A 54,999-nucleotide genomic window follows, 5' to 3' on the forward strand; every position below is an offset into this window, starting at 1 on the left:
GCGCCGACGCCCGGGGCTGACATCGCCGCCCACGCCGCGCCGGAGGATTGCGGTTGGCTTCCGCCGTTGGCGAGTTTTTCGGCTAACAGTTCTGAGGTCGTCAGCGTCGATGGCTCGCGGGCGACCGTCATGTCGGCGCCGATCCGTGTATCCCAAAATGGCACGAGCGGCTGCTTCACCGACACCGCGGCCGAGCCATTCGGCTGGTCCTTGGAGGACCACGATGTTTCGCCGCCCGCGCTCCCTTGCGGCGGGCGCGCCTTCGAGACCGGACGGGTGGTGAGCGTGGACGCATCGACATTGAGCTGGCTCCAGTCCAGCTCCAGATCGGTGATGTCGGCGTCCTCGGCATCGGCAGCGGCTGCGGTTTCCGCTGCGGCGGTGTCCGGATGTTCATCCGCCGGCGCCGTCTGCGCGTGCACCTGCGGCACCGACGCCATGCTGACGCCGGCCGCAATCAGCAGCACCATCCGGCCGTATCGTGTTCTGGAAGTCATAGCCCCGCCCGCATGCCTCATGGCGACAATGCATGGATATCGGTGCGAAATTGTGGCGGGAGCGGCATGCGATGGTTGCGCCGACTTACCGCTCGCGCCGGCGCGCAGGCTGCTGTTCGATGGCGATTTCGGCGTCGCGAAGCGCTATCACGCCGAACAGCAACGCGCCGCCGAGTCCGCCGATCGCGGCGCCCAGCGGCATGAAGGTAAAGAACACCAGCGTGCCGCTATAGCCTTCAAAGCTGGTGGTTTTGAAAATTTCGACCCAGGCAAGCCCGGCGCCGATGCCGAGCGCGGCGCCGCCCAGCGCGCCGAGTACCAGACCCAACAGCACAAGCAGCGCGATTTTCATGGGCGCGTTTTCTTCTGTGGTCGATATCCGAGAGACACCCACAGTGGGTCGCGGCTGGACGGGGCGAGGTTCAATCCGGCAACGGAAATAAATCTTAATATTGAAATGTCTTTTTGGATTGAAATGTATTTTCGGGCGCGCAAAGCGCGAGCCCGAGACCCATAGCCACGATCGGAATTCCGGGCCTGCGCATCCAGGTCGCATGCCGCCATCGCGGCCGTCTGCTCCGCGTTCGGGGCAATCGAAAAGCAAAGCATCTGATTCAGCGAAGCTGGATCAGACGCTCGGCGTCAGCTCTTTTTGCTGTTGAGGCTCTGGCCGACCGGCGACTTGCCGGAGGAATACGGCGATGGCGTCGCGCCGCCCTTCTTGATGTTCTTGTCGGCCTTCGGTTTCTTCTTTTCCTTGTTGCTGCGCATCTGACCCTTGGCCATGATGACCTCCTTAGCGCCCGGTTGAAAGTGCGGCGCGCCCCAATGATAGCAAAGGCGCGGGCCGTTGTATGCAGGCGGTGCAGCCTGCGCCAGGAGGAATGACCAGCGTGGAATCAATCCGCGCAAGCCTCACGCCGGGCTTCGCAGATATTCTCTTCACTTTTCAAACAGCCGTGACGCAAAGGGTTTCAGACTGGCGGCTTTTGGGCCGTCAATTGCGAGCCACCGGGTCGCGCGAATGCGCGCCCGATGACAGGCTCCGCGAGGCAATCCATAATTGCCGCCGCATAGAAAAGCTGGATTGCTTCGTCGCTTCGCTCCTCGCAATGACGTGAAGAGTCGTCATACCCCGCGCAAGCGGGGTATCCAGTACGCCGCGGCTCCTCGGTTCCATCACCAATGTCTCTGGAATACTGGATCGTCCGCCTTCGCGGACGATGACGAGTGGGAGGGTCGCGACACACCTTCGCGATCCCGCGGCGCGATGCGCCCGGGTCGTGCTGGAATTTTTCGCCCGAATGAGGGCGTGGGGAATGCCGGGTGCACGGTGCACCCGCAGCCCGTGTGCAATGGTAGTAAGCACACGGTAGTCACCGCAGGTCACCGGAACACCCGGCATTCCCGCACGCAATGGTTTTAACGGCTTATATCGCGCTCTCCCCGGCGACGAATTCGTCTTGTCACCGTCATCGGCGGATTAAGGTTTTGCCGAACCCGGTTGGGCCCGCAAAACCTCCGCCAACTTGACACCAGCAACGGGTGCCAGGACCACACGGCTTTGCCGTCCGCATCAGCGCCGTTCGTCGATCGCGCTCTCGATCGCTCACGGGTTTTGGCCCGCCCTGCGCTCGCCTCGCGCGCCGACGCTGCCGCGTCCACCGCATCCCGTTCCTACGTCCGTGACGATCGCGAAACGCCCCTCTGTGGGACGGGACGGCACGGCTTATAGAAGTGATTTGGGTCCGGCGGGAACAGGAATATTTTTGCAAATGGGGCTGGACAGCGAACTCACTGATTTGCCCGTCGGGCACTTAGTGACTAGCCGCATGGCGCCAGCGGTCCGCGCCAACCGGAATTCCAGCGCGCGATTTTTCATGTGTCCGTCATCCCCGGGGCGAGGCGCAGCCTCGAACCCGGAATCCATGACCATGATCGGGAGTGTGGAATTGCAGTCTGCCGCCAAGAGGCGCATTCCGGAATGCAAACTCACCTGTCGGCGGACAGGAATTGCAGCGCCTTCTCGCGCGATGGAAAGCGGCCAAGTTCGCGGTAGTCAGGATCGTGCTCGGCCGTCTAGGGCGACCAAAGCACCACGAACTGACCGTCTTCTTCCTTGATCAACGTGGTCAGTTCTTCACTGCTATAGGGCGTCATGTCCCCGCGCGCCGCAATGCGGGCGCATCCGAGCTGCGCCACGCCTTCGAGTTGCCGCGCAAAAGGTGAAGCTGGTTGTTGGAGGCCCGGCTTTTGGGTCCCGAGCCTCCTCGTTGCGCCGCTTATGGGGCGGGCGCGTCGTCACTGGTCGGTGCCGCCTCCGGCTCCGCGGGAGACACTGCGGCTTGCTCGGCGGGCGGCTGTTCGGCCACCGGCTCGGCGGGCTGCGGTGCCGCCTGCTGTTCGGTTACGGCGGGTGCTTCCTGCTCGGCCGCGGGTTGCTCGGTGCCGCCGTTGCCTTCATTTGCAGTCATCGTCACCTCCCTTTGTTGGCGGCGAGGGTTTCGCCGCTTCTTCTCCAGCACAGTGCTGTGAGAACCTTGGATGGGGATGTCGCGTTCGGGCTGGAACAGGCTGACGAGCAGACCTGCCGAGTGCTTATCGCTGACCATGTCATCCAATGCTGACATAGGGAAAACGCCTTGGCACGTGCTCGGAAATGGGCCCTCCGACCGAAGGGGTCGGCTCGCGGGCGGTTCAACATGGATACATTGGAGAACGATCGGTGTCTGTTCGATCTCGGACACACGCTGCGAAAATATCCGACAGCAGCAAGCGGCGTGAATATGCTCGCAGGACTTCTAACACCCGCTGCCGGTCGTCAACGATCAGGCAAGCAGCATCACCAGCAGCGCGACCGCGACGACGACCAGCGCGATGAAGATCAGCGTCCGAGCGTTCGACATGCGCCACATCGCGCACCGCCTTTGTGTACCAACCGGCATAAAATTAAACCCGGAATGCGCGATGGCAAATATCCTCGAACGCCGCCGTCGCGCGGTCCCCGCACAAATTCACGCGCCCCAAAGGACCCACCGACGCTTGGAACCTTGCCGTGTGAATGGAGTTTGCTTGGCGAAATCTATTCGGGAGCGGATTTGAGAATGAACGAAGCCCATCTGGCTAGCGCGATACTGGCAATTACATTTGCCGCGGTCATGTTGGTTGCCGGACAATTGTTTATCGAATATCGCGCCAGCAAATACCCGTTAGTGCAGGCGGTAAAAACCGCCTCGCTGCCGCTTTGAGGCGGCCCGACGACATCGTCAACTGACGCGTCGATGAAGTTTTCCAGCAGTAGAACTAGGTGCCGCGCTGACGTCGTTACCGATGGGCAACCTAGCTGAACGTTCCTTCAAGAAAGTTCCGCAGCAGTTCCAGGAACGCGGCGAGTGCTCACACGTTTTCTCCAAGCGCAACAACGATAGGAGAAGCGACATGAAGAAGCTTTCTTGCGTTCTGGCCGCGTTAGCGACCATCGCGGTTGCGGCGCCTACAGTCGCGGGCGCGCAGAGTTTCAGCTTCCGCGTCGGCAGCGACCGAGATTATTACTACCGCGACCGCGGTGACTACTATCGCGGCCCTCGCGTTGGATTCTACGAACATGATCGCGGGCTGCATCGCGGCTGGTATAATCGCGACGGCGACCGCACTGTAGTCATTAAGCGTCACCGTTACTGGGACGACTAACAGTAAAGACCGACTAACAGTAAGAATGGCCCTCATATGGGGGCCATTCTTTCAAGTAGTTTGCGGGCCGAGGAATTATCTCGCCGACACAAAGCAGACGTGCTGAAGCCCAGCCCAGATGTCCGTTTCGGGGAGTTTTGCTGACATCGCAAACCCTTCGCGCTCATCGCGCCATCACAACCGACGACGACAACAGCGACAGCACGCACGACGCGGACAGGCGACCGATAGTCATCGCGTCATCACCACGTCGAGCGCGCCAGCGTCACGACGACGGCAGGCGTTCCCGGCACGTGAGCGACCCCCAGCCGGGGGCTGGGGGCCGTGTAGGCTGGAGGCCGCCCATTCCGTACCGCCGGAAATACGGACATGTGACCGACGGCCAAGGCAAGCTAACGCAGTCCTGCAGACCGTTCCGGACAAGTTCGGATTACCCCGTCGGTGTGCTGCGAGGATGACATCACGTCATCGCGCCAACGTCACCACGCGGGCCGCGCAATGGAGCTAACGTTAGCTCCAAGCACAAAGCGCAGCGGCAGGGGAGCGCCCGCACACCTCGACACGTTGCCGCCATATTCCGTTAGCTGGCGCGTTACACGCCGTTACACGGTATCCGCGCGGCTCCGGTCAGGCGCACCGTCATGACCTCGCCGGGGCCAGTGAAATTACTTAGCTGCGCCGGGAGTTGTCGCCGCTGGAGCTGCGCCCGTAGTCGTACCTGTGCGCCGCTCCTCACGTCGGTCGGTGCGCCGTGCGACGGTCGTCACGCCGCTGATGCCGCCCTGTACGTCGGTCCTGACGCCGCTCCATACCAATTGTTTGGGCCTCAGCTTCGGATACTGCCAGTACCGGAGCCGCCGCGAGGCCGAACGCAGCCGCAAAACCCACCAGAGAAAGGGCCTTCCGACGAGAGATCGCTTCCGACTTCATAATTGCGCTCATGTCAATCCTGCTTGGCGAGCCTTTCGCCGACGCTTAAGCTTCGACAGCGCACAAATATTGCGGTCATTTTGCAGAGTAGTCATCTTGCAGAAAGGACGGAAAAGTCTCAAAATTCGCGTTCAGGGGTCTTCTTTGGACCCGGCTCAGTGCGACCCAGTTGAAATCTCAGATTCGGCAGATTCATTCTTCCGCCCGATTTTGGAGTGCAACATGGCGACATTCACGCGATCGCAAAGTCTACTGGTTTCCGCGGGAACTGCGGCACTCGGCGGCGCTGCACTGGCGACGCTGCTGGCCGGGAACGTCATTACGCTCGCGGGTGCGGGCACAACCGCCGCGGACATATCGGCGCCATTCGTCGGCCCGGATTTTCCGGTCTGCCAAACGCCGGCCGCAACCGGCTTGCCGAACATGATGTTTCGCCTGGCACAGACGGAAGTGCCACGCGCCGAGATGAACGCAGCCAGCTCCGCGCCGGCATTCGCGGAAACCGAGCCGCCGCTGTGGGACGGCCTTGGCTCCATCACCTACAAGATCACCACCGCGAATGAGCGCGTACAGGCTTATTTTGATCAGGGCCTGCGTCTCGCCTACGCGTTCAACCACGGCGAGGCGCAGCGCGCGTTCCGCATGGCGCAGAAACTCGATCCCGATTGCGCCATGTGTTTTTGGGGCGAGGCGCTGGTGCTCGGTCCCAACATCAATCTTCCGATGCCGGAGGACGCGGTCGCGCCCGCCTATGCTGCCGCGCAGAAGGCAAAGGCGCTGGCCGGCAAAGCAAGCCCGCGCGAGCAGGCGCTGATCGGCGCTCTAGCTGTACGCTACGGCAGCGATCCGAAGGCCGCCCGCGCGCCGTTCGACGCAGCCTACGCGACCGAAATGACGAAGGTTGCGGCGCAGTTTTCCGATGACGACGAAATCACCACGCTCTATGCCGAGGCGGTCATGGATCTCAGCCCCTGGGACTACTGGAAGCCGGGCGGCCGCGAAGCCAAGCCGCAGAGTGTGCCGATCGTGCCGACGCTGGAGCGCGTGCTGGCTCGCAATCCGAATCATGCCGGCGCCATTCACCTCTACATCCATGCCGTCGAGGCGTCGGACCGGCCCAAGCGCGCCGAGCCCTATGCCGACCGGTTGCGCGGCGCGATCCCCAATGCGGGCCATCTCGTGCATATGCCGAGCCATATCTATTATCGGGTCGGCCGCTATCTCGACGCGCTCGAAGACAACAAGACCGCGGTCAAGGTCGATGAAAAATATCTGACCGACACCAACGCGCCGATGGGCGTCTATCGGCTCGGGTATTATCCGCACAACGTGCACTTCGTGATGGCCTCGGCGCAGATGGCCGGCGACGGCCCGACCGTGATCGCCGCGGCGGAGAAGTTGGGCAAGCTCATTCCCGACGAGGCTGCGCGCGGCATTGCGATGGTGCAGCCGGTCAAGGCCGCGCCTTATTTCGCGCACGCGCAGTTCAGCACGCCGGAGACCATTTTGGCGCTGCCCGATCCCGGCGATGCGATACCCTATGTCAAGGCGATGTGGCTCTACACGCGCGGCGTGGCGCTGGCGGCGCGGCGGGATTTTGCGGGTGCTGTGGCGGCGGCGAGCGCGATCGGGACGATCGAGCGCACGGCGGACTTCAAGCTGCTGAAGGATTCAGGCGTGCCGGCGCAGGAGGTGCTTCGCATCGCGCGCACGGTCATCCTCGCGCGCGTGGCCCAGGCCAAGGGCGACCATCGCACCGCGATCGTGCGGTTCGAACGGGCGGCTGCATTGCAGGACGCGCTGCCCTACACCGAGCCGCCCTATTGGTACTATCCGATCCGGCAATCGCTTGCCGCCGCCTTGCTGCAGGCCGGCCGCTATTCCGAGGCGGAGCGACAGTTCCAGCGTGCGCTCAGCCGGGCGCCGGCCAATGGCTGGTCCTACTACGGACTGGTAGAACTTCATAAGTCACGCGGCAACGCGACCGCGGCCCGCAAGGCCGAGGCTGATCTTGCAAAAACCTGGATCGGCGACCGCGGGCTTTTGCAGATTTCAAATCTCTAAAGCTCGCGCACATTTCCATTCATATGCCCCCAGCGTTGATGAACTAGCGCGCCACGCTCAAGATGCCAGCATGTAACCGCCATAGAGTGATGAACACCTTGCCGTGCAAAGACTGAGTGGGAGTTAAGACCTGCAATTGGTGCGGTAATCAGTCCATCTTCTTGTCGGAAGGCGTCAATCTAATCGCATCTGTCACAGTTGCCCTCGGGATGGCCGTATAAAGGAAGCTTTCGTAATATCGTTGTAACGCGAAGCGCGTCAGCAGGCCGATAGCGGACGCAAGCGGCACGGCAATTAAAAGGCCGACGAACCCGAACAGGTAGCCGAATGCGAACAGCGCAAACATGATCCAGACCGGGTTCAAGTTGACGCGCCGGCCGACGAAATAGGGCGACAGCAAATAGTCTGACGTCGTCTGGCCGACGAAGAAGATCGCCGGGACGATCCAGATGACGGCCCAATGCGGCCAGAACTGTGCAATCGCAACGCACGTCGATATGACGAGCCCGCTCAGCGAGCCGAGATACGGCACGAAGCTTAGCAGTCCTGCCGCAATGCCGATCAGGAGCCCATGCTTGAGCCCGAGCAAGGACAGCGCTGCCGCGTAAAATACCGCGAGGATCAGGCACAGCGTGCCCTGACCGATCACGAAGCCGCCGATCGTGTCGTCGATCTCACGAGCAAGAGCCCGGACGGTATCGCGCTGCGCCGTCGGTATCCAGTTATCGATAACCGCCACCATCTTCTTCCAATCATAGATGAGATAGCAAGCAACGATCGGGGTCACCACCAGGAGGGAGAAGGCCGAGATCAGCGCCCGGCCTCCGGTCCAAACCGAACGCAGAAAATCGTTGAGCCAGGCAGTCGCCAATGTGGTCAGTTCCCCGATCGACTGCTCGGCGTAGGCTAGGCCTTCTCCGACAAGCTTGCTCAGCCATGGTCGATTTGGATCGGTCGCGAGCCCCCGCACCCTTTTTAAGTAGAGCGGAAAATTATCGATGAAATAGGCAAGCTCACCGACAACGACCGGGGCGGTCAGAATGATAAGCGCGGTCACGCCGACAACGAACGACCCGACGATGGCTAGCGTCGCAATGAGGCGGTTCATTCCGAGCCGTTCCAGCCGGGTGGCCAGAGGATCAAGTAGATACGCCAGTAGCATGCCGGCGACGAAAGGCAGCAGGACTTCACGCAATAGAACGACGGCGACGACGACCGCCGCCAATATCGCAATCCAGAATGCGACGGGCCGAGTGAGGTTCATGGTTCATGCTTACATCAAGCCGGCCGGGGCGATATCCTGCGCACGTGTATGACCCGCGGTCGGATATTTTCGACCGGTCTGGCAGGGAGATCATACTTTGGCACAGAAGTATTACTTTGTCAGTGACCTGCACATGGGTGGCGACGGTCAATTGCAGCATTGCGATTACGCCGCCGAGTTCATCGAATTCCTGAAGGAGTTGGAAAAGGAAGGCCCCGACACCGAGTTTCTGATCGTGGGCGACACGTTTGGATTCTGGGAGCTCACGCTTGTGCGCGGGGTCGAAAGGCTTGCGCACATCATACAGGCGCACCAGGCGATTTTCGATCAACTCAGGGCCACCGGCGCGCGCATCAAGGTGACCATGATGGTCGGGAATCACGATTATGATCTCGCTTGCGATCCGGCCTTTGTGGAGAAACTGCAGGCATACAACATCCATCTGGACCCGAGCCTGGTCCTGATCCGCCCGGTGGGCGACAAGAGGATATGGATCGAACACGGACAGCAGCGCGATCAGTTCAACAGCTTCCCCGAATATGGCAACGCTTACGCTCTCCCGGTGGGCTACTTCATCACGGAAACCTTCGTCAGCGGAGCCAGCCGGTATTCGGACTTCGGCCGGGGAGACTGGCTCAAGGACATCCGCTCCGTGGGCACAATGCAGCTTCCCGACTGGATGCTGTCGAACTACTTCTACCGCGAGATGAGTATGGCGCTACGCTGGGTGCTGCTGCCCTTCCTGCTGCTGGCCAGCGTCACGGTGATAGCGATTCTCGGGGAAGTCCTTCGGGTCGCGGGCATCTTTGATTACAATATCATATTTCACAACCCGCTGATGAGCAGGCTGGGGATCATCGACAACGTCCTTCAGGTCGTGATCACGATCAATTCCCTATTTTTGATTTTGTTCGGTATCCCTGCGTTGGTCGTCGAACATGACCTCATGCGAACGTTGCATCGCTTTCGTCTACGGACGAGCCACGGAGTGACCCCGAACCTCGATTCGGAAGCGCCCTACTTAAAAGGGGCTCAGGAGGTTTTCCAGGCGGATGACAAGGTAGCGGTGTTCATTTTCGGACACACGCATTCGGCGTTCCTGCGGTGACTGGGTCCCGCCGGTCAAGTCGTCATCAATACCGGTACGTGGCTGAAGCTATTGTCCCGTGTTCCGGTGCGCTTTGGCTTGTTGCCCGCGGTCTACTATCCTTCGTATCGCTTGAATTACTTCCGGATCGAGAAGGAAAATGACCAACTTGTGATCGACTATGTCGAAATTCCCAAGACGCCTGAACGCGAACTGACTTGGCTGCAGCGTCTCGTGATCCTGGGGAATGTGCCTAAGTCACCAGAAGCAATCCCCGCAAGGACGACTATCGATCTGTAATGCGTTGCTCAGCGATCGTGCGTATAAATACGATCATCGCAAGCCCTCATGGATCGCGCGGCGAGCGCAAAGCCGGACCGGCGGTCGCCATCCTCTCCTGGAACCTTGCCGCCGGATCCGCGTTCCAGCGTAAGGAATACCTGGTCCACGTCTACCGGCCTCGATCATCAAGCCTATGGAGAGAGCAGTGGGACTGTCCTGGCAACAAGGTCCGCTCTCAACGGGAGCAATCGGCCAGTTCCTCGTGCCCGAACCGCTGCCCAAAAGACTGTTGTACGTCGAGCGGTTGCGCCGACGCATGCGCGTGCGCTTCGGGGGAATCTGGATCGCCGATAGCGAGCATGCCCTCCTGCTCTTCGAACCGGGCCGCTATCCGGTAGCCTATTTCCCGGAGGCCGACGTTTCTCCACACGTCCTGGAACGCACCGAGCATACCACCCAACACCCCGATCTCGGGCTCACGTCCTGGTACAGCGTCCGGGCGGACGAGCAGCACATCGCGCCGCGAGGGGCGTGGCAGCACACCAGCCTGCCCGCGCATGCGAGCGAACTGCAGGCACGCGTCGCGTTCGCCTGGCGGGCCATGGACGCTTTCTATGAAGAAGACGAACGGATCGTGGGCCATGCCGCTGACAGCTACCATCGCATCGACATTCGCCAGGCCTCCCGTAACCTGGTGGTCCGTCATGGTGACCGCATCATCGCCGATACCAAGCGGCCGGTGGTCCTCTACGAGTCCGGCTTCGCGCCGCGCTGGTACGTTCCACGTGCTGAGATCGATGAGTCCGCCCTCACTCCCGTGAAACTCCAGACCTTCTGTCCATACAAAGGGCTCTGCAGCTATTACTCCATCGGTGACGCACGTCTGGCGGCATGGTCGTATCCTGACGCCTATCCTGAGGTCGGCCGTATCTCCAACCTGGTGTCGTTCGAACCGGACATCGTCTCGGTACATCTCGATGGCGCTCAGCTCCATCTTGAGCCGGGTCAGACGGTGGTTCCGCACGGCCCCGATCGCAACCTCGATCTCTCCGAGGTGGTCCAACCTGCAAACGGCCATGAGCGAGCAACCGGCGGCGGGCCCGCAGCGGCTGCGAGCGACTAGGTGGCCTCCGGTCCCCCATCAAAGCGGAGCGGGACATGGCTCGACTACTATCGGTAAACGTCGGACTTCCGCGCGACATCGAGTGGAAGGGTCGCACTGTACACACCGGGATTTGGAAAAATCCTGTGAGTGGCCGCTGTCGGGTCGGCCGGTTGAATCTGGACGGAGACGGTCAAGGCGACCTGGCAGGCCACGGGGGTGAGCAGCGAGCCGCCTTCGTCTACCAGATCGAATCGTATCGCTACTGGCAGGAGCAGCTGAACAGGACCGACTTCGTCCACGGACAGTTCGGCGAGAACTTCACGATCGAAGGATTGCCCGACGGTGACGTTTGCATCGGCGACCGTTATCAAATCGGCGGCGCACTGTTCGAGGTCACTCAACCGCGCGTTACCTGCTATCGCGTTGGCATTCGGATGAACGAGCCGAGGATGCCGGCATTGCTGACATCCAGCGGACGGCCGGGGTTTTACTTTCGCGTCCTCAGGGAAGGCGAGGTGGGCGCCGGCGACGAAATCGTGAAGGTGGGAGAGGCGAACGTGCGAATGACCGTCGCAGAGATCAACGCGCTTCTCTATTCGCCCAATCATGCGCGCGATCGATTGGAGCGCGCGGTGCGGATCGAAGCGCTTTCGCCCGGATGGCGCTCGTCGTTTGAGGCACTACTGCAGAGCCAAACAACTGCCGCGGGGAGTGGCAACGCGGGGCTCGCGCCGGCAGCAGCTGCGCATCCGGTTGCACCAGGATTTCGACCGCTCGCAGTGGCGGCGATCGATCAGGAGTCCGCGGACGTCCTCTCCCTGTCGATGCGGCATCCGGATGGTCAGCCGCTGCGACCGGCTCTGCCCGGTCAGTACGTCGTCTTGCGTCTTCGACGGACCGGCGGCGGCCCGCCACTGTTTCGCAGCTACTCGCTCTCGGGTCCCCTCTCGACGGAGCGCTATCGGATCAGCACGAAGATCGAGCCGAATGGGGCGGCTGGAATCTACCTGCGGGAGCATGTCCGGGTGGGCGATGTTCTCGACGTCAGCTCGCCGCGCGGAAGCTTCGTTCTGCAGTCCGGGGAGCGGCCCGTGGTGTTGCTCAGCGCGGGAATCGGGGCGACGCCTGTTCTGGCGATGCTGTACGCGCTGGCGGCGGCCCGCTCGACACGGCCGGTCTTGTGGCTGCACGCGGCTCGCGACCGGCAGCATCATCCATTTGCCGCCGAAGTCCGCCGCCTCATGCTCGCGCTCACCCACGGCCGCAGCTATGTTTGCTACAGCATCCCGGGCCCGCGCGACAAGATGGGCGAGGATTTCGACGCTACCGGTCACCTGTGGCGATCGGTCTTCGACGAGGTCGGCATCCCCAAAGAGGCGGATGTCTATCTCTGCGGGCCGACTCGCTTCATGGCAGAGATGAAAGAGGCGCTCGCAGCCTTGGACATGGCGCCGGAGCGGATTCACGTCGAAATCTTCAACGGCAGCGAGTCGATGACTCCTGGTGTCGTCGGCGCAGCGGCGCGAGCGCCACATCTGCCCAAGGACGACGCCAACACCGGTCCGCTGGTATCGTTCGCGCGAAGTGGTATCGCCGCACACTGGAAGGCGTCAGCCTACCAGAGCATTTTGGAGCTGGCCGAGGCGTGCGACGTCCCGGTCCGTTGGTCTTGCCGGACCGGTGTTTGTCACAACTGTGAGAGCGGTTTGGTTTCGGGCGCGGTCGCCTATGAACCGCAGCCACTCGAGAAGCCCGCCGACGGCAACCTTCTCGTTTGCTGCTCACAACCGATTCGTGACGTCGTCATCGATTTGTGAATCCTGACCGGGATTCGGCCGCTTCCATTAGCTATTGGACGACGTCAAGTTTGACCTTTGCAATACCTCCTCCAACCATTCCCAGCGTTTCGGCCGCAGAATACGAGACGTCGACATCTCGTCCGCGAATGAACGGACCGCGGTCATTGACCCGAACTGTTACGGACCGCCCCGTAGCGACGTTTGTCACGCGCAACCGGGTGCCGAATGGCAAGGTACGATGAGCGGCGGTCAATTCGTGCGTATCGAATTTTTCGCCGCTCGCGGTCTGTGTTCCCTGTGTGTAGAAGCTGGCAACTCCATCCGACGCAACCTGTGTCTCGGCTGCTTTTTTTTCCGATGCGAACGGAGTGTGTTTTTTCCTGGCCGCCACACGCCTGTTCGTCACGAAGGAGGTCCTTCGATGGTGTTCCAGCGACGCCTGTCGACTGGTGGCATGTACTTCAGAGTTCTTGGTGACAACAGAGGACTGAGCGCAGGCCGCAAGCGAAGCCGCTCCCAGAACGACGGCAAACAGTTGGACGGCGTTCCGAACACCCGCGGCCGAGACCAAAGGCGCGTTAAGATAAATGCGGTTTGCTTTAGTGTTGACGTACGAAGTTCTGGTACAGCTGATGAAAGACATGTTGCACCCTCCGACCCACCGAAATCCGGCAGGCAATGAGGGCGGAACCATGGCCGGATGAAACCAAGCACGGCATCACTACGCAATTTCGTTTTAGTGTGCTCATTGTGTCACAGCTCGCCAATCAGCACGCAATGCCTGTCGGCACTTTTGCGAAGTGCCGACTGCATTGAGCCATGTCCGAATTCGAGGGCGAAGCTGGCGCGACAACGGCGTTCGCTGTCGCTCCATTGATTGACTCAAATAGGAGTGGAGGCTCCCGCATGTGTCATATCTGCCGCACCGTAAACCTATTCCTCGAACGTGCGCTATCTGCCGCACTGTAGACGTATTCCGACGTTCAAGCTTACGGCGCGTCTGAGGGGGCGCTCAGCAGGTTACTGTCTTGTTTCTTCCAACCTAGCGGAGAAGTGCCGTGATGAAATTTGCGATTATAGTGGGTACAACGCTTGCCGTGGTGACTGCCGCTGGCGCGGCCGACCTCCCGCGCCGACAGCCCGTCTATCAGGAGGCTCCTCCAGTCGGCAAGATGCCGGTTGGCAAGAGCCCGGTCGGGAAGACGCCAGTCGCGACGACCGGAATCGGCAAGACGCCCGTCGCGCCGGGGCCCTACTGATACGCGGTATTGACTCAAGTCTTGTTGAATCTGACCGTTATCGTCGACGGTTGAAGGGCGAAGCGTGGCAAATAGGCCGAAGAGACTAGCACTATGCTTGCTTGCGGGATTCACACTCGCTGTTTTGCTCCAGTGCAAAATCCAATCGGCTTCTGCACACGAGATTGACACTCGCGCCGGTTCGGAACGCTTCATTTCCCAGAGACGGGAGGTTCACAAGCGCCCCGCCGACGCGAATGCGCTCGTGTCCAGTGAGGCGCCCCTTGAATCGAAACCGGCGCCACAGTCGACTCGAAAGCCGGGGTCGGGATCAGCAAAGGGCCCGTACTACGTTGATTTCAGAGCCAGAACGGCGGCGAGCTGGGGGCACGCTTTCGTCTGGTATGGAAAGACGAGCCAGCGAGAAGTTGAGGTCGCGGGCCTTACCCCTGCGGGGGACACCTTGCCCTACATACTTGGTCATTTGACGTGGGTGCCGTCCGAGACCGGGGCAAGCTATGGCGATCTTGATCCGGAGTACTTGACCGCTCATTACCGAGTTTACTTGAATGAGCCGGACGCCAAAAAGGTTTTCGCATACATCAAGAAATTGCAGGCGAGTTCACCGCTCTGGAACGCCCAAATATCCAATTGCAATGCGTTTATCGGCAGCATCGCAAGTTTCATGGGATTGAAAGTTCCTTTCCGCTGGCACCGTCCTGAGGACTACGTCAACAGTCTCAAGGCGATGAATGGCGGGCGCCGGATAGTCCGCCTGTCGTCAGAACAATAGCTCGCGTTCGTCGCTGGCCGCTAAGGATGAGCCTTAGCGTCACCAGTGCAAGATCAGCATCCATGAATTATCTGCGAGCGAGCTAGAATGTCGCCCGCAATCCCGCATAGAACGCGCGCGGCCGCGCCGGGCTGACGGATCGCGCGTCGGTGAACGGCGCACCGCCGTTGGTGAAATTGGGCACCTCGCCGATTTCGAAGAACGTGCCGTAACTCGCGTAGCGGTTGTCAAAGAGGTTGTCGATGCGGCCGTAGATCTGGAAGGTCTTGTTGATCTGGTAGGAAGCATGGACGTTGGCCACGGCATAGGACGCCAGTTTCGGCGCCTGGTTGGACTCGTCACCGACAAAATACTGACTGCTGACGAAGACCGCGTCCGCGCCGACCTTGAAGGCATCGGTGATCGCATAGTCAAAGCCGGCTTTGATACGATGGCGCGGGATGGCGGGGACCTGGTCGCCCGGCAGGATCTGAATATTGCCGTCGGCGTCCGCGAACGGGCTATGCGAGGAGATCTGCAGCGCGTCAAGGAAACGCGCGTCAACGAAGGCATAACTGGCGTAAAGCTGCAGCGTGGGTGATTTCAGAGTGACCTCCGCCTCGATGCCCTGCCGGCGTGTCGAACCGACGTTCTGGAAAAAGCCAAAACCCTGCAGCTCGGGGCTCGGGATCGCTAGGATGTCGTCGTTGTTGGTGGCGCGGAAGCCGCCGACCTTCCAGCCGAGCGTGCCGATGTTCAATTCCTTGGTACCGCGGAAGCCGGCCTCGACGGTGCGCGACACCACCTGCTGCAGCGGCGGATCGGCGACGAGGAACGCGGCGGCGATGCAGGGGCGCGCCGGATCGGCGCAGCCGAGCTCCAGCGGCGTCGGGGCGCGGTTCGCCTCGGAATAGCCGGCATAGGCGGTCAGCTCCGGCGTGATCTTGTAGGTGCCGCCGATCAGCGGGTTGAAACGGTTGTAGACGTTATAGCCGTTCAGGTCGCTGCCGAGCTGGTCCTCAAGCAAGATGCGCGCATTGTTGAAGCGGCCGCCCGCGGTGATCGAAAACGCCTTGGTCACGTCGAAGGTGTCGAGCGCGTAGATGCCGGTATACTGATTGACGGTGCGCAGCGAGACCGGGCCGATCGAGATGGGATCGCCGGACCGGCCGAGAAAGATGCCGCTGCCGCTAACGACATAGTTCGGACCGATGGTGCCGAGTTCGGCGCTCGCCGTGAACCACGTGACGCTGGAATCGAAGCTTCCGCCAATGGTGAAACGGTTGTCATGGCCGAACAGCTGATCGGTATTGGTCGCCTGCAGTTGCATGCCCGCGGTGGTCGACTTGGTGGTGGTGCGGTCGCTCTGGCCGAGCACGGCGCCAAGTGGAAAGGGGTTGGCGAGTTGACCGCCATTCAGGCCATTTGCCGGAACATCGACAGAGTTAAAGCACAGCAGCCCCGCATTGGCCTCGCAGGGCTCCGTCGCTGTCGGGTTGCCATCCTGCGTCTTATGCTTGAAGACGCGCAGATGAGCGGCGCCTTCGATGGTCCAGGTCGGGGTCGCCTCGACCTTTCCGGTCAGGTTGAAATAGCCGACCTGGTTGGCAGAGGTTTGCGGCGTCGTATAAGTCGCGCCCCAAAAATTCTGCAACAGCTCGACCGGCACGGTCGCCGCGACGCCGAACCTGTTGTCGGCGAGGCCCACATTGAGATGGAACTCGTTGACGTCGTTCCTGTAGCCGACGTCTCCGTAGAAACGGCGAATGTCGGAGGGCGAGAAATTGCGGAAGCCGTTGTCATGCAGGCCTTCGAGCGCGCCATAGACAGCGTAATTGTCGATCTGCTTGCCCCACTGCGCCGAACTCTGGATGCGGCCGAACGAACCGCCCATGGTGTTGATCTCGGCGCCCTGATAGGAAAAACCGTCCTTCATCTGCACGACGACCGCGCCGCCCAGCGCGTTGAGACCGAAGGCTGGATTGTTGGTCACAACGTCTATGGACCTGACCGCAGTGGTCGGAATCAGGTCCCAGTTGACAGTGTCGCCGAAGGCTTCGTTGATCCGTACCCCGTTCTGGTAGACCGCAAGGCCCTGCGGCGTGCCCGCCACGGGAGACCCCACGAAGCCGCGGAACTGGATGTCCGGCTGAAAAGGATTGCCGGCGACCTCGTTGATGCTGACGCCCGGCACGCGCTGTTCGAGTGCGTTCGTGATATTAAGCGAATCGGTTCGCGCGATTTCTCTGCTGTCGACGACATTGACGCTCGCCGGCACCTTGTCCGCTTCGATCGTAGCAGCGGAATCCGAGGTCGGCGTCGGCGCGGTTGGTACGTACACCGCCCTTGGCCGTGCACGCGCGGTGCGCGTCCCGCTGCTTGAGCCGACACGCCTGGCGCGGTCTTCGGGAGACACCTCAATGGGCGGCAGCGCTTCAACCCGGTCGGGCCCGGCCTGGGCGCAGACAGCCTCGTTCCCAGCAACAACGACCCCCGTCGCGATTGATGCGACGAGCAAAACTCGCAGGCCCATTTGTCCCACCCATGCTGTGGTGGTCGTTCTTGTCCGCGGCTTGACCCGAATGATAATCCATCAATCGCTTAGTGACAGAGCAAAAACTCCGACCCTGGGTATCCATCTTTCCCGAATAAATCGGGAATAATTCCCGCGCTCTATCTTTCGCTTTTTTAGCCGACGTCTCTATGGCGCACAGGCGTCGGTGCTTGACGATTCATATCGGTTGCCAGCAGTGCGACGGGTGCAGTGAGGTCAGCTTGTGGCAGATCGCGTCATAGCGCTGCGATGTTGAATTTGATCGCTATCGAGGCATAGCGGCCATCTATCAAGCCGCACCGATCAAGCTCGATTCTTGAGGACGCGCCTGGTTCATGCTCCCAACTTTGATCCATCAACGGATCATTTGAGAGCATGTGGGATTCGACGGCGGACTTGTTCGCTTCTAATTGCTTAGGCCGCGCGAATGGATCCTCACCGCTTCTTCCATCCACCCCGATGCCCCGGCGCGCCGCCGCTCGAGCGCGGAGCGGGACCGAATTCGGGTCCGGATTGGCGCGAGTCGGTAGGCTGGAAGATTTTGCTGCCGCTGCCCGTACCGGCGTCGCCGAGTGCAGGCTTGCGCGGATTCGCGCCGCCGGGACGGTAGGGCAGGGACTCCGGGCCGTGCATTTCGTCGAGGTGGGGTTTGTGGACTTTTGAGGTGCCGCGGGCGCCACCCGAGGAATGCCCCTCACCCCGTGAAGAACGGGGCGAGGGGGAAGAGGTGCCGCGCTTCTTCAGCGCGGCCGCCGGCAGGTTCGCTGACTCGCCGTATTTCTTGCTGCCGGCGTAGGCGCCGGCTTTGCCCTGGACGACGCGCTGTTTCGCGGTGGGGTCGTCGACCACAGCTAGTTCGGTGGCGCGGAGACGTTTGACTTCGTCGCGCAGTCTTGCGGCTTCTTCAAAATTCAGGTCGGCGGCGGCTTCGCGCATCCGTGTTTCCAGATCGTTCAGCACCGCCTCGAAATTGTGGCCGATGCTGATGACGTCGTCGGCGATGCCGCCGTCGCCGATTTCCACCAGCACATGGTCGCGCTCGTAGACGCTGTTCATGATATCGCCGATGGATTTCTTGATGCTTTCCGGCGTGATGCCGTTGGCGGTGTTGTATTCGACCTGCTTCTCGCGGCGGCGATCGGTCTCGGCGATGGCGCGTTGCATCGAGCCGGTGATCTGGTCGGCATAGAGGATCACCTTGCCGTCGACATTGCGCGCGGCGCGGCCGATGGTCTGGATGAGAGACGTTTCACTGCGCAAAAAGCCTTCCTTGTCGGCGTCGAGGATCGCGACCAGCGCGCATTCGGGAATGTCGAGCCCTTCGCGCAACAGGTTGATGCCGACCAGCGCGTCGAACGCGCCGAGCCGGAGATCCCTGATGATCTCGATGCGCTCGATGGTGTCGATGTCCGAGTGCATGTAGCGCACGCGAATGCCCTGCTCGTGCAGATATTCGGTGAGGTCTTCCGCCATGCGCTTTGTCAATACCGTGATCAGCGAGCGATAGCCGGCTTGCGCGGTGGCGCGGACCTCGCCGACGAGATCGTCGACTTGCGTGCGCGCCGGGCGGATGTCGACCGGCGGATCGATCAGCCCGGTGGGGCGGATCACCTGCTCGACGAACACGCCGCCGCTCTCGTTGATCTCCCATGCGGATGGCGTCGCCGACACCGCGACCGATTGCGGGCGCATCATGTCCCATTCCTCGAAGCGCAGCGGCCGGTTGTCCATGCAGGAGGGCAGGCGGAAACCGTACTCGGCGAGCGTCGCCTTGCGGCGGAAGTCGCCGCGGAACATGCCGCCGATCTGCGGCACGGTGACGTGGCTTTCGTCGGCGAACACCAGCGCGTTGTCGGGGACATATTCGAACAAGGTCGGCGGCGGCTCGCCGGGGCGGCGTCCGGTGAGATAGCGCGAATAATTTTCGATGCCGGCGCAAGAGCCGGTGGCTTCCATCATTTCGAGATCGAAGGTGGTGCGTTGCTCCAGCCGCTGCGCTTCCAGTAACCGGCCCTGATTGTTGAGTTGGTCCAGCCGCAGCTTCAATTCGCTCTTGATCGACTTGATCGCCTGCACCAGCGTCGGCCGCGGCGTCACATAGTGCGAGTTGGCGTAGATCTTGATGAATTCGAGGTCGTCCTGCTTGTGGCCGGTGAGCGGATCGAACTCCTCGATATTTTCCACGACATCGCCGAACAGGTTGACGCGCCAGGCGCGGTCTTCATAGTGCGCCGGAAAAATGTCGATGACGTCGCCGCGGACGCGAAAGGTGCCGCGGGTGAAATCGGCCTGGGTGCGCTTGTATTGCAGCGCTACCAGATCGGCGATCAGCTGCCGCTGATCGATGCGTTCGCCCTTCTTCAGTGCAAACGTCATCGCGGTATAGGTTTCGACCGAGCCGATACCGTAAATGCACGACACGGACGCGACGATGATGACGTCGTCGCGCTCCAGCAGCGCCCGCGTCGCCGAGTGGCGCATGCGGTCGATCTGCTCGTTGATGGAGGAGTCCTTCTCGATATAGGTGTCGGTGCGCGGCACATAGGCTTCGGGCTGGTAGTAATCGTAATAAGAGACAAAATACTCCACCGCGTTGTCGGGGAAGAAGCTCTTGAACTCGCCGTAGAGCTGCGCCGCCAGCGTCTTGTTCGGCGCAAGGATGATGGCGGGTCTTTGAGTCGCCTCGATCACCTTGGCCATGGTGTAGGTCTTGCCGGAGCCGGTGACGCCGAGCAGCACCTGGGTGCGGTCGTTGCGCTTGATGCCCTCGACCAGTTCGGCGATCGCGGTGGGCTGGTCGCCCTTCGGCTCATATTCGGACTTGATGACGAACGGCACGCCGCCTTCGGATTTCTCCGGGCGCGGCGGTCGGTGCGGCGTCCAGATTTTCACCTGGCCGTCTTCGCCCTTGAATTCAGGACGTCCTTCGCGGATCAGATTTTCCAGTGCGTCCGCGGTGGCGGCGACGCCGAGCGCTTCCATCTTGTTGCGCGGCGGGCGCGCCATCGCCGCGGCGTCTTCCTCCTCGGTGGTGAAGCCGAACTGCTTCGCCAACTCCGGATCGAGGGTCGGTATTGTGGCCGAGGTGCCGTAATTGGCTTGCGGGGCTTCGTCGAAGCCGCGCCGGTCTGCTCCCTCGCCGCTAGCTCCTTTGCTCCCTGCCCCCTTGTGGGAGGGGGGTGAGCCAGGTGACGCGTCGCTCGTGGCAGACGCGTCGCGCTTCGCCACATCATCGCTCGTCCCGCGCGTCGATGCCCGCGCCCGATGAACCGCGGCCTCGCCGCCCGAGCGGCGGTCTTTCGAATTATCCGGCGGCGGCCGCAATCCGGTGGACGAGCCGAGGCCGCTTTCGCCGCGATTGATCGCAGGATTGAGCAGTTCCGCCAGCGCCGGCCCGATCGGCTGCACATCGGGGCGATGTGCTTTCGATTTCGGTGCTTTTACGGACTTTTTCGGATTGTCTGGATTCTTCGCCATCGCAGGAATATGGGATGAGTCCGCCGGCGAGAAAAGGGCAAAAACCCACGGGACCATTCTCCGCTTCCAACATCGAGGGAACCAGGTGACTGAAATCAATCCGCTTGCCGGCAAGATTGTCGATCCATCGATGCTGGCCAATATACCGCGGCTGGTGACGGCCTATTTTGCAGGAAAGCCCGACCCGTCAGTGCCGGCACAACGCGTTGCGTTCGGCACGTCGGGGCATCGCGGCTCCGCATTCAATAACGCGTTCAACGAGGCGCATATCCTGGCGATCAGCCAGGCGGTTTGCGATATCAGGCGCAACCTCGGCATCACCGGCCCATTATTCGTCGGCATCGATACCCACGCATTGGCGGAGCCGGCGTTGGCGAGCGCGCTCGAGGTGTTCGCTGCGAACGGCGTCGACGTGATGCTCGACGAGCACGACGGCTATACGCCGACGCCGGTTCTTTCTCGCGCGATCCTCACCTACAACAAGGGCCGCGACAATGGCCTTGCCGATGGCGTGGTGATGACGCCGTCGCACAATCCGCCGGAGGACGGCGGGTTCAAATACAATCCGCCCAACGGCGGTCCGGCGGATACCGATATCACGACCGGCATCGAGCGCGTTGCGAACGGCTTGCTTGAAGGCGGTCTGAGCGGCGTGAAACGCATCCCATATGACCGCGCGCTCAAATCGTCTTGCGTTCACCGCTATGATTACATCGGGCCTTATGTCACCGACCTCGCCGATGTTATCGACATGGAAGCGATCCGGGCCGCAGGCGTGACGATCGGGATCGATCCGCTGGGCGGCGCGGGCGTACATTATTGGCGGCCGATCATCGAGCGCTATCGCCTCGCTGCGACCATTGTCAGCGATGCGGTCGATCCGACGTTCCGGTTCATGACCGTCGATTGGGATGGAAAAATCCGGATGGACTGCTCGTCGCCGTATGCGATGGCGCAGCTGATCGGGATGCGCGACAAGTTCGACGTCGCCTTTGCCAACGATACCGACGCCGACCGGCATGGCATCGTGACCCGTTCCAACGGCCTGATGAATCCAAACCACTACCTTGCCGCCGCCATTTCCTACCTGTTCGAAAATCGTCCGAACTGGGGCAAGGACAGCGCGGTGGGCAAGACCATCGTGAGCAGTGCGATCATCGATCGCGTCGCGAACAAGCTCGGCCGCCGGCTTGTCGAAACACCTGTCGGGTTCAAGTGGTTCGTGGATGGTCTCGGCGACGGGTCATTCGGATTCGCCGGCGAGGAAAGCGCGGGGGCCTCGTTCCTTAGGAAGAATGGATCGGTATGGACGACCGACAAGGATGGCGTGATTCTGGGGCTGCTGGCCGCCGAGATGACCGCGCGGACCGAGCGCGACCCGAGCCAATTGTTCGACCAATTGACGGGTGAACTGGGCGTGCCGTTCTACGAACGGATCGACGCGCCCGCGACATCAGCGCAGAAGAATCTGCTGAAGGCGCTTACGGGCGAAAAACTCGCCATGGCAGAACTTGCCGGCGAGCCGGTGCGGGCCACGCTCACAGCCGCTCCCGGCAACGGCCAATCGTTCGGCGGCATCAAGGTCATCACGGATAGCGGATGGTTTGCCGCACGGCCTTCGGGCACCGAAGATGTCTACAAGATCTATGCGGAGAGCTTCCGCAGTCAGGCTCATCTGCGGCAAATACAGCGCGAGGCCCAGCTTGCCATCACGCATGCATTCGAAAATAACTGAGCCGTTCGGTAGGAGGGGCCCGTCGAAGCCTAGATCGTATCAGGCGCGCACGAGGGATCGATCGCATCCTGATGGCTATGGCCGCATTTCGGGCACCTCAGCGTCCAATGCTCTAGCCCGAATCGTCCGGCGATGATGCGCTGGACCACCAGGCGAGTGCCGCATAGCGGACAGTCGGAGAGCGTCGTAGCGGAAGGCAGCGGGGTCGGGTTGGCGTGGGGTTGAGGCATGGGACGCGGCCACTTCTTAGATCAGGTTAGATAGTTGATCGTTTGAGGCGATCGATTTGAGTCTTGGCATCGGCGATTGCGGCATCGGGACTGGACCATGCGAAGCCGACCTCTAGCGCCGAAAACAAAACGGCGTCAATGATCACCGGCTTCAGATCCGCCCGCCGGATCCTGACGTGCCACAAACTGTTCCAGCTTCGAAAGACTCAATGTCAAAGCCGCCATAGGCGTACGTCATTTCGTATCTCCGGGTATTTTTGGAGAAGAAAACACAAATCCAAAAAAACCAATGTGAACTCATTCACATCGCGGGCATATTTTTTTTAAGGAAATGCGGAAGGCAGGCCGGCCCGCCGAGGGTACACGCAGCCGCACCGCCGATGATCAATGTCTGACTTGCTCAACCGCCATTGCGACGGACCTTGCCGATGCGCTTGCCACGCGCGGCAGGCTCGGCCGCGGCATGCATCATCCAGCGCCGGAACGCGGCGAAATCGCGCTGCTCGGTTTGGAAGCTGCGATAGACCAGATACCAGCGCATACCCTTCGGCACCGTCAATGCGAAAGGCGCGACCAGCCGTCCGGCGGCGAGATCGTCGTCGATATAGGGCCGAATGCCCATGGCCACGCCTAACCCGTCGACGGCGGCCTGCAGCGCCTGGCCGTAGTATTGAATCTGCGGTCCGCGCGCCGTCACGCGCGCGACGCCGGCGGCCTTGAGCCACAACGGCCAGTCCTCGGGCGAATGTGCGACGCGCAGCAGGCTCGGTCCCATGAGATCGCCGGGGCGTTTCAGCTGCGCCGCCAGCCGTGGCGCGCACACCGGCAGCAGGTCGCCGGCGAACAGCGGTTCGGCCATCAGGCCCGGCCACTCACCGTCGCCGAGTTTGATGCCGCAGCTCCAGTCCTCGCCGAACGGCGCCGCCGCGCCGCCGGTGGTGATGCGCACGTCGATATCAGGCTCCTGTTTGCGAAAATCCGCCAGTCGCGGGATCAGCCATCGCATGGCAAAAGTCGGGCCGACGCCGATGGTCAGCACCCGCAGGCTGGACGGGGCCGTCACCTGCGCGGTCAGGCTCGCCAGCGCATCGAAGATCGGCGTCAGGCCGCTTTGGTACGCGCGCCCCGCCGAGGTCATCGCCAGCCGGTTCGCCTTGCGCTCGAACAGAGCGACGCCGAGCCGCTGCTCCAGCAGATGCACCATCCGGCTCACCGCCGCCGCCGATACGTTGAGCTCCGCACCGGCGCCGGCGAAGCTTCCGCTTCGTGCCGCGGCCTCGAACGCCTTGATGCCGTTGAGAAACAGCAGCCGCCGCATTTCACCCTCAGGAAAACTGATGCCAGGCCACGATAAGTCAATTTGCGCAGCAAGTCCAAGCAGGGCAGAAATGATCAGGAGATTCGAATGACGCCGCTGATGATTGCAGCGCTTGGCCTGCTGATGGTCGCGACAGCGTTTCTGTCCGGGCTGTTCGGCATGGCCGGCGGCCTGATCCTGATCGGCGTGCTGCTGACGCTGATGCCGCTGCCAACGGCGATGGTGCTGCATGCGGTCACGCAAATGGCCTCCAATGGCTGGCGCGCTTTTTTGTGGCGGAGCCACATCCGGTGGCGGCCGGTAGCGATCTATCTGATCGGATGCGCGATCGCCCTTGGAGCATGGTCGATCACCCGCTATGTGCCGGACAAGCCGATAGCGCTGCTTTTGCTGGGGGTGACGCCGTTCATGGCGCGGCTGACGCCGCCGGGCCTGAAGCCCAACCCTGAGAGCATCTGGCAGGGCACCTTCTATGGCTCGATCTGCATGGGGCTGATGCTGATGACCGGCGTCTCAGGGCCGCTGATGGATACCTTCTTCCTCGGCGGCAAGTTCGATCGCCGCGGCATCGTCGCGACCAAGGCCACCTGTCAGGTCGCCAGTCATTTCGTGAAGCTCATCTATTTCGGCGGCATCATCGACCAGGCCGCCACGCTCGATCCTGTGCTCGCCGCGCTCGCCGTCGCGGCGTCGATGCTCGGCACGACGCTGGCGCGGCGCATCCTTGAGGCCATGACGGACTTGCAGTTTCGCACGTGGGCGAGGTGGCTGATCACCACGGTTGCCGGCTATTACATCATTTACGGAAGCTGGCTGCTGCTGGCGCGGAGCTCAGCTGCTTTCTTTTGAAAGGCGCAAAGCTGCTGCGCAAGCACGGCCGCCTCAGTTGATTGCGCTTAGCGCGTTCCATCCATCATGTACTGCAGATCAATTCGCCGCGATGCGAAACGCCCACCATTGACTTCGCGTTCACGATGCGGTGCGTTCACGATGCGGTGAACTTTTTGCGATCGCATGCAATTCCGCGGGTGCCGGTATGCATCTCCGCGGCAGCACAGGAACACGCCATGATCGATCTTTACTACTGGACCACCCCGAACGGCCACAAGATCACGATGTTTCTCGAAGAGACCGGGCTAAAATACAAGATTTTCCCGATCAACATCGGCAAGGGTGACCAGTTCAAGCCGGAGTTTCTGGCGATCGCGCCGAACAACCGCATTCCCGCGTTGGTCGATCACGAGCCGAAGGGCGGCGGCAAGCCGATCTCGATCTTCGAATCCGGCGCGATGTTGTTGTATCTCGCGGAGAAGACCGGCAAACTCCTCCCCTCGGACATCTACGGCCGTTACGATGCGATCCAGTGGACGTTCTGGCAGATGGGTGGGCTCGGGCCGATGGCCGGGCAGAACCATCACTTCAACAATTACGCCCAGGAAAAGATCAAATACGCCATCGACCGCTATGTGAACGAGACCAACCGGCTCTACGGCGTGCTCAACAAGCGGCTCTCCGATCGCGAGTTCATCGCCGGCGACTACTCGATCGCTGACATGGCGAGCTATCCCTGGATCGTACCGTACAAGAACCAGAGCCAGAACATCGACGATTTCCCGCATCTCAAGCGCTGGCTCGAGACCATCCGCGAGCGGCCAGCGACCGTGCGCGCCTACGCCAAGGCCAAGGAGGTCAATCCGAATTTTGGCCAGCCGTCGATCCGCACCGAGGAAGAACGCAAGCTGTTGTTCGGGCAGACCGCCGCGGTGGTGAGGTAACGCTAGTCGGCAGCGCCTTGTTAGTCGTCATCATCCGCGAAAGCGGATGATCCAGTAAACGCAGGCGGTGTTGGTTCGCACGAACACTGCGGAAGACTAAATGCCCCGCCGGAGCCTGTCATCGGGCGGCCCTTTGCGCCGACCCCTTGGCGGGGCATGACGGAAACGCAGGAGGGCAGCTCGATGTCTTTAAAGCTGTTCGGCGGCGAGGGCGGTCGCGCCATGGGCATGGCGCGCAAATCGCCCTGGCTGAGGTCCAGGCTGTGCGCCCGAATTTGCGCCTATCAGGATGACGAGCCGGCATCACCTGCGACGGTCTGCGCCGCCATGTTGCGCAGGCAATCGCGGCACAGGCAATCGCTGCCATCGATGGGCATCGGCAGCCGCGCGGCTTCCTCGGCGCACCAGCACGGTCCCGCGAGGCTGCAGGTGAATTCCGTGCCGCAGCCCGAACAAGCGAGGCGCCGCGAGAGCGGATTTTCCAACCGATTTGTCATGACCAGAGCCGAACCCATCGGGCAATGACGAATTTATTTGGTAATTCTATCGATCTCCGCGAAATCCTCAACGCTCAGCGCCCAGTCGATCGCCTTGACGTTTTGCTCGATCTGCTCGACGCGGGTGGCGCCGGCGATCACGCTCGATACCTGCGGCCGCGCCGCCAGCCATGAGAACGCCAGCTCGAGCATGGTGTGCCCGCGTGCCTGCGCGAAGGCCTGCAGCTTCTCGACGATGTCCTCGTTGCGTGGCGTGACATACCGGTCGCGCAGCGCGGGGGTTTTCGCAAAGCGCGTGTCCTCCGGCGCCGCGGCGCCGCGTTTATATTTCCCCGTCAACAAACCGCTGGCCAGAGGGAAGAACGGCAGCAGGCCGAGCTTGTATTCCTGCGCCGCGGGCAGCAAATCCTTTTCGATGTCGCGCACGACCAGGCTGTATTCGTCCTGGCACGACACGAACCGGCTGACATTGATGGCGCGCGCAGTCAGCTCGGTTTCGGCGATACGCCATGCCGGGAAATTCGAATTGCCGATGTAGCGGACCTTGCCTTGCCGTATCAGGTCGTCCAGCGCCCGCAGGGTTTCCTCGATCGGCGTCAGCGGGTCGTAATCGTGCTGCTGGTAGAGATCGATGTAGTCGGTGTTCAGCCGCCGCAGGCTCGCCTCCACGGCGGACATGATGTAGCGCCGCGACGCGCCTTGCTTGGTGTCGTCGGTGCTCATCGGCTTGGCGTATTTCGTCGCCAGCACGATGTCCTTGCGTCGGTCGCCGAGCACCTGGCCCAGCACGGTCTCGGAGCCCCCCATCCCGGCATAGATGTCGGCGGTGTCGAACAGCGTGATTCCGAGGTCGATCGCCTTGTGGATCACCTTGCGCGAGGTTTCGAGATCGGTGCGCTGGCCGAAATTGTTGCAGCCGAGGCCGACGGCGGAAACGCGCAGGCCGGAGCCGCCGAGATTGCGAATTTGCATGATTATTCCTGTGAGGAGGGCGCGACGTGAGATTCTAATGTGGCCCGGGCGCGCTGAAGCCGCAAGACGCGGTCTTGACCGGGTGCTTCAATCCGGCATGAAGCCGGCCAGATTTGATCTGGTGCTGCTATGTCGATGCCGGTATCGCCGCGATTTCATCGCCCGGTGCTTCGACAGCGGATGGGGATGAGCGTAGCGCCGCCGCAGTCATGCGGCGTACCGATTTTTCGGCGTCGCGCGCGATCACCTTGCGGTCCGCGCTCGTGTCGTAGGCGACCGCCTCGCCCCAGCTCACGGTGACATCGACGGCACCTGACGCCAGCACGTGCAGCAGATGCGGGGCCAGGTCGGCGTCACCGTACCACGCCACGCGCTCGCGCAACGCACGGCCGATCGGCAGACCCCCGAAGCTGACATAGGCCAGCGACATCGGCTGCACGGTAACGTGGGTGTGATGGGTGCTGTTGCCGAGCGCGTGATGGACCGCGCCGACCAGCGACGAGCGGAACGGCAACACGCGAATCCCGTCGCTCGAGGTGCCCTCCGCGAACAGCACCACGGCGTCGCCGCCGAGCAGCCGGCCCGCGATCTCCTTTGTCGCGGCGCCGGTCTGGTGACGGGCCTGCCGGTTGATGAAGATCGTTCGCTGCAATCGGGCAAGCCAGCCGAGCACCGGCCATCCCGCGACCTCGCTCTTGGCGACGAACACCACCGGCGCGAGCGAAGCGATCACGCATATGTCCAGCCAGGAGACATGGTTGGACAGGATCAGTACGGGACTTGCCATCGATCGCCGGCCAAGCTCGCGAATCCGCACCCCGATCAGCGCGCAGAGCACGCGATGGTAAAGATGGGGGATGATCCGCTGCAGCCGCAGATCGAAGGCGAGGCCGATCACTTGAAACGGCAGCAGCACAAGGGTGAGGGCGAGCAACGCCAATGCGATTGATATGATACGGATCATGTAAGTGGTTCGCTGACGTAAATACCGGGGCAGCGGAGGAGCACGGGGGCCGTTGCGCGCGGCGGTCATGCGCAACGCAACCAGTGCGGTGACGAAAAAATGCGGCCCCGGTCAGACGCGGCGACTGACGGGGACCGCTGGGGCGTTTGATCCGTGACGGGGGGCTTGATCAGACGCAGGGCGAAACCTAGCCTTGACGTGTAACGCGGCCATGACAGCCAGACTTATCCACAGGCCGGACGGAAGCCCGATCACGCTGGCTGAACTGAGCTTGGCGCAAGCGGAGGCGTGTCCGACCGTGTGCGGGACAAAGGATCACTTCGCGGCCGGTGATACCCGCAAAATCCGCCCCGCCGAACTGTCGGTGAGCAGCCAGAGCGCTCCGTCAGGTCCCTGCCGCACATCGCGAATTCGCTCGTGCAGATTTCGCAAGAGGCGTTCTTCGCCCGTCACGGTGTTGCCGTTGACCGACAGCCGCACCAGCATCTTGCCGGCGAGCGCGCCGGTGAACAGGCTGCCGGCCCATTTCGGAAACAACTTGCCTGTATAGAACGTCATGCCGGACGGGGCGATCGATGGCACCCAGTATTTGACCGGCTGCTCCATACCGTCCTTGGCAGTTCTCTCGTGAATCTTGGCGCCGCTATAGTCGATGCCGTAGCCGATCACCGGCCAGCCGTAGTTCTTGCCCTTGCCGATGACGTTGACCTCATCGCCGCCGCGCGGGCCATGTTCGATCTCCCAAAGATCATTCGAGGCGGGATTGATCGCGAGACTCTGCTGGTTGCGATGGCCGTAACTCCAGATTTCCGGCTTTGCATCTTTGCGGCCGACGAATGGATTGTCCGTGGGGGCTGAACCATCAGGCGTGATGCGGATCAGCTTGCCCAGATGATTGCCAAGGTTCTGCGCCTCATCGCGGTAAATGAAATGATCGCCCAGCGTGACGAACAGATTACCGTCGTTCGCCTGCACAATACGGCAGCCGTAGTGATTGCCCGACGACAGTGGTCCTTCCTGCCGGAAGATGATCTTGACGTCGTCGAGCCTGCCATCGCCGTCGTTCAGTTTTGCCCGCGCCACCGCGGTACGGCCGCCGCCACCGGTTCGCTCGGCGAAGCAAAAATAGATGGTTCTGTTTTGCGCGTAGGATTTGTCGAGGATGACGTCGAGCAATCCGCCCTGGCCCGAGGCCCAGACCTCGGGCACGCCCTTCAGCGGCGGCGAAAGCTGTCCTTCCGTCGTGACGATTCGCATGCGGCCGGGGCGTTCGGTCACCAGCATCCGGCCATCGGGCAAGAACGCCAGCGACCACGGGACGACCAGTCCGCTGGCGACGGTCTGGACCTCAAGCTGTCCGGCCGATGACGCAAACGAGGTGTCTTCGCCGCGCGTGCCCGTGGCGATCAGGAATGAGGCTGCCAGCAGGATAGCCGCCGTCAGCGACGCGGTAACAAGTGCGACAGGTGTTTTCATCGTTGCCCGATCGCCGTGCCGACCACCGCGTGTTGCTGCGAAGAAACCGGCCCGGAAAATTGATCTGAGTTACGCCGGAATCGGCATTGCCATGGTGACCTTGATCGAAAGCACTGTAAGGGTGACGATCAGGCACAGCGACAGCGCACCGATCGCGAGGGAGGCCGCAACCGCGCCGGTCAGCCGGAAGGAAGCGACAGGCGCGGAGCGGCTGTGAAAGCCCCAGGCGCCGGGCGACCGAATCATGGCCGAAATCCTTCAACACGCAGGCGAATCACCTGCGACATCCACAAATTTCGCAGATATCGCCGGCAAGATTGGGGCGGTGGCCGGCCCCGAAGATGGCAAAATGGCGGCGGGAAGCCATGCCCGCTATTTGCTTGCGTGACCTTTAAGCCTCGGCGGCCATGCCGGCCGCATCGTCGATTTCGGCGCCGGGCCGCCAGTCCATGGAGACGAAGCCGGGCGTCTGTTCGACCCGCCGCAACCAGCCGCGGATCGCTGGGAACGTCGCGAGATCGTAATCGCAACGGTCGGCGAGGTGAGTGTAGCCGTAGAGCGCGATATCCGCGACCGTGAGCTGGCCCGTTGCGAAGTATTCGTGCGTCTTGAGATGATTTTCCATCACCTGCAGCGCGGCATAGCCACGCTCCATCCAGTCTTCCAGCGCGTGCGTCTGCAGGTCGCGGCCCCCTCGGACCAGTGACAACCAGAAATAGGCCGCGCCGATATTCGGCTCCAGCGCGTGCTGTTCGAAGAACATCCACTGCAGCGCTTCGGCGCGTTCGATCCGCGTTTCCGGCGCAAGCGAGGTGCCACCGGCGACATACCAGAGGATGGCGTTGGATTCAGCGAGGTAGCGTCCCTCCGCGACTTCCAGGAGCGGCACCTGTCCGCTGGGATTCTTCGATAGAAAGTCCGGCGTGCGGCTCTCGCCCCGTAGAATGTCGATCTCGATCGCACGATAGGGCGCGTTGAGCAGGGCCAGCGCAAGGCGCACCTTGTAGCTGTTGCCGGAGCGCTGCATCGAATAAAGTTTGTACATCCGGATTCATTTGATCGGTGGGACACGCCGTGTGCGGCAAGTGAGATTGCTTGTCGCCCCGCAACACGGCCAAACAATGATGCCGATGCAGGAACGTCGCAAGTCCCGCAAGTTAGAAAAAGTCGAAAACCTCTACCGCACTGCAACGACGCAGAAGATCTTGCCAACACGGCTGAACACAACAGATCACGCTTGCGCGATTCTGGGTGAACCTAGTCCGGCGCGGGCCAGCGTCGCGCGCCGCATGATCAAGGCATACAGCGCGAGCACCGCCAAGAAACCAAGGGGTATGCCGGTCGCAGCGGCGGCCCCGCGTGCGAGCAGCGGCACCATCCATACTGCAGCAAGCAGGGTTATTTCGTAATTGCGGAAGCCATTCGCAGAACTGGCGATGATGAGGAACGCAATCGTCGGCGCAATGATCATCAGGTCGTAGTCAAGCACATGCGGCGAGGCCAGTAACGTCGCGACCATCAGCAGCGCCGCCTTCAGGTCGGGGTCGCTGGTGGACAAACGCCAAACCCACGCCACGCTGCAGACGGCCGCCGCCGATGCCACGGCCTGAACCATGTAAGCGAAAGATATTCCGCCGCCCAACATCCGCACCGCCGCAAAAACGCTTTGCAGTTTTTCGAATCCGACGTTCCCCTGTTCAAGCAGCAGCTGTCGCGAGGTTTCGGTTGATGCTGCGAACGACCACCAGAGTTCGGGACCAAATGCGAGATATGTCGCGCCGGCCATTGCGATCACCGTGGTGCCGGCGGCGATAGTGGGTCGCCACTGACCGGCGGCAAGCAATGCGAACGGAATGAGGAGCCCGAATTGCGGCTTGTAAGCGAGAAGTCCGAACAGGATGCCGGAGACGATGGGCCGTTGCGGCAATGCCACGAGCGCCGCACCGAATAGCCCGGCGGTGAGAAAGCCGTTTTGGCCATGGCCCAGATTGATGAAGACCGCCGGGAACGCTGCAGCAACCGGCAGCCAGAGACGAGCGATCGCTCCGCCTTCTCCTCGCGGTCGCCGCAAGATGGCGGCGATGATGGCCAGATAAAGTGCGAAGGTCCCGCCCTGCCAAACTGCCAGTGCCAGTGGATAGGGCAGCAGCGCCAAAGGTGCGGCTACGAATAAAAACATCGGCGGATACAGCCAACCATAATACGGCGTGGCCGCGCCGAACAACTGCTGTTCGCGCGCGTAGTGCGCGGCCATGTCGTAGACGTCACCTGCTCGACCATCGAGGACCAGCGAACCTGCGGCGTAAAAGCTCGAAAAATCGGTGCCGATGGGCTTGCCGTTGCGATCGACCAGGCCGTGCGAAAGCGCGATCCACCCGACGATCGCAATGGCATAGAGGCCGAGCAGGATCAGGCTGTAGCCGCGCGCGCGCTCGACGGTCACCCATTGGCCGGATCGCAGCTTTTGCCAAGGCGGTCTTTGCCAGAAATGAGCCATTTCGACGCAAAATTTTATGAATGTTGCGCCAAGCCTAGCGTCCGGCCTTTAACGCTTCCTGAAACTCCGGCGTCACGAAGCTGTTTTGAGCAACCTTCTTGCGAGGCAGCGGAACGCGCTTTAGGGTGCATCGATCCCAACAAGAAGAGTCGTGGACGAGCCGGTTCGCGACGTTTGCAAGGAGATGATGATGCCGTTCCTGTCCGCTGCGCTCGACCGTGTGAAGCCGTCCGCGACCATCGCGGTCACGGATAAAGCGCGCGCGCTCAAAGCGGCCGGCCGCAACATCATCGGCCTTGGCGCCGGCGAGCCCGATTTTGACACCCCGGCGAACATCAAGCTCGCGGCGATCCGTGCCATCGAGGCAGGCAAGACCAAATATACCGATGTCGGCGGCATTCCCGAGTTGAAGGAGGCGATCATCGCCAAGTTCCAGCGCGAGAACGGACTTACCTACAAGCCGAACCAGGTCATCGTCGGGACCGGCGGCAAGCAGGTGCTCTACAACGCGCTGATGGCCACCATCAATCCGGGCGACGAGGTAATCATTCCCGCGCCCTATTGGGTGAGTTATCCGGAAATGGTGGCGCTCGCCGGCGGCGAACCGGTGCCAGTGGTATGCACGGCGGAGCAGGGCTTCAAGCTGCAGCCCGCCGCACTCGAGAAGGCGATCACGCCGAAGACCAAGTGGGTCATCCTGTGCTCGCCGTCGAACCCGACCGGCGCCGCCTATACGCGTACCGAGCTGAAGGCGATCACCGACGTGCTGGTGAAGCACCCTCAAGTCTGGGTCATGACCGACGATATGTACGAGCATCTGGTCTATGACGACTTCGTGTTCACCACGCCCGTGCAGATCGAGCCGAAACTTTACGACCGGACGTTGACGGTGAACGGCGTGTCGAAAGCCTACTGCATGACGGGCTGGCGCATCGGTTATGCGGGCGGTCCCGCCGAGCTGATCAAGGCGATGGCGACGATCCAGTCGCAGTCCACGTCGAGCCCGTCATCGATCTCGCAATGGGCGTCGGTCGAAGCCCTCAACGGGCCGCAGGACTTCATCCCGGTGAACAACAAGATGTTCAAGGAGCGTCGCGATCTCGTGGTGTCGATGCTCAATCAGGCCAAGGGCATCGATTGTCCGCGGCCGCAGGGCGCGTTCTATGTCTACCCCTCCTGCGCCGGGACCATCGGCAAGACTTCGCCGTCGGGCAAGGCAATCGCCAACGACGAAGACTTCGTCACCGAGCTATTGGAAAGCGAAGGCGTTGCGGTGGTGCAGGGTTCGGCCTTCGGGCTTGGTCCCGCGTTCCGCATCTCCTATGCAACCAAGACTTCCGATCTCGACGATGCCTGCAAACGCATCCAGCGATTTTGCGGCAATTTGAGATAGGCAAATCAGTTGTAAAGGTGCAGTCGGTGCGGTTCACGCATGGCGGTCCTCGCCGGCAATACCACGCGTATCGTCCTCAGAGCTGAGACGCCACCGCCCCAACCCAACAGAGGCCCGTGCAAGCGGGCCTCTGTTTATTTGATTTGCACGTTATTTTATCTATTTTATTTGCGCCGTCGCCGTGGTTTCCGAGTTCGCTCGTTTCCCTCGCGCCCGGAATGACGTTTGCGTCGTCATTGGCTTCCGAGCACCGCAATCTGGCACGGCTGCCGATGTTGTGGCATACGGAAGTGAGCGCCGGAAATTGCGGCGCCCTCTTTGATTATTTTCTCGCATCACGTTCATCAGCCGGAGATTTCTGCATGCGCCGTTCGTTCATCCTTGCCTGGGCCGCCGTTGCCACACTGGTTACGCTGTTCGCTGGCGCCAAGGCCCAGCAGCCGATGCAGGCCGTGCAGGTCGGCATTCTCGAATGCCGCGGCGGCGCTAGCGTCGGCTTCATCGTCGGCTCGGTGACCCATCTCGGTTGCGTGCTGCGCGGCGAAGGGGTGCCGGAAGACCGTTACGTCGCGACCATCCGCAAGGTTGGCCTCGATCTCGGCATTACCCAGGAAACGACGCTGGCCTGGGGCGTCTACGCACCGGTTGCGCGGTTCGGCCCCGGCGCCCTCGCGGGCGATTACGCCGGCGCGCAGGGCAGTGCATCGATCGGCGTCGGGCTCGGCGGTAACGTGCTGGTCGGCGGCTCGGCGAATTCCATCGCGCTGCAACCACTCAGCGTGCAGGGCCAGGTCGGCCTCAATATCGCCGCCGGGCTGCAAAGCCTGGAACTCCGTCCGGGAAGGTAAGCAATCAATTCGGTTCGCGGTCATTGCGTGGAGCGAAGCGATGAAGCAACCAAGCTTGCCTCGCCGCTTGCCTGCTTCGCGAAGCCTGTCCTCGGGCGCGCATTCGTGCGAACCCGTTGGCTCGCAATGATGCACTGGCTGAAGCTGCGCCTTGCAACGATGTGATGTGATGTGATGAACGATGCACCGCAGCGACATTTTTCCTGCTTGCCAAATTGCGGCCGTGGGGAGAGCATCTAGCCCGCCGACCCAATCAAGGGCCGAGCTCCAGATGAGGAGACGGCGATGGGACAAGACGTCAGTCCCCGAGGTCCACGGTGCATCGCGCTGGTGGGCCCTTTCCAAAGCGGTAAAACCACACTCCTTGAAGCGATATTGGCGCGCACCGGCGCAATTCCGCGCGCCGGCAGCGTGGATGCCGGAACTTCCGTCGGCGACGCCAGCGCCGAGGCCCGGAACCACAAGATGGGCGTCGGCCTCACTGCTGCCACGACGAATTTCATGGGGGACAGTTACACTTTTATCGATTGCCCCGGTTCCGTAGAATTCGCGCACGACATGCGCACTGCGATCCCGGCGGTCGACGCCGCGGTGGTGGTTTGCGAGGCCGACGAACGCAAGCTGCCGCAACTTCAGATTATCCTGCGCGAACTGGAAGATCTCGGCATCCCGCGCTTTCTGTATCTCAACAAAATCGACAAGGCCAACGCGCGCATACGCGAGACGCTCGCGACATTGCAGCCGGCGTCGCGGATTCCGCTGGTGCTGCGGCAGATTCCGATTTGGAACGGCGAATTGATCGCGGGCTTCGTCGATCTGGCGCTGGAACGCGCCTTCGTCTATCGCGAACACAAGGCCTCCGAAGTCGTGGCGCTGGAAGGCGGCGATCTCGACCGCGAGAAGGAGGCCCGCTTCTCGATGCTGGAAAAGCTCGCCGATCACGACGACGCGCTGATGGAGCAATTGCTCGAGGATATCCCGCCGCCGCGCGATGCGGTATTCGACGATCTCGCCCGCGAATTGCGCGAAGGGCTGATCTGTCCGGTGCTGCTCGGCTCGGCTATGCGCGGGAACGGCGTGCTGCGCCTGATGAAGGCGCTGCGTCATGAATCGCCCGGTGTAGCCGAGACCGCAAAGCGGCTCGGCACACCGTCGACCAAGGATGCGCTGGCCTATGTATTCAAGACCGTGCATTTGCAGCACGGCGGCAAGCTATCGCTGACGCGCGTGCTTGCCGGGCATCTCAATGACGGCGCGACGCTGCAATCCTCATCGGGCGAGACCGCTCGGGTGTCCGGGATATCAGCGGTGAACTGCGCACTCGACACCAAGCGCGCCTCCGCCGAAGCCGGCGATACGGTCGCGCTCAGCAAACTCGACACCATCAAGACCGGCGACACGCTCTCGAGCGGCAAGACCGCTCCACCAGCGCTGGTCACCATTGAGCCGTCGCCCCCGGTGCTGGCAATGGCGATCGCCGCAACCGACCGCAAGGACGACGTCAAACTGGGCCAGGCCCTGTTGCGGCTGAACGAGGAGGATCCCTCGCTGACGATGATCCAGAACCCCCGAACCCACGATATCGTGCTGTGGGGGCAGGGCGAGATGCATTTGCGGGTCGCCCTGGAGCGTCTGCGCGACCGCTTCGGCGTCAACGTCAAATCGCAGCCGCCGGCGGTCGGATATCAGGAGACCATCCGCAAATCGATCACTCAGCGCGGCCGGCACAAGAAGCAATCCGGTGGCCACGGCCAGTTCGGCGACGTGGTGCTGGAGATCAAACCGCTGCCGCGCGGTACCGGCTTTGAGTTTCAGGAAAGGGTCGTCGGCGGCGCGGTGCCGCGAAATTATATCGGCGCGGTGGAAGAGGGCGTGGTCGATGGACTGATGCGCGGCCCGCTCGGCTTTCCCGTCCTCGACGTTCAGGTGACGCTGATCGATGGCTCCTATCACAGCGTGGATTCTTCCGATCTCGCCTTCCGCACCGCGGCGCGCATCGGCGTCAGCGAAGGGCTGCCGCAGTGCCAGCCGGTGTTGCTGGAGCCGATCCATGTGGTGGAAATCGTCTGTCCCACCGAGGCTACGGCGAAGATCAACGCCATCCTGTCCGGGCGGCGGGGGCAGATTCTCGGCTTCGATACCCGTGACGATTGGCCCGGATGGGATCGTGTCCGCGCCATGATGCCGGAAGCCGAGATCGGTGAATTGATCGTGGAGTTGCGCTCGGCGACGGCGGGTGCCGGCAGCTTCACCCGGCAGTTCGACCATATGGCCGAGGTCACGGGCCGCACCGCCGATCAGATCATCGCCGCGCATCGCGTCGCGGCATGATTTCTACTGTCGATGCTGCGGGACCGTGATCCCGCTCAATAATCCGTCGCATCGGCCCTTGCATGGTATCGTCCCGAATCGGAAAGACAGGGAGCGACCGGGCATGCGGCAGATCAAAGCGCCGACCTTTGCCGAATTGTATGCGCCGAAGCTGATCACGGTGCTGCGTGAAGGTTATGGTTTTGCGGATTTTCGCGCCGACGTGATTTCCGGCCTGACGGTGGCGATTGTCGCGCTGCCGCTGTCGATGGCGATCGCTATCGCGTCGGGGGTGACCCCGGATCGCGGACTTTATGCCGCCGTGATCGGCGGCTTCATCGTCTCATTGCTCGGCGGCAGCCGGTTCCAGGTCGGCGGACCCGCCGGCGCGTTCATCGTGCTGGTGGCGCTGACCGTCCAGCGCCACGGTGTTGACGGCGTGATTCTCGCCACCGCGATGGCCGGCTTGTTTCTGATTGCCGCCGGCTTGCTTCGGCTCGGCACCTACATCAAATTCATTCCCTATCCGGTGACGGTGGGATTCACCGCCGGGATCGCCGTCATTATCTTCGCCAGCCAGCTCAAGGATCTGCTGGGCATCACGCTGACGACCACAGAGCCCGGCGAATTCATTCCGAAGCTTGAGGCGCTGGCGCGGGGGCTGCACACCGCCAACCTTTCAGCGGTCGCGGTGGCTGCCGTGAGCATCGCCATCGTCGTCGCGCTCCGAAAGTTGCGGCCGCACTGGCCCGGCATCCTGATCGCGGTCGTCGTCGCGGCGCTCGGCACATGGGCGCTGTCGCTGCCGGTGGAGACCATCGGCACCCGCTTCGGCGGCATTCCCCGGCAATTGCCCTCGCCGGCGTGGCCGCTGTTCTCGCTGGAGAAGGCGCGATTGGTCCTGCCGGACGCGATTGCGTTCGCATTGCTGGGCGCAATCGAGTCCTTGCTGTCGGCCGTGGTGGCCGACGGCATGACCGGCCGCAGGCATCGCTCCAATTGCGAGTTGGTGGCGCAAGGGTTCGCCAATATCGGATCGGCGCTGTTCGGCGGCATCTGTGTCACCGGCACCATCGCGCGGACCGCGACCAACGTCCGCGCCGGGGCGCGGGGACCGATCTCCGGAATGCTGCATTCGGTGTTTCTGTTGCTGTTCATGCTGATCGCGGCCCCGCTGGCGAGCTACATTCCGCTTGCCGCGCTGGCCTCGGTGCTGGTGATAGTCGCCTGGAACATGGCGGAGAAGCAGGAATTCGCGACCTTGATCCGCTCCTCGCGAGGCGATGCCACCGTGCTGCTCGCCACCTTTCTACTGACGATCTTTCGCGACCTCACCGAGGGCATCCTCGTCGGCTTCGCGCTCGGCGCGGTGCTGTTCATCAACCGCATGGCGCAGATGACGGGTATCGAGGCTGATTCGCCGCTGGTGACGGAGGACAGGGCCGACGACGGCAACGGCGATCGCGTGCCCTACGATGCCAGCCTTGCCGCCGACCCCGATGTGCTGGTGTACCGCATCACCGGCGCGTTCTTCTTCGGCGCGGCATCGACAGTAGGGACGGTGCTCGACAGCATCGCCGACACCCGCAAGGCCTTCGTGGTCGATTTCGCGGCGGTACCGTTTCTCGACTCCACCGCGGCCAATGCGATGAGCCGGGTTGCGACCAAGGCAAAGCGGCAGGGCATCCGGCTCTACATCACCGGCGCTTCGCCGACGGTGCGCCGCGCGCTGTTGACCCACGGGGTCAGGCCGCCGCGCGCCAGATTTCGCGAAACCATCGCGCGGGCCGTCGCAGACATTAAGGGGCATCGCGACAAGCCTTCCCCCGCCGCCGCGCCGGAAGGGCTCGCGGCAGGCTAGGCCGGCGGTGGACCGCGCTCCGGCGTGGTCATGCTTTCCAAGTCGGCCGCTTTCAAGTCGGCCGCTTTCATGAACACTATCGTTGGATCGCAACGACGGTGCGCAGGACGATGCTTGATTCAAGCCGCAACGTTGCCCTGGCCTGCGCGCTGAGCGCGCTGGCCGGCTATGTCGACGGCATCGGTTTCCTGCATCTCGGCGGCCTGTTTGTTTCTTTCATGAGCGGCAACTCGACGCGGATGGGCGTCAGCCTTGGCGATGGGAATTGGCTGGATGCAGCCAAGGCGTTCGGCCTGATCGCGCTGTTCGTGATCGGCGCCGCCGCCGGCAGCCTTATCGTGCTTGGCCGCGGTGCCAATCGCCAGCCCTGGCTGCTGCTGTTAGAGGCGGCGCTGCTCGCCGGCGCCGCGCTTTGCTATGCATTCGGCCTGCCGAATGTCGCGATCGCCGCGATCGTGCTGGCGATGGGGTTGGAGAACGCGGTGTTCCAGATCGACGGCGGCGCGGGTCTCGGCCTCACTTACGTCACCGGCGCGCTGGTGAAGGCCGGACAACTCATTGCAGCCGCCCTGACCGGCGGCGCACGCTGGGGCTGGGCGCCCAACCTGCTGCTGTGGGCGGCGCTGGTGACGGGCGCCCTGTGCGGCGGGCTCGCCTATCACTGGATCAATCTCGCCGCGATCTGGTTTGCGGCCGGTGCGGCGCTGGCATTGAGCGCGATCAGCGTGTTCTTGACACAGTCGGATAGAAGATAAATTGATCGTCATGTCCGGTTTCTTCCCGCCATCCCGTCTTCGGCTATCAAGACAAAGGCGTGGATGGCCGGGACAAGCCCGTGGGCATGACGAAGGAGGATTTGTGCCAGATCGAACTTTTGATGCTGTAGTTAGAGAGATGTGGCGTGAATAAACCGCGCGCCGCGTGTCTGATCGGGTGGCCGGCGGCGCATTCGCGCTCGCCGCTGATCCATCATTACTGGCTGCGGAAGCTCGGCATCGAGGGCGGCTACAACATCGAGGCGGTGCCGCCCGAAGGCTTTGCCGAGTTCGTGTTGCACCTGTCGACCCACGGTTTTGTCGGCGCCAACGTCACCATTCCGCACAAGGAGCGCGCGCTGGCGCTGTCGGCGCCGGACGACCGCGCCCGCGCCGTCGGTGCGGCCAATACGCTGTGGTATGAGGGCGGCGAACTGCGCTCGACCAACACCGACATCGAAGGTTTTATCAACAACCTGGACGCCTGCGCGGCGGGCTGGGACGGTGTCGAGGATGCGCTGGTGCTTGGCGCCGGGGGCTCGGCGCGCGCGGTGGTGTTCGGATTGATCGAGCGCGGCGTCAAACGCGTGCATCTGGCAAACCGGACTATCGAACGAGCCCGCGCGCTTGCGGATCAGTTCGGCGCCGGCGTTCATGTCGCTTCATGGGATACTCTCAGCGATCTGCTGCCGCGCGTGGGCTTGCTGGTGAACACGACGTCGCTGGGCATGCACGGCCAGCCGGCGCTGGAGGTCGACGTCAGGCTGTTGCCGGCGCATGCCGTGGTCGCTGACCTCGTCTATGTGCCGCTGGAGACGCTGTTGCTGTCGGCGGCGCGGGCGCGCGGGTTGAAGACCGCCGATGGGCTCGGCATGCTGCTGCATCAGGCGGTGCGCGGATTCGAATTGTGGTTCGGACAGCGCCCTGAAGTCACATCAGAGCTTCGTGCGCTGGTGGAGGCCGATCTCACAAAGGTTTGAATTGGAATATCGTTGAAGCGCTGGTGTCTCTGTTACGGTGGCACAGGAGAACACCTTATGATCGTTTATCGCTCAACGTTTACTCGTCCGCTTGTCGCAGTTGCGATGGTTGTCGCATCGTCCCTCTACGCAATCGCCCAACAGCCGCCTACGCCGTCGCGCCTTCGCGGCACCATCGAAGGCGTTGACGGCGATGTGCTCGCCGTCAAATCGCGCGGCGGCGAGGACGTCAAGCTGCACATGACCCGCGACGTGCAGGTGGCGGGCATCACCAGGATCTCGCTGTCCGACATCAAGATTGGCTCCTTCATCGGCGCCACCACGGTGCCGGGACCGGACGGCAGCCAAAACGCGGTCGAGGTTCACGTGTTTCCGGAAAACATGCGCGGCACCGGGGAGGGATCCCGGCCCTACGATCTGCGTCCGAACAGCACCATGACCAATGCGACCGTGGCCGAGACCGTCGCAAGCAATGACGGTCACACCTTGATGGTCAAATACAAAGGCGGCGAGAAGAAAGTCGTGGTCTCGCCCGATACGCCTGTTGTGACCTATGTTCCCGCCGACAAATCCGATCTGAAGGCCGGCGCCAAGGTGATCGCCTTCATGAAGAAGCTGCCGGACGGTTCGCTCGAAACCAACCGGGTCAGCGTCGGCCGCGACGGCTTGACGCCACCGATGTGAGACCGGCCAAGGCCGTCTGCTCGCTCGACTGGGAATAGCTCCGCGACTGCGGGGTTTTCCGGTTGCGTGTCTGGTAAAAACATCTGGGAGGGAACGTCATGCCGAAAGTTGCCTTGTCGTTGCCGCGCGTGTTCGCGGCTGCGCTTACAGCCGTATCCGTGCTCGCATCGGTAGCGTGGGCGCAGCAGCCGCCGACGGTTCGGATTCGCGGCACCATCGAAGCCGTCGATGGTTCCTTGCTAACGGTGAAATCCCGCGAAGGTGCCGACTTGAAGGTGCGGGTGACCGACAATGTGGCCGTGTTCGGCGTCGCCAAGACCGCGTTGTCCGAGATCAAGCAGGGGTCGTACATCGGCGTTACAGCGATGCCCGAGCCTGACGGCACCCAGAAGGCGATCGCCGTTCATATCTTCCCCGAGACCCAGCGTGGCGCGGCCGAAGGCTTCCGGCCCTGGGATGCCCGTGCCAACAGCACCATGACGAACGCTACCGTCGCCGAGACGGTCGCCGGCACCGATGGTCAGAACATTCTGGTCAAATACAAGGACGGCGAAAAGAAAGTCGTGGTGCCGCCGAATACACCGATCGTGACGTTCGTTGCGGGCGACAAGTCCGAACTCAAGCCGGGTGCCAAGATCATCATCTTCGGCGCCACGAAGAAGGACGACGGCACACTGGAAGCCAACCGCGTCAATGTCGGTCGCGATGGCATCACGCCGCCGATGTAGTTGCGAAAAACCTCCAATAGGCATCTCAACGGGTCGTCCCCGCGAACGCGGGGACCCACACGCCGTGCACTATCATGCGGCGCTGAGGGCAGACAGCTTTCGTAACAATGAAGGCCGCCGGTTAAGGGTCCCGGCTCGCGCGGAGCCTGTCATCGGACGGCGCTTTGCCCCGATCCGTTGGCTTGCGCGGGCCGAGGACTGCTTCGCTGCTAGATCGCCAGCACGTGGTCGTCGATCTCGGCGATGGTGTTGACGCCGCACAGGCCCATGGTGGTGCTGAGCTCGTTGCGGATGATATCGATCGCCTTGGCAACGCCGGGGCCGCCGAAGGCGCCGAGGCCATAAATGTAGGCACGGCCGATCATGCAGGATTTGGCGCCTAGCGCGAGCGCCCGCATCACGTCCTGACCTGAGCGAATGCCGCCATCGAACATGATTTCCATCTGCGAGCCGATGGCGTCGGCGATCTCCGGCAGCACCTCGATCGACGACGGCGCGCCATCGAGCTGCCGGCCGCCGTGATTGGAGACCACCAGCGCCTGCGCGCCGGTCTTCGCCGCTTCCTGGGCGTCCTCGATGTCGAGAATGCCTTTGAGGATCAGCTTGCCGGGCCAGATGCTGCGGATCCACTCGACGTCTTTCCAGTTCAGCGTGGTGTCGAATTGCGTCCCGATCCACGTCCCCAGCGCGGTGATATCGTCGGTACCTTTGAGATGGCCGGCGAGATTGCCGAAGGTGCGGCGCTTGCCGCGCAGCACGCCGGATACCCATGCAGGCTTGGTGGCGAAATCGAAAAGCTTTGACAGCGTCCATTCCGGCGGCACCGTCATGCCGTTCTTGATGTCCTGATGACGCTGCCCGATCACCTGCAAATCGACGGTCAACACCAGCGCGCTGCATTTTGCCGCGATCGCGCGCTCGATCAGCGCCTTGATGAAGCCGCGGTCCTTCATGACGTAGAGCTGAAACCAGAAGGGCTTGTCGACGTTGGCGGCGACATCCTCGATCGAGCAGATCGACATGGTGCTCAGCGTGAACGGAATGCCGGCGGCCTGCGCGGCGCGGCAGGCGTGAATTTCGCCGTCGCCGAACTGCATGCCGCACAGCCCGATCGGCGCCAGGCTCAGCGGCAGCGCAGCAGGCTCGCCGAGTATCGTGGTCGAGAGATCGCGTTTCGACACATCCACCAGGATGCGCTGGCGAAACTTGATCTGCTGGAGATCGTCGCGATTGGCGCGCAACGTTTCCTCGGCGTAGGAGCCGCGGTCGGCGTAATCGAAAAATGCCTTGGGCACTTTGCGCCTATGGACCTGGCGTAGATCCTCGATGCAGGTAATGTGCTTCATACGCGCTCCCGGCCCTTCTTGTTTTTTTCGAACGTGCAGTCATCTAGCATGGCTGGGCTATCCGCCAAATCGCTCCGCGGAATGGGCATCGTGTCAGGAGGCCATCCATGACCGGATCACGCTCCGACCAGAAGGGCGCCAAAGAGGCCGAAAAGCGCCAGCTGGATCGGGTCTTGGAGGAAGCGCTGATGGAGACCTTTCCGGCTTCAGACCCGGTCAATGTCATCCAGCCGCCGCCTTCGAAAAGCGACCATTGCATCAGGCGCAAGGACTAGCCAGCGACCGCGCCAAGGCCCGGCAGCCGACATAATGCGAATATTTACAATATGTTAACCAATTAATTCCCGATTGGCCGACGGCAATGATTTATCATATTTTTTGAAGCCATTTAGTGCCGAAAGCATTATAACACCTGCACGCCGGGATGGCGGGCCTGAGTTTCTCGCCGGTTGGTTTGAGAGTCCTGGGGATGCCGGGGGATATATGAGCCGCAAATATTTCGGCACGGACGGGATTCGGGGCCGTGCCAACGGTTTGATCACGCCGGAGCTAGCGCTCAAAGTCGGGCAGGCGGCCGGATTGGTGTTTCAGCGCGGCGAGCATCGCCATCGCGTCGTCATCGGCAAGGACACGCGTCTTTCGGGATACATGATCGAATACGCCATGGTCGCCGGCTTTACTTCCGTCGGCATGGACGTGCTGCTGCTCGGCCCGATGCCGACACCGGCGGTGGCGATGCTGACCAAGTCGATGCGCGCCGATCTCGGCGTGATGATTTCCGCTTCGCATAATCTGTTCGAAGACAACGGCATCAAGCTGTTCGGCCCGCAGGGCTTCAAACTGTCCGACGATGTCGAAAGGCAGATCGAGCAGTTGATTGACGAATCACTCGACAAGCGCCTGGCGCAGAGCGCCAGCCTCGGGCGCGCCCGTCGCATCGACGGCGTCCATGACCGCTACATCGAATTCGCCAAGCGTACGCTGCCGCGCGACCTCAGCCTGGACGGCTTGCGCGTGGTAGTCGATTGCGCCAACGGCGCGGCCTATAAGGTGGTGCCGGAAGCGCTGTGGGAACTGGGCGCCGATGTTGTTTCCATCGGCGTCGAGCCGGACGGGTTCAACATCAACAAGGAGTGCGGATCCACCTCGCCGGAAGCGCTAAGCCGCAAGGTGCGCGAAATGCGCGCCGACATCGGCATCGCGCTCGACGGCGATGCCGATCGGGTCATCCTGGCCGATGAGCGCGGACACCTCGTCGATGGCGACCAGCTGCTCGCGGTGATCGCGCAAAGCTGGAAGGAAGACGGCCGCCTCGCCAAGCCGGGCGTCGTCTCGACCGTGATGTCGAATCTGGGATTGGAGCGTTTTCTCGAAGCGCAGGGCATTGAGCTGCTGCGCACGCCGGTCGGCGATCGCTATGTGCTCGAACGGATGTTGAGCGGCGGCTACAATCTTGGCGGCGAGCCCTCCGGTCACATCATTCTGTCGGACTACGCCACCACCGGCGACGGCTTTGTCTCGGCATTGCAGGTGCTCGCGGTGGTGCAAAAACTTCGCCGCCCGGTGTCGGAGGTCTGTCACCGCTTCGATCCATTGCCGCAAGTCCTGAAGAACGTGCGCTATCGCAGCGGCAAGCCGCTCGACGACGCCGAGGTCAAGTTGGCCATCGACGCCGGCGAAAAACGGCTCGACGGCCATGGCCGGTTGCTGGTCCGCTCCTCCGGCACCGAGCCGGTGATCCGCGTGATGGGCGAGGGCGACGATCGCATCCTGGTGGAAGAAGTGGTCGATCGCATCGTCACCGCGCTCGGCCAGACCGCGGCGGCTTAAGCGCGCCAATCGCATCGCAGCCATCAATTAATGGTGCTGGTCGGCCTAACGCTCGCGTCCTAGGAAACGCCTATTGCCTGCGACTCCGCCTCTGGGAATTACTCTTTGAACAAGCCTGTCGTCGTCTCCGAAGAAGCGCTGGTTGCGCCGGTGATCGTGCCGGACCTGAAGCCCGGCTCCGCCGCCCCGGCAGGCGTCGCGGGGCCAGCCTATGTCGTACTGGCGGGAATCAGCTTTTCGCATTTCCTCAACGACACCATGCAGTCGCTGATCGCTTCCGTGTATCCGATTCTGAAGGACAATTACGCGCTCGACTTCGCGCAAATCGGATTGATCACGCTGGCGTTCCAGTTCACGGCTTCCTTGCTACAGCCGGTGGTCGGGTATTTCACCGACAAGAAAGCTCAGCCGTTCTCGCTCGCCATCGGCATGGGATTCACTTTCTTTGGATTGCTGCTGCTTAGCGTCGCGCATCGTTACGGAATTATTCTGATTGCGGCGTCCCTGATCGGACTGGGCTCGGCGGTTTTTCATCCGGAATCGGCGCGGATCGCGCGCCTTGCCTCGGGCGGTCGCTACGGCTTTGCGCAATCGGTGTTTCAGCTGGGCGGCAATTTCGGAACCTCGATGGGGCCGCTGCTCGCGGCGTTGATCGTGGTGCCGTTCGGTCAGCCGAGCATCGCCTGGTTTTCCTCGATCGCATTCCTGGCGATCGTGATCCTGTGGCGCGTCGGGCACTGGTACAAACCGCAGATCACAGCAAAAAAGATGGCGCCGCTTCCTGCGCATCCGGACGCGCCGAGCTCGCGTCGGGTCATGGTCGCGCTGGTGGTGCTGGTCGGGCTATTGTTCTCGAAGCAGCTCTATGTGGCGAGCCTGTCGAGCTATTACATATTCTATCTGATCGACAAGTTCGCCGTCTCGACCCAGGCTGCTCAGCTCTATCTCTTTATTTTCCTCGCCTCGAATGCGGCGGGGGCATTCTTCGGCGGGCCGATGGGTGACCGCTTCGGCCGCAAATACGTGATCTGGTTTTCGATTCTAGGTGCGCTGCCGTTCACGCTGGCGCTGCCCTATGCCGGCTTGTACGCCAGCGCGGTGCTGACGGTGTTCATCGGCTTCATCATTTCGTCGGCAACGTCGTCGATCATCGTGTTAGCACAGGAATTGATGCCGCACCGCTTCGGGATGATCTCCGGGGTGTTCTTCGGATTTGCGTTCGGCTTCGGCGGTCTCGGCGCCGCCCTGCTCGGCAAGTTCGCCGACCACACCAGTCTCGCGTTCGTCTATCAGATCTGCGCGTTCCTGCCGGCGATCGGGCTGCTCGCGGTGTTCCTGCCGAAGCTGCCGAGAACCGCGCACTAAGGGCCGGCCGGGCCGCGTGGAATTCTCCGGGCCTTCATCAATGCATTGTTAGCAGTTGTGGCGATTCCGCCACGTCTTGCTGCGCGATTTCATCGTTGCGAAAAATCGTTGGAGCGCGATCAGCAAAGGTGTGTCCGGTTTTGCGTCCGATCGCGCTCCAAAATATTGAAACTGCGCGATGATCCTATCGCCAAGCCGCTCACGCTCTGGCGCAACAGATTATCAACCTTAAAAATTAGGGTTAAGCGGCGCTTAAGTATTTGGTGCCATCGTTCGCCCGTCAATTTCAAGGTGTGAGGCCTCCGTTGTCTGCCTCACCGGACAAAAGGACGAAGCCAATGCGTTGCGTTAAGTCTTTCGTTGCCGCCGGAGCGGCATCCCTGCTGTCGTCGATGGCGTTTGCCGCAGACATGGCCATCATGCCGCCGCCCATGTATGCGCCGCCTCCGGTCGAGGATTTCGGTGGATGGTATCTGCGCGGCGATATCGGTTTCAGCAATCAGCGCGTCAAGCGGCTGGATAACGCGCGGGACGTTACCACCACCTCCTCGGTTCAGAACCTGGGCTTCAACACCGCCGGCATCTTCGGCCTCGGCGTCGGTTACAAGTTCAACAACTGGTTCCGCGCCGATGTCACCGGTGAGTATCGCGGCAATTCGCAATTCTTCGGAACGGACGCCATCACGTTTCCGGGTGGCTTCGGCACGAACACCTATCACGCCACCAAGTCTGAGTGGGTGGTTCTCGCCAACGCCTATGTCGATCTCGGTACCTGGTGGTGCATCACGCCGTTCATCGGCGCGGGCGTCGGCGGGGCGCGGGTTTCCATCGCCAACTTTACCGACCAGGGCATCACGAACAATGGCGGCGGCGCACTGCCGGGTCTCGCTTTCGGCGATAACGTATCGAAGTGGAATCTCGCCTGGGCGCTGCACGCAGGTGTTGCCTACAAGGTCACACCGAACTTCACCGTCGAACTCGCATATCGTTACCTCGATATGGGCAACGGCCTGACCGGCGACCTCCGGACCTTCGACGGTACTAATGCCATGGTCAACCCGACGACGTTCAAGAACATCACCTCGCATGACCTCAAGCTCGGCGTGCGATGGGATCTTGAAAACCCGCCGGTTTACGCGCCGCCGCCGTTGATCCGCAAGGGCTGATCGAGCTTCTTATCTGTTAACGTTTGCTAACGGCGCGGGATCTTCCCGCGCCGTTTTGTTTTGCGCCGTGAGCCCTGGGACAACGATTGGTTAAGGTTAACGAGCGATGATCAGCTTCAGGTCAGAGTGTTCGATGGGAGCGTTGCGATGCGTAGGTTTCTGCTGGCGGCGGTGATGTTCGGGGCGACGTCCGGCACGCAAGCGGCCGACATGCCTGATTTTCTTCGCGGAAGTTTTCCGGGAGGGCCGAGCACGGCGACCCGGAATTGGGACGGCTGGTACGTCGGCGGTCAGGTCGGCTACACATCGGCGGAAACCGATTTCGGCCGCTCGATTGTTGGCCTGACGAATCATCTCTTCCGGAACAGCGTGCTTCAGCAGCCGACGGCGGAATGGTCGGTGCTGAACAAGACCCACACCCAAAACACCAATTTCGGCGCGTTCGTCGGCCGCAATTATCAGTGGGACGATCTCGTCTTCAGCGTTGAAGCCAATTACAATTACATGAACCGACTTGCCAGTGCTTCATCAGGCTCGCTCGCGCTCGCCATCGTAAATCCCCCCGGCTCCGCTCCTCCGCCCAACCACACCTACACCTACAACACCAGTCTCGAAGGCGGCGCCGCGGTGGTGGTCAAAGATGTGCTGACACTCCGCGGTCGCGCGGGTTGGGCCGCCGGCGACTTCCTGCCCTACGTTTTCGGCGGCGTGGCCGTCGGCCGGATGCAAGTTTCGCGCTCGGTGTCGAGCAACGTCGTATTGCGGGACGATGAAGTCGCGATTGTGGGTGGCGTCCCGGTCACTCTGCCTCCGGTTTTCAGCGCGATTCCATCGCTTTCGACGACCATAGGCGAAGAGCGGACCAATAGCTTCGTGGCCGGCTGGACCGGCGGTCTTGGGGTGGAATACCTCCTGTATGGTAACCTGTTCATGCGGGGCGAGTGGGAATACATCAAGTTCCTGAAGGTGAAGGATACCGTCGTGACGCTGAACAGCGTGCGCGCCGGCATTGGCTACAAGTTCTGACCTTGAGCGCTGCCGCGCCTTGACAGGAAATGATGCGGCTGGTCCGATGCCGCTCCTTTCCGGGAGGGCCGCGCATTGATGAAAATCTACGGCGATACCAATTCGGGCAATTGCCTGAAAGTGAAATGGGTCTGCGACAGGCTGGCGCTGCCCTACACCTGGATCGGCGTCGATACGCTCAAGCGCGAGACCCGCACGACGCAGTTTCTCAAGCTCAACAGTGCAGGCCAGGTGCCGGCGGTCGAATTCGACGACGGTCGCACGCTGGCGCAATCCAACGCCGTCATCCGATACCTCGCCCGCGGCAGCGATCTCATTCCAGCCGATGCGTTTGCGGCCGCAAAGATGGATGAGTGGCTGTTCTGGGAACAGTATAGTCACGAGCCCTATATCGCGGTGTGCCGCTTTCAGATGGTTTATCTCGGCAAGCCGGCATCCGATCTCGATCCCGACAAGATCAAGCGCGGCTATGCCGCGCTGGCGCGCATGGAGCATCAGCTTGCGGCGACGCGATTCCTGGTCGGCGAGGCCGTCTCGCTCGCCGACGTCTCGCTGCTGGCCTATACGAGGGTGGCGCATGAGGGGGGCTTTCACCTCGACGGCTATGCCGCCGTGCGGCGCTGGATCGGCGAGACCGAAAAGTCGCTTGGCCTGGCACCAGCGCGCTGAGACCCACGGGAAAGATCATGGCCGCAATTTCTTCGACTACCATCCGGCGCGCCCGCCGCGACGACGTCGGATTCATCGTGGCGATGCTGGCGGACGATCCGCTCGGCAGCGCGCGCGAACGGCTCGAAGACCCGCTGCCGCCGTCTTATTTCCGCGCGTTCGAAGCGCTTGACCGCGACCCGCATATCCGGCTCGCGGTTGCAGAGGATGGTGACGGTGCCGTCGTCGGCTGTCTGCAGCTCTGTATCCTGCCGGGGCTAAGCTCGCAGGGCGCCTCGCGCGGCCTGATCGAGGACGTTCGTGTCGCCAGCCATTGCCGCAGCCGCGGCATCGGAGAACAGATGGTGCGATGGGCGGTTGCGGAGGCACGCACGAAAGGTTGCAAGCTGGTCGAGCTGTTCACGCACAATAGCCGTGTCGATGCGCAGCGATTCTACGCGCGGCTCGGATTTCAGCCGAGCCACGTCGGGATGACATTACGATTTTGATACAGCCAACACCGATCTGGCAGCGCCTTGCGCCGATTGCGAAAGGCGTTTCGCGATTCGATGCAGTTAACGCGCGATAAACTAACCAGCGTTCCGTAATTTTTTCGGCGGAACGATGCGTGGCATCAGGACGTATCCCGTCGGGCGCGGGCCGCTTGGGGATCTCAATGAAGAATTATTCGATTGTCAGGATCGGTAATGAGTACGTCGTGCAGGCGGACGAAAAGAGCGTCCTGAGAATTACCAGCAGACGAAGATCCGCCAGACTCGTCACCGTCGCGGCGGAACTGCTGGATTCGCAAGCCGGCCCGCCATTGTCGGCGCAAGCGGACATCCAGCCTTCAATCGCCCGTGATCCTTCCAAAGTTCCTTGACCATTCCAGGTGTTTCCCTTATGCACCGCGGCGGGACACCTCCCCCCAACGGGAGGCTTGCTATCTGGAAGGATAGATTATGACTGCAGCGAAGCCCGCTTTGCGGCCGAATGTGCCGCATTTTTCTTCCGGCCCCTGTGCCAAGCGCCCCGGCTGGAACACCCAAAATCTCAAAGACGCCGCCCTTGGCCGTTCGCATCGTGCGAAAATCGGCAAAGCCAAGCTCAAGCTGGCGATCGAATTGACGCGCGAAGTGCTTGAGGTGCCTGCCGGTTACAGGATCGGCATCGTGCCGGCGTCGGATACCGGCGCGGTCGAAATGGCGCTATGGTCGCTGCTCGGCGCGCGGCCAGTGACCACGATCGCCTGGGAATCCTTCGGCGAAGGCTGGGTCACCGATATCGTCAAGGAACTCAAGCTCAAGGATGTGACCAAGCTGCACGCCGGCTATGGCGAAATCCCCGATCTGGGCAAGGCCGATCCCGCTTCCGACATCGTCTTCACCTGGAACGGTACCACCTCGGGCGTGCGCGTTCCCAATGCCGACTGGATCAGCGCGAAGCGCGAAGGCCTCACCATCTGCGACGCCACCTCGGCGGCGTTCGCCCAGCAGCTCGACTGGCCCAAGCTCGATGTGGTGACGTTCTCCTGGCAAAAGGCGCTGGGCGGCGAGGCCGCACATGGCATGCTGGTGCTCTCACCGCGCGCGGTGGCGCGGCTCGAGAGCTACAAGCCGGCATGGCCGCTGCCGAAAATCTTCCGCATGACCAAGGGCGGCAAACTCAACGAAGGTATCTTCGAGGGTGAAACCATCAACACGCCGTCGATGTTGTGCGTCGAGGATTATCTCGACGCGCTGAACTGGGCGAAATCGGTTGGCGGGCTCAAGGCCCTGATCGCGCGCGCCGACGCCAACACCAAGGTGCTCGCCGACTGGCGGGCGAAAACGCCTTGGATCGATTTTTTGGCAAAGGATCCGGCGATCCGTTCCAATACCTCGGTCTGCATGAAGGTGGTCGATCCCGCGATCACCGCGCTGACCGCGGACGCGCAAGCGGATTTTGCCAAGAAGCTGGTTGCCTTGGTCGAGAAAGAAGGCGCCGGTTATGATTTCGCGCACTATCGCGATGCGCCTGCGGGCCTTCGGATCTGGTGCGGCGCCACCGTGGAAGCCAGCGACGTCGCGCTGCTGACGCAGTGGATCGACTGGGCCTTCGCCGAAATCAAGGCTTCGCTCGCGACGGCGGCGTAAGTTCGTTCATCTCCTCGTCATGGCCGGGCTTGACCCGGCCATCCATCGAAAGAGATGGACCCCCGGGTCAAGCCCGGGGGTGACGACATCAAATGCATCGTCCATCAACGGATCATCCCAATGACCAAACCCAAAGTTCTCATTTCTGACGCCTTGTCGCCCGCCGCCGTGCAGATCTTCAAAGACCGCGGCATCGAAGTCGATTTCCAGCCCAATCTCGGCAAGGACAAGGAAAAGCTCGCCGAAATCATCGGCGATTACGACGGTCTCGCGATCCGCTCTGCCACCAAGGCCACCGCGAAAATCCTGGACAAGGCAAAGCGGCTGAAAGTGATCGGCCGCGCCGGGATCGGCGTCGACAATGTCGAGATATCGGCCGCCACCGCCAAGGGCATCATCGTGATGAATACGCCGTTCGGCAATTCGATCACCACAGCCGAACATGCGATCACCCTAATGCTGGCGCTGGCCCGCGAAATTCCGCAGGCCGATGCCTCCACCCAGGCCGGCAAGTGGGAGAAGAACCGCTTCATGGGCGTGGAGATCACCGCGAAGACGCTGGGCGTGATCGGCTGCGGCAACATCGGTTCGATCGTCGCCGATCGCGCGCTCGGCCTGCGGATGAAAGTGATCGCGTTCGATCCCTTCCTGTCGCCGGAGCGCGCCAAGGATATCGGCGTCGAAAAGGTCGATCTCGACGATCTGCTCAAGCGCGCCGATTTCATCACGCTGCATACGCCGCTGACCGAGAAGACCCGCAACATCATCAACGCGGCTGCGCTGGCCAGGATGAAGAAAGGCGTGCGCATCGTCAATTGCGCGCGCGGCGGCCTGGTCGACGAGCGGGCGCTGGTCGATGCGCTGAACTCCGGGCATGTCGCGGGCGCGGCGTTCGACGTGTTCGTCGAGGAGCCGGCTACGTCAAACGTGCTGTTCGGCCATCCCAACGTGATCTGCACGCCGCATCTTGGCGCTGCCACCACCGAGGCGCAGGAGAATGTCGCGCTGCAGGTTGCCGAGCAGATGTCGGATTATCTCCTGAGCGGCGCGATCTCCAACGCGGTCAACTTCCCCTCGATCACCGCGGAAGAGGCGCCGAAGCTGAAACCGTTCATCGCGCTTGCCGAAAAGCTCGGCTCGTTCGCCGGCCAGCTCACCGAGAGCGGCATTCTGAAGGTGCAGATTACCTATGAGGGTCATGTCGCCGAAATGAAGATCAAGGCGCTGACCTCGGCGGTGCTGTCGGGGCTGCTGCGGCCGATGCTGGGCGACGTCAACGTGGTCTCGGCGCCGGTCGTCGCCAAGGAGCGGGGCATGGTGGTCGACGAGATCGCGCGCGCGGCGCAGAGCGACTACGAAAGCCTGATCACGGTCGCCGTCACCACCGAGCGGCAGGAGCGCTCGGTGTCCGGTACGGTCTATGCCGACGGCAAGCCGCGGCTCGTCGACATCAAGGGCATTCGCGTCGACGCCGAGTTCGGCAAGTCGATGATCTACGTTACCAACGAGGACAAGCCGGGCTTCATCGGCCACTTCGCGGGCCTGCTTGGCGATGCCAAAATCAACATCGCGACCTTCCATCTCGGCCGCAACGAGCCGGGCGGCGACGCCATCGCGCTGGTCGAGGTCGACGGTGCGGTGCCGGCGGACGTGCTGGCGAAGGTGCAGGCACTGCCGCAGGTGAAGCAGGTCAAGGCGCTGGTGTTTTAAGGCGCTGCCGTTTTAATTCCCTCTCCCCTTGTGGGAGAGGGCGGTGAATTGCGCGAAGCGGGATTTGTTGGGCCTATTGGGCGCTTAGGTCGCTGGCCTCGGCAAGGAATTGCCCAAGCATTTTTGTCGCGTCGTCAGATAAGCTGAGACCATGACGCGGATAAATTTGCTTGGCAGCGTACTCGCTTGAATTGTAAGTCAACCAAACCTTATCCTGGTCGTCCTGCCAAACCAGCGCCTTCATCGGAAGATCGATCGCGAGTGTCGCGCTCTTCGTCATCGGCGTCGTTCCGCCCTGCGGATTACCAAAAATGATCACCGTTCGCGGCCGCATTTCCTGTCCAGCGTTCTTTGCCGCAGCCCCGTGATCGAGCCGACTGAAGATGACCCATCCGCTTGAAGCTTTCGATTTGATGGCTGCTTCGAACCGTTCGATCGTCTCCTCAACAGTGTACTTGCTCTGCTTGGTGATTAAACCGCTGTTCGCGACTGCTTTGGGAGAGGGCATCGCTCGGGGAACTCCTGAAACAATTGTCTTTTTACGACGCCGATGATCCCGGCTGGGGCGCTAGTGTAGGAGCTGCGCTTAGCTTCCACTTGTCTCGGACGATTAAGAAACGTCGGTGGAGAGCGAAACGCTTTTCCAGGCATCGAGATCGGCCTGCAGCGCCTTCATCTTCTCATCGACCAGCCGCACTGCATCGCTGCCGAGCAGCAAATGCGCCGGCGGGTTGTCGGAGGTCACGAGCTTGAGCATGGCCTGCGCGGCTTTTTTGGGGTCGCCCACCTGCCTGCCGCTGCCCTCCATGCGGCGCTTGCGTAACGGCTCGAATATTTCATCATAGTCGGGGATTGAGCGCGGCGCGCGCACCAACGAACGACCGGCCCAATCGGTCCGGAATCCGCCGGGCTCGATCGCGGTGACATGGATTCCGAGTTTCTCGACTTCCTTGCCTAGGCTTTCGGAAATACCCTCCAGCGCAAATTTACTGCCGTGATAGAAACTGACACCCGGAAACGTGATGATGCCTCCCTCCGACGTAATGTTGAGGATGCGCCCTGCGCGGCGCTTTCGCATGTAGGGCAGAACCGCCTGGATCATCGCTACCGCACCAAACACATTCACCTCGAACTGACGGCGCAGATCCTCCATGGACGACTCTTCCAAAATGCCTTCGTGCCCGTAACCGGCATTGTTCACCAGCACATCGATGGCGCCAATGTTGTTCTCGATATCGGCAACAGTCGGCGCGATTTTTGCCGTATCCATCACATCGAGCATCTTCGCATGGGCGTTTTTGTCCAGCTTTTCGAATTCGGCCTTGTCAGATTCCTTGCGCACGGTCCCAACGACGGTGTGACCATCGGCAATCGCTGCTTCTCCAAGCGCCCTCCCGAAACCGGAAGAGACGCCGGTAATGAGAAATGTCTTTGTCATGGGAAGCCCTCCGAAGTCCTGCCGCCGTTCGTTTCCACAGCAGCAGAGAGGAGCAAGCGATCCTCTCATATTTGATAACCTTGCGCGGTGTTCGTCTTTCAAAACGCATCACGGATTGTCGATTCGAACGTTCCACGCCCGCCCGTCAATGCGCGCCCGGTGGTGGCGGGATCTCAAAGCTGAAGGTCTTGCTGTCGATCACGCGGTGGGTGGGGTCGGCCAGTTCGACCAGCACCTTGTGCGGGCCGGGTTTCAGGCCGACCACGATCAAGGTTTCGCCGTTGTCGACGAAGTGCCGCGGCGCGTCGTCGGTCACGGTCTATCGATAAGGCGAAACCCTTGTATCTGCGGTACGCCGCGTGATGGAACTCATGGGCGCTCGCGCGACGTTCGGCGATTGTCGTACCAGCAAAACATAAGGACGCGGCGTGCCGAGTTCGAATGCCGCCTATCGAGCCTGGAAGAGAGCCGTCCAACTCCCCGCTAAAAGCCGAACTCGCTGAGGCCGGGGTGGTCGTCCGGGCGACGGCCGAGCGGCCAGAAGAACTTTCGA

Annotated in this window: 52 protein-coding genes and 1 pseudogene (1 of these 53 running past the window's edge); 33 read left to right on the forward strand and 20 right to left on the reverse strand. The window is 61.9% G+C overall.

Annotated features, from left to right (window positions below; genetic code table 11):
• From N554_RS0110175 to N554_RS39770, 3 genes are all read right to left on the reverse strand, one after another.
• Positions 1 to 497, reverse strand: the 5' portion of a protein-coding gene (locus N554_RS0110175; RefSeq protein ID WP_029583376.1) for a hypothetical protein. Its footprint begins 403 nt before the window's first position; the window shows 497 of its 900 coding nt (coding positions 1-497); its start codon is at positions 495 to 497; the stop codon falls past the left edge of the window.
• Between the two features lie 85 nt (positions 498 to 582).
• Positions 583 to 849, reverse strand: a complete 267-nt coding sequence (locus N554_RS0110180) for a hypothetical protein (RefSeq protein WP_029583377.1) — start codon at positions 847 to 849, stop codon at positions 583 to 585.
• A gap of 290 nt (positions 850 to 1,139) precedes the next feature.
• On the reverse strand, positions 1,140 to 1,283 hold the full coding sequence (locus N554_RS39770) for a hypothetical protein (RefSeq protein ID WP_156041869.1): 144 nt from the start codon (positions 1,281 to 1,283) through the stop codon (positions 1,140 to 1,142).
• 68 nt (positions 1,284 to 1,351) lie between these two features.
• On the opposite strand from N554_RS39770, the gene N554_RS39775 reads away from it, so the two are divergent.
• Entirely contained in the window at positions 1,352 to 1,618 is a 267-nt protein-coding gene (locus N554_RS39775) for a hypothetical protein (RefSeq protein ID WP_156041870.1), read from the forward strand.
• A 958-nt stretch (positions 1,619 to 2,576) separates the two neighbouring features.
• Here N554_RS39775 and N554_RS42675 read toward each other — a convergent pair.
• The gene (locus N554_RS42675; RefSeq protein ID WP_256378735.1) at positions 2,577 to 2,699 is read right to left on the reverse strand and encodes a hypothetical protein; all 123 of its coding nucleotides are present in this window, start codon (positions 2,697 to 2,699) and stop codon (positions 2,577 to 2,579) included.
• A gap of 80 nt (positions 2,700 to 2,779) precedes the next feature.
• Positions 2,780 to 3,127 (reverse strand): hypothetical protein, encoded by a 348-nt coding sequence (locus tag N554_RS35640; protein ID WP_036052838.1) that lies wholly within the window; start codon positions 3,125 to 3,127, stop codon positions 2,780 to 2,782.
• Positions 3,128 to 3,199: 72 nt separating this feature from the next.
• Between N554_RS35640 and N554_RS39780 the strand changes: the two genes are divergently transcribed.
• The 3 genes from N554_RS39780 to N554_RS0110215 all read left to right on the forward strand — a co-directional run bounded on the left by N554_RS39780 (position 3,200) and on the right by N554_RS0110215 (position 7,181).
• Positions 3,200 to 3,745 (forward strand): hypothetical protein, encoded by a 546-nt coding sequence (locus N554_RS39780; RefSeq protein ID WP_156041871.1) that lies wholly within the window; start codon positions 3,200 to 3,202, stop codon positions 3,743 to 3,745.
• A gap of 190 nt (positions 3,746 to 3,935) precedes the next feature.
• Positions 3,936 to 4,187: a hypothetical protein gene (locus N554_RS0110210; RefSeq protein ID WP_029583379.1), complete on the forward strand. Its 252-nt coding sequence runs from the start codon at positions 3,936 to 3,938 to the stop codon at positions 4,185 to 4,187.
• A 1,152-nt stretch (positions 4,188 to 5,339) separates the two neighbouring features.
• On the forward strand, positions 5,340 to 7,181 hold the full coding sequence (locus N554_RS0110215; protein ID WP_029583380.1) for a tetratricopeptide repeat protein: 1,842 nt from the start codon (positions 5,340 to 5,342) through the stop codon (positions 7,179 to 7,181).
• A 148-nt stretch (positions 7,182 to 7,329) separates the two neighbouring features.
• Here N554_RS0110215 and N554_RS0110220 read toward each other — a convergent pair whose 3' ends face one another.
• The gene (locus N554_RS0110220) at positions 7,330 to 8,445 is read right to left on the reverse strand and encodes an AI-2E family transporter (RefSeq protein WP_081851210.1); all 1,116 of its coding nucleotides are present in this window, start codon (positions 8,443 to 8,445) and stop codon (positions 7,330 to 7,332) included.
• Between the two features lie 97 nt (positions 8,446 to 8,542).
• On the opposite strand from N554_RS0110220, the gene N554_RS35645 reads away from it, so the two are divergent.
• From N554_RS35645 to N554_RS0110235, 4 genes are all read left to right on the forward strand, one after another.
• Positions 8,543 to 9,553 carry a metallophosphoesterase gene (locus N554_RS35645; RefSeq protein ID WP_156041872.1) on the forward strand — a complete coding sequence of 337 codons (1,011 nt, stop codon included), beginning with the start codon at positions 8,543 to 8,545 and terminating at the stop codon, positions 9,551 to 9,553.
• A 51-nt stretch (positions 9,554 to 9,604) separates the two neighbouring features.
• Positions 9,605 to 9,832 (forward strand): hypothetical protein, encoded by a 228-nt coding sequence (locus tag N554_RS38145; RefSeq protein WP_156041873.1) that lies wholly within the window; start codon positions 9,605 to 9,607, stop codon positions 9,830 to 9,832.
• A gap of 187 nt (positions 9,833 to 10,019) precedes the next feature.
• On the forward strand, positions 10,020 to 10,937 hold the full coding sequence (locus N554_RS0110230; protein ID WP_051677430.1) for a DUF427 domain-containing protein: 918 nt from the start codon (positions 10,020 to 10,022) through the stop codon (positions 10,935 to 10,937).
• A gap of 35 nt (positions 10,938 to 10,972) precedes the next feature.
• On the forward strand, positions 10,973 to 12,736 hold the full coding sequence (locus N554_RS0110235; protein WP_029583383.1) for an MOSC and FAD-binding oxidoreductase domain-containing protein: 1,764 nt from the start codon (positions 10,973 to 10,975) through the stop codon (positions 12,734 to 12,736).
• A gap of 31 nt (positions 12,737 to 12,767) precedes the next feature.
• Here the strand turns inward: N554_RS0110235 and N554_RS0110240 are convergent, their stop codons facing one another.
• A complete protein-coding gene (locus N554_RS0110240; RefSeq protein ID WP_081851213.1) occupies positions 12,768 to 13,361 on the reverse strand; it encodes a septal ring lytic transglycosylase RlpA family protein in 594 nt (197 codons plus the stop codon).
• A 418-nt stretch (positions 13,362 to 13,779) separates the two neighbouring features.
• Between N554_RS0110240 and N554_RS0110245 the strand changes: the two genes are divergently transcribed.
• Positions 13,780 to 13,977: a hypothetical protein gene (locus N554_RS0110245; RefSeq protein ID WP_036052841.1), complete on the forward strand. Its 198-nt coding sequence runs from the start codon at positions 13,780 to 13,782 to the stop codon at positions 13,975 to 13,977.
• Between the two features lie 64 nt (positions 13,978 to 14,041).
• On the forward strand, positions 14,042 to 14,749 hold the full coding sequence (locus tag N554_RS0110250; RefSeq protein ID WP_029583386.1) for a hypothetical protein: 708 nt from the start codon (positions 14,042 to 14,044) through the stop codon (positions 14,747 to 14,749).
• 82 nt (positions 14,750 to 14,831) lie between these two features.
• Here the strand turns inward: N554_RS0110250 and N554_RS0110255 are convergent, their stop codons facing one another.
• Entirely contained in the window at positions 14,832 to 17,261 is a 2,430-nt protein-coding gene (locus tag N554_RS0110255; RefSeq protein ID WP_029583387.1) for a TonB-dependent receptor, read from the reverse strand.
• A 456-nt stretch (positions 17,262 to 17,717) separates the two neighbouring features.
• Positions 17,718 to 20,759, reverse strand: a complete 3,042-nt coding sequence (uvrB, locus tag N554_RS0110265; protein ID WP_081851215.1) for an excinuclease ABC subunit UvrB — start codon at positions 20,757 to 20,759, stop codon at positions 17,718 to 17,720.
• Positions 20,760 to 20,844: 85 nt separating this feature from the next.
• Between uvrB and pgm the strand changes: the two genes are divergently transcribed.
• Positions 20,845 to 22,494 (forward strand): phosphoglucomutase (alpha-D-glucose-1,6-bisphosphate-dependent), encoded by a 1,650-nt coding sequence (gene pgm, locus N554_RS0110270; RefSeq protein WP_029583389.1) that lies wholly within the window; start codon positions 20,845 to 20,847, stop codon positions 22,492 to 22,494.
• 630 nt (positions 22,495 to 23,124) lie between these two features.
• Here the strand turns inward: pgm and N554_RS0110280 are convergent.
• A complete protein-coding gene (locus tag N554_RS0110280) occupies positions 23,125 to 24,042 on the reverse strand; it encodes a LysR substrate-binding domain-containing protein (RefSeq protein ID WP_029583390.1) in 918 nt (305 codons plus the stop codon).
• 87 nt (positions 24,043 to 24,129) lie between these two features.
• Between N554_RS0110280 and N554_RS0110285 the strand changes: the two genes are divergently transcribed.
• The 3 genes from N554_RS0110285 to N554_RS42935 all read left to right on the forward strand — a co-directional run bounded on the left by N554_RS0110285 (position 24,130) and on the right by N554_RS42935 (position 26,342).
• Positions 24,130 to 24,891, forward strand: coding sequence for a sulfite exporter TauE/SafE family protein (locus N554_RS0110285; protein ID WP_029583391.1), 762 nt, complete (start codon positions 24,130 to 24,132; stop codon positions 24,889 to 24,891).
• Between the two features lie 218 nt (positions 24,892 to 25,109).
• Complete coding sequence (locus tag N554_RS0110290) at positions 25,110 to 25,817, forward strand: glutathione binding-like protein (protein WP_029583392.1); 708 nt, start codon at positions 25,110 to 25,112, stop codon at positions 25,815 to 25,817.
• A 183-nt stretch (positions 25,818 to 26,000) separates the two neighbouring features.
• Entirely contained in the window at positions 26,001 to 26,342 is a 342-nt protein-coding gene (locus N554_RS42935; protein ID WP_156041874.1) for a hypothetical protein, read from the forward strand.
• Between the two features lie 5 nt (positions 26,343 to 26,347).
• Here N554_RS42935 and N554_RS0110300 read toward each other — a convergent pair whose 3' ends face one another.
• The 4 genes from N554_RS0110300 to N554_RS40925 form a co-directional block, all read right to left on the reverse strand.
• The gene (locus N554_RS0110300; RefSeq protein WP_029583394.1) at positions 26,348 to 27,286 is read right to left on the reverse strand and encodes an aldo/keto reductase; all 939 of its coding nucleotides are present in this window, start codon (positions 27,284 to 27,286) and stop codon (positions 26,348 to 26,350) included.
• A 127-nt stretch (positions 27,287 to 27,413) separates the two neighbouring features.
• Entirely contained in the window at positions 27,414 to 28,250 is an 837-nt protein-coding gene (locus N554_RS0110305; RefSeq protein WP_029583395.1) for a lyso-ornithine lipid O-acyltransferase, read from the reverse strand.
• 315 nt (positions 28,251 to 28,565) lie between these two features.
• Positions 28,566 to 29,726, reverse strand: coding sequence for a PQQ-dependent sugar dehydrogenase (locus tag N554_RS0110310; RefSeq protein ID WP_029583396.1), 1,161 nt, complete (start codon positions 29,724 to 29,726; stop codon positions 28,566 to 28,568).
• A gap of 69 nt (positions 29,727 to 29,795) precedes the next feature.
• Positions 29,796 to 29,972, reverse strand: coding sequence for a hypothetical protein (locus N554_RS40925; protein ID WP_197033525.1), 177 nt, complete (start codon positions 29,970 to 29,972; stop codon positions 29,796 to 29,798).
• Between N554_RS40925 and N554_RS39790 the strand changes: the two genes are divergently transcribed.
• Positions 29,971 to 30,114 carry a hypothetical protein gene (locus tag N554_RS39790; protein ID WP_156041875.1) on the forward strand — a complete coding sequence of 48 codons (144 nt, stop codon included), beginning with the start codon at positions 29,971 to 29,973 and terminating at the stop codon, positions 30,112 to 30,114. The two genes, N554_RS40925 and N554_RS39790, sit on opposite strands and share 2 nt — an antisense overlap.
• A 3-nt stretch (positions 30,115 to 30,117) precedes the next feature.
• On the opposite strand, the gene N554_RS0110325 is transcribed toward N554_RS39790, so the two are convergent.
• Both N554_RS0110325 and N554_RS0110330 read right to left on the reverse strand, forming a co-directional pair.
• Positions 30,118 to 30,771, reverse strand: coding sequence for a glutathione S-transferase family protein (locus N554_RS0110325; RefSeq protein ID WP_029583397.1), 654 nt, complete (start codon positions 30,769 to 30,771; stop codon positions 30,118 to 30,120).
• Positions 30,772 to 30,957: 186 nt separating this feature from the next.
• Positions 30,958 to 32,169, reverse strand: a complete 1,212-nt coding sequence (locus tag N554_RS0110330; RefSeq protein ID WP_371259472.1) for a glycosyltransferase family 87 protein — start codon at positions 32,167 to 32,169, stop codon at positions 30,958 to 30,960.
• A gap of 244 nt (positions 32,170 to 32,413) precedes the next feature.
• On the opposite strand from N554_RS0110330, the gene N554_RS0110335 reads away from it, so the two are divergent.
• From N554_RS0110335 to N554_RS0110380, 8 genes are all read left to right on the forward strand, one after another.
• Complete coding sequence (locus N554_RS0110335) at positions 32,414 to 33,616, forward strand: pyridoxal phosphate-dependent aminotransferase (RefSeq protein WP_029583399.1); 1,203 nt, start codon at positions 32,414 to 32,416, stop codon at positions 33,614 to 33,616.
• A 362-nt stretch (positions 33,617 to 33,978) separates the two neighbouring features.
• Complete coding sequence (locus N554_RS0110340) at positions 33,979 to 34,464, forward strand: DUF992 domain-containing protein (protein ID WP_029583400.1); 486 nt, start codon at positions 33,979 to 33,981, stop codon at positions 34,462 to 34,464.
• A gap of 285 nt (positions 34,465 to 34,749) precedes the next feature.
• Positions 34,750 to 36,795, forward strand: a complete 2,046-nt coding sequence (locus tag N554_RS0110350) for an elongation factor G (protein WP_029583401.1) — start codon at positions 34,750 to 34,752, stop codon at positions 36,793 to 36,795.
• Between the two features lie 103 nt (positions 36,796 to 36,898).
• On the forward strand, positions 36,899 to 38,635 hold the full coding sequence (locus N554_RS0110355) for a SulP family inorganic anion transporter (RefSeq protein WP_029583402.1): 1,737 nt from the start codon (positions 36,899 to 36,901) through the stop codon (positions 38,633 to 38,635).
• Positions 38,636 to 38,745: 110 nt separating this feature from the next.
• Positions 38,746 to 39,390 carry a YoaK family protein gene (locus tag N554_RS0110365; RefSeq protein ID WP_029583403.1) on the forward strand — a complete coding sequence of 215 codons (645 nt, stop codon included), beginning with the start codon at positions 38,746 to 38,748 and terminating at the stop codon, positions 39,388 to 39,390.
• Between the two features lie 146 nt (positions 39,391 to 39,536).
• A complete protein-coding gene (locus tag N554_RS0110370; protein ID WP_029583404.1) occupies positions 39,537 to 40,370 on the forward strand; it encodes a shikimate dehydrogenase in 834 nt (277 codons plus the stop codon).
• A 57-nt stretch (positions 40,371 to 40,427) separates the two neighbouring features.
• Positions 40,428 to 41,054: a hypothetical protein gene (locus N554_RS0110375; RefSeq protein ID WP_029583405.1), complete on the forward strand. Its 627-nt coding sequence runs from the start codon at positions 40,428 to 40,430 to the stop codon at positions 41,052 to 41,054.
• Positions 41,055 to 41,152: 98 nt separating this feature from the next.
• On the forward strand, positions 41,153 to 41,782 hold the full coding sequence (locus N554_RS0110380; RefSeq protein WP_029583406.1) for a hypothetical protein: 630 nt from the start codon (positions 41,153 to 41,155) through the stop codon (positions 41,780 to 41,782).
• Positions 41,783 to 41,991: 209 nt separating this feature from the next.
• Here N554_RS0110380 and N554_RS0110385 read toward each other — a convergent pair whose 3' ends face one another.
• Complete coding sequence (locus tag N554_RS0110385; RefSeq protein WP_029583407.1) at positions 41,992 to 43,128, reverse strand: alpha-hydroxy acid oxidase; 1,137 nt, start codon at positions 43,126 to 43,128, stop codon at positions 41,992 to 41,994.
• 107 nt (positions 43,129 to 43,235) lie between these two features.
• Between N554_RS0110385 and N554_RS40930 the strand changes: the two genes are divergently transcribed.
• The 10 genes from N554_RS40930 (at position 43,236) to serA (ending at position 53,008) form a co-directional block, all read left to right on the forward strand.
• Positions 43,236 to 43,403 carry a hypothetical protein gene (locus tag N554_RS40930; RefSeq protein WP_197033526.1) on the forward strand — a complete coding sequence of 56 codons (168 nt, stop codon included), beginning with the start codon at positions 43,236 to 43,238 and terminating at the stop codon, positions 43,401 to 43,403.
• Between the two features lie 208 nt (positions 43,404 to 43,611).
• Positions 43,612 to 44,958, forward strand: coding sequence for a phosphoglucosamine mutase (gene glmM, locus N554_RS0110395; RefSeq protein ID WP_029583408.1), 1,347 nt, complete (start codon positions 43,612 to 43,614; stop codon positions 44,956 to 44,958).
• Positions 44,959 to 45,063: 105 nt separating this feature from the next.
• Positions 45,064 to 46,323, forward strand: coding sequence for an MFS transporter (locus tag N554_RS0110400; RefSeq protein ID WP_029583409.1), 1,260 nt, complete (start codon positions 45,064 to 45,066; stop codon positions 46,321 to 46,323).
• 338 nt (positions 46,324 to 46,661) lie between these two features.
• A complete protein-coding gene (locus tag N554_RS0110410) occupies positions 46,662 to 47,489 on the forward strand; it encodes an outer membrane protein (RefSeq protein WP_029583410.1) in 828 nt (275 codons plus the stop codon).
• A gap of 147 nt (positions 47,490 to 47,636) precedes the next feature.
• The gene (locus tag N554_RS0110415; RefSeq protein ID WP_029583411.1) at positions 47,637 to 48,515 is read left to right on the forward strand and encodes an outer membrane protein; all 879 of its coding nucleotides are present in this window, start codon (positions 47,637 to 47,639) and stop codon (positions 48,513 to 48,515) included.
• Between the two features lie 78 nt (positions 48,516 to 48,593).
• Positions 48,594 to 49,184 carry a glutathione S-transferase family protein gene (locus N554_RS0110420; protein ID WP_029583412.1) on the forward strand — a complete coding sequence of 197 codons (591 nt, stop codon included), beginning with the start codon at positions 48,594 to 48,596 and terminating at the stop codon, positions 49,182 to 49,184.
• Between the two features lie 17 nt (positions 49,185 to 49,201).
• Complete coding sequence (locus N554_RS0110425) at positions 49,202 to 49,672, forward strand: GNAT family N-acetyltransferase (protein WP_029583413.1); 471 nt, start codon at positions 49,202 to 49,204, stop codon at positions 49,670 to 49,672.
• 167 nt (positions 49,673 to 49,839) lie between these two features.
• Positions 49,840 to 50,046, forward strand: a complete 207-nt coding sequence (locus N554_RS35650) for a hypothetical protein (RefSeq protein ID WP_036052848.1) — start codon at positions 49,840 to 49,842, stop codon at positions 50,044 to 50,046.
• Positions 50,047 to 50,125: 79 nt separating this feature from the next.
• On the forward strand, positions 50,126 to 51,298 hold the full coding sequence (locus N554_RS0110435) for a phosphoserine transaminase (RefSeq protein WP_029583414.1): 1,173 nt from the start codon (positions 50,126 to 50,128) through the stop codon (positions 51,296 to 51,298).
• 120 nt (positions 51,299 to 51,418) lie between these two features.
• Entirely contained in the window at positions 51,419 to 53,008 is a 1,590-nt protein-coding gene (gene serA / locus N554_RS0110440; RefSeq protein WP_029583415.1) for a phosphoglycerate dehydrogenase, read from the forward strand.
• Positions 53,009 to 53,081: 73 nt separating this feature from the next.
• On the opposite strand, the gene N554_RS0110445 is transcribed toward serA, so the two are convergent.
• From N554_RS0110445 to N554_RS39795, 3 genes and pseudogenes are all read right to left on the reverse strand, one after another.
• The gene (locus N554_RS0110445) at positions 53,082 to 53,516 is read right to left on the reverse strand and encodes a DUF302 domain-containing protein (protein WP_036052850.1); all 435 of its coding nucleotides are present in this window, start codon (positions 53,514 to 53,516) and stop codon (positions 53,082 to 53,084) included.
• Positions 53,517 to 53,618: 102 nt separating this feature from the next.
• Positions 53,619 to 54,446, reverse strand: coding sequence for an oxidoreductase (locus tag N554_RS0110450; protein ID WP_029583417.1), 828 nt, complete (start codon positions 54,444 to 54,446; stop codon positions 53,619 to 53,621).
• Positions 54,447 to 54,591: 145 nt separating this feature from the next.
• Positions 54,592 to 54,756: pseudogene (locus N554_RS39795) on the reverse strand (DUF6130 family protein); the annotation flags it as partial.
• Positions 54,757 to 54,999 lie beyond the last annotated feature (243 nt).

The sequence above is a fragment of the Bradyrhizobium sp. URHD0069 genome, from assembly GCF_000701345.1.
GTDB lineage: Bacteria > Pseudomonadota > Alphaproteobacteria > Rhizobiales > Xanthobacteraceae > Bradyrhizobium.

Coding starts and splice junctions, on each gene's coding strand:
- N554_RS0110355 (WP_029583402.1), top strand. CDS start 36,899: ATGCGGCAGATCAAAGCGCCGACCTTTGCCGAATTGTATGCGCCGAAG.
- N554_RS0110410 (WP_029583410.1), top strand. CDS start 46,662: ATGCGTTGCGTTAAGTCTTTCGTTGCCGCCGGAGCGGCATCCCTGCTG.
- glmM (WP_029583408.1), top strand. CDS start 43,612: ATGAGCCGCAAATATTTCGGCACGGACGGGATTCGGGGCCGTGCCAAC.
- N554_RS0110305 (WP_029583395.1), bottom strand. CDS start 28,250: ATGATCCGTATCATATCAATCGCATTGGCGTTGCTCGCCCTCACCCTT.
- N554_RS0110240 (WP_081851213.1), bottom strand. CDS start 13,361: ATGTCTTTCATCAGCTGTACCAGAACTTCGTACGTCAACACTAAAGCA.
- N554_RS0110425 (WP_029583413.1), top strand. CDS start 49,202: ATGGCCGCAATTTCTTCGACTACCATCCGGCGCGCCCGCCGCGACGAC.
- N554_RS0110180 (WP_029583377.1), bottom strand. CDS start 849: ATGAAAATCGCGCTGCTTGTGCTGTTGGGTCTGGTACTCGGCGCGCTG.
- N554_RS0110450 (WP_029583417.1), bottom strand. CDS start 54,446: ATGACAAAGACATTTCTCATTACCGGCGTCTCTTCCGGTTTCGGGAGG.
- N554_RS0110280 (WP_029583390.1), bottom strand. CDS start 24,042: ATGCGGCGGCTGCTGTTTCTCAACGGCATCAAGGCGTTCGAGGCCGCG.
- N554_RS0110220 (WP_081851210.1), bottom strand. CDS start 8,445: ATGAACCTCACTCGGCCCGTCGCATTCTGGATTGCGATATTGGCGGCG.
- N554_RS0110365 (WP_029583403.1), top strand. CDS start 38,746: ATGCTTGATTCAAGCCGCAACGTTGCCCTGGCCTGCGCGCTGAGCGCG.
- serA (WP_029583415.1), top strand. CDS start 51,419: ATGACCAAACCCAAAGTTCTCATTTCTGACGCCTTGTCGCCCGCCGCC.
- N554_RS0110325 (WP_029583397.1), bottom strand. CDS start 30,771: ATGTACAAACTTTATTCGATGCAGCGCTCCGGCAACAGCTACAAGGTG.
- N554_RS40925 (WP_197033525.1), bottom strand. CDS start 29,972: ATGATTCGGTCGCCCGGCGCCTGGGGCTTTCACAGCCGCTCCGCGCCT.
- N554_RS0110380 (WP_029583406.1), top strand. CDS start 41,153: ATGCCGAAAGTTGCCTTGTCGTTGCCGCGCGTGTTCGCGGCTGCGCTT.
- N554_RS0110210 (WP_029583379.1), top strand. CDS start 3,936: ATGAAGAAGCTTTCTTGCGTTCTGGCCGCGTTAGCGACCATCGCGGTT.
- N554_RS0110300 (WP_029583394.1), bottom strand. CDS start 27,286: ATGCAAATTCGCAATCTCGGCGGCTCCGGCCTGCGCGTTTCCGCCGTC.
- N554_RS0110420 (WP_029583412.1), top strand. CDS start 48,594: ATGAAAATCTACGGCGATACCAATTCGGGCAATTGCCTGAAAGTGAAA.
- N554_RS42935 (WP_156041874.1), top strand. CDS start 26,001: ATGTCTTTAAAGCTGTTCGGCGGCGAGGGCGGTCGCGCCATGGGCATG.
- N554_RS0110415 (WP_029583411.1), top strand. CDS start 47,637: ATGCGTAGGTTTCTGCTGGCGGCGGTGATGTTCGGGGCGACGTCCGGC.
- N554_RS0110310 (WP_029583396.1), bottom strand. CDS start 29,726: ATGAAAACACCTGTCGCACTTGTTACCGCGTCGCTGACGGCGGCTATC.
- N554_RS0110215 (WP_029583380.1), top strand. CDS start 5,340: ATGGCGACATTCACGCGATCGCAAAGTCTACTGGTTTCCGCGGGAACT.
- N554_RS35640 (WP_036052838.1), bottom strand. CDS start 3,127: ATGTCAGCATTGGATGACATGGTCAGCGATAAGCACTCGGCAGGTCTG.
- N554_RS0110375 (WP_029583405.1), top strand. CDS start 40,428: ATGATCGTTTATCGCTCAACGTTTACTCGTCCGCTTGTCGCAGTTGCG.
- N554_RS0110340 (WP_029583400.1), top strand. CDS start 33,979: ATGCGCCGTTCGTTCATCCTTGCCTGGGCCGCCGTTGCCACACTGGTT.
- N554_RS0110245 (WP_036052841.1), top strand. CDS start 13,780: ATGAAATTTGCGATTATAGTGGGTACAACGCTTGCCGTGGTGACTGCC.
- N554_RS0110290 (WP_029583392.1), top strand. CDS start 25,110: ATGATCGATCTTTACTACTGGACCACCCCGAACGGCCACAAGATCACG.
- N554_RS0110435 (WP_029583414.1), top strand. CDS start 50,126: ATGACTGCAGCGAAGCCCGCTTTGCGGCCGAATGTGCCGCATTTTTCT.
- N554_RS0110350 (WP_029583401.1), top strand. CDS start 34,750: ATGGGACAAGACGTCAGTCCCCGAGGTCCACGGTGCATCGCGCTGGTG.
- N554_RS0110235 (WP_029583383.1), top strand. CDS start 10,973: ATGGCTCGACTACTATCGGTAAACGTCGGACTTCCGCGCGACATCGAG.
- N554_RS0110335 (WP_029583399.1), top strand. CDS start 32,414: ATGCCGTTCCTGTCCGCTGCGCTCGACCGTGTGAAGCCGTCCGCGACC.
- uvrB (WP_081851215.1), bottom strand. CDS start 20,759: ATGGCGAAGAATCCAGACAATCCGAAAAAGTCCGTAAAAGCACCGAAA.
- N554_RS39770 (WP_156041869.1), bottom strand. CDS start 1,283: ATGGCCAAGGGTCAGATGCGCAGCAACAAGGAAAAGAAGAAACCGAAG.
- N554_RS39790 (WP_156041875.1), top strand. CDS start 29,971: ATGGCCGAAATCCTTCAACACGCAGGCGAATCACCTGCGACATCCACA.
- N554_RS0110385 (WP_029583407.1), bottom strand. CDS start 43,128: ATGAAGCACATTACCTGCATCGAGGATCTACGCCAGGTCCATAGGCGC.
- N554_RS40930 (WP_197033526.1), top strand. CDS start 43,236: ATGACCGGATCACGCTCCGACCAGAAGGGCGCCAAAGAGGCCGAAAAG.
- N554_RS35650 (WP_036052848.1), top strand. CDS start 49,840: ATGAAGAATTATTCGATTGTCAGGATCGGTAATGAGTACGTCGTGCAG.
- N554_RS0110255 (WP_029583387.1), bottom strand. CDS start 17,261: ATGGGCCTGCGAGTTTTGCTCGTCGCATCAATCGCGACGGGGGTCGTT.
- N554_RS0110445 (WP_036052850.1), bottom strand. CDS start 53,516: ATGCCCTCTCCCAAAGCAGTCGCGAACAGCGGTTTAATCACCAAGCAG.
- N554_RS39775 (WP_156041870.1), top strand. CDS start 1,352: ATGCAGGCGGTGCAGCCTGCGCCAGGAGGAATGACCAGCGTGGAATCA.
- N554_RS39780 (WP_156041871.1), top strand. CDS start 3,200: ATGGATACATTGGAGAACGATCGGTGTCTGTTCGATCTCGGACACACG.
- N554_RS0110285 (WP_029583391.1), top strand. CDS start 24,130: ATGACGCCGCTGATGATTGCAGCGCTTGGCCTGCTGATGGTCGCGACA.